Raw genomic sequence first — 56,768 nt, 5'->3', positions numbered from 1 at the left:
CTCGGGTATTCGTTCGTCCATTCTACTCGCGGTATGCCGCTGCGGGCTAGCAGTAAGGGCCTCTGTTGGCTTTACGTATGCTGGGAGTCGTGCCGACCCCCTCCTTCGTCTCCGACGCCGTCGCCGCACGCCTGCGGCTGTTCCTCGACCGGATGCGAGGCGAGTCGATCGACTACGGCGCCGACGCCGCGGGCCTGATCGATTCGGCAGCCGACACGCTCGTGGGCGGCAAGCGACTGCGCGCCCGTTTCTGCCATGCGGGCTGGCAGGCCGTCGCACGCTTCCGTGATCGCGACGCAGAGGAGTCCGCGGCCCTCTGGGATGTCTGCGCCGCTCTGGAGATCTTCCAGTCCGCTGCGCTGGTGCACGACGACCTGATCGACAACTCCGACACCCGACGCGGCCGGCCGGCCGCTCACCGCGCGCTGGAGAGCGCGCATGTCGGAGCCGGTTGGCGCGGCGACCCGGCGGCGTTCGGCCGCTCGTCGGCGATCCTCCTCGGCGACCTGCTGGTGGCTTGGAGCGACGACCTGCTCGAGGACGCGATCGAACCGCTCCCGCATGCATCGGCGGTACGCCGTGAGTACGGCCGCATGCGCCGCGACGTCACCGTGGGCCAGTTCCTCGACATCGCCGAGGAATCCGCATGGAGCGTCCATGCCACCGACTCGCACGTCGAGCGTGCCCTCCGGGTGGTCTCGTTCAAGTCTGCGCGGTACAGCATCGAGCAGCCACTCGTACTCGGAGCGGCGATCGCAGATGCCGATGCCGACCAGCTCCTGGCCCTCCGCAGGTTCGGCCATCCGGTCGGGATGGCGTTCCAGCTACGCGATGACCTGCTCGGGGTCTACGGCGATGCCGCCGTCACGGGAAAGCCGGCAGGCGACGACCTGCGCGAGGGCAAGCGCACGGTGCTCGTCGCCCTCACGAGGCAGACGCTCGACACGTCCGCCCGCACTCTTTTCGATGAGATGCTGGGCGATCCCGATCTCACGAGCGAGCAGGTCGCGTTCCTGCAGGCGACCATCACGACCTCCGGCGCTCTCGAGAGCGTGGAGAGCATGATCGACGAGTACGCACGGGAAGCCGACCGAGCGCTCTCCGGAGCGCGACTCGACAACGCGGCCGTCGGCGGTCTGCGTGATCTCGCGCGCGCGGCGACCGTGCGATCGGCCTGAGACCGACGGTTCGCGGCAGCGACCGCTCGGTTCAGGCGAGGGTTCGGGCGACCCTGCGCACAGCGCTCTTGTGGCCGGCGAGAAGCGCGTCGATCGGCGAGCGACCCAGCTCTTCGTCGGGGGCGAGAAGCCAGTCGATGACCTCGTCGTCGGTGAAGCCCGCGTCCTGCAGGACGATGATGGTGCCGCGCAGCGAGGAGAGCGGGTGGTCATCGACGATGAACACCGACGGAACCGCGAACACGCCCGAACGACGCGACCCGATGAGGTAGTGCTCGTCGATCAGCCGACGCACGCGGCCCAGCGTCTCATCGAGGACGTCGACGAGATCGGGCATGGTCAGCCACTCGGTGGCGGTGACGCCGGGGGCGCTCACGGCGTCCTCGGACGCGACCTCGGACTGCGGGGTTTCGGAGGGATTGCTTTCAGACGACACAGACACGTTGCAACTATCTCACCTCTGGGAGCCGACCGCATTTCTGCCCCTGCCACGGCCCGGGGGATCACACGCGTATCACCGGCATCATCAGTCACTTCTGTTGACTTCCGTTTACATACGTGTCAGCGTGGGCGGACGTCGAACAAGGGAGACCACCTTGACAACGCATGCTGTCGCGCGACGAACGCGCTATATCCAGCTCGGAGTACCCGCCGCCGTGCTGGGCACACTGTCCGCTGGGATCGCCGCCACCCCCGCTGCCGCGGATGCCGTCTCATCGCCGATCGAGCGGCTCCAGTCGACCCCGACGCGCATCGCCCCCGCCGAAGCGCCTCCCGCCTCCTACACCGTGCAGCCGGGTGACACGATCTCATCGATCGCGAACCGCTTCGCGCTCCGGACGGTAGACGTGCTCACCTGGAACGGGCTCAGCTGGCGTTCGGTGATCTACCCGGGTCAGGCCCTCTCGCTGACAGCGGGCACCGCCCCCACGGCACCCGCGGCACCGGCCCCGACGGGCTCGGCCGCCACTCACACGGTCGCCGCGGGCGACACCGTCTTCAGCATCGCGCAGCGGCATGGCACGAGCGTCGACGCCGTGCTCGCCGCGAACGGCCTCAGCCGGGCATCCGTCATCTACCCCGGTCAGCAGCTCGCACTCACCGGATCTTCCGCTCCCCCACCCGCGGCGGCGGCCCCTGCGACCCCACCCGCTCCGGTGGCGGCCGGCGGCCAGACCCACGCCGTGGCCGCAGGCGACACCCTGTTCGCGATCGCGAAGAAGTACGGCACGACCGTGGCAGAGCTCTACGCGCTCAACGGACTGGCTTCGGGCGCGATCATCTACCCCGGTCAGAATCTGGTCGTCGCCGCAGCGCCGGTCGCTGCTCCGGCGCCCGCTGCGGTCACCACTGCTCCACCGGCCCAGCTGTTCGCGAACCTCGACGCCGAACAGGCCGGCAACGCCTCGATCATCATCCGCATCGGCCGCGATCTCGGCGTACCCGACCGCGCCATCGCGATCGCCCTCGCCACCGCGATGGTCGAATCCAGCATGCGCAATCTGTCGTGGGGCGACCGCGACTCGCTCGGGCTCTTCCAGCAGCGCCCGAGCATGGGCTGGGGATCCCCCGAGCAGGCCGTCGACCCCGACCGCAGCACCCGGGTGTTCTACGGCGGCTCCGCAGACCCGAACGGAGCAGCCTCGCGCGGACTTCTCGACATCCCCGGCTGGGAGAGCCTGCGATTCACGGATGCCGCGCAGGCAGTGCAGATCTCGGCATACCCCGAGCGATACGGCCAGTGGGAGACCCAGGCTCATCAGTGGCTCAGCCAGCACGGTTGATCGCCTTTCGGGCAAACCCGCAGGCGCAAGGGGCGAGCCGCTCCCCGGGCTTTCAGGCAGTTCTCCATAGAATCTTGACGTGACGACCAATCAGCAGGCCGACCCCCTCATCGGGCGGCTTGTCGACGGCCGGTACCGCGTACGGGCCCGGATCGCCCGCGGAGGCATGGCCACGGTGTACGTCGCGACGGATCTTCGACTCGAGCGACGCATCGCTCTGAAGGTCATGCACGCTCACCTCAGTGACGATTCCGCCTTCCAGAGCAAGTTCATCCAAGAGGCTCGCGCGGCGGCGCGGCTGGCCGACCCGCACGTCGTGAACGTGTTCGATCAGGGCCAGGACGGCGAGCTCGCCTACCTGGTGATGGAGTATCTCCCCGGCATCACGCTGCGCGAACTGCTTCGCGAGCAGAAGCGTCTCACGGTCCCGCAGACGATCACGATCATGGATGCCGTGCTCGCCGGGCTCTCGGCAGCGCACCGCGCCGGAATCGTGCACCGTGACGTGAAACCCGAGAACGTGCTGCTGGCCGAAGACGGTCGCATCAAGATCGGCGACTTCGGTCTCGCCCGAGCGACGACCGCGAACACGGCCACAGGCCAGCAACTGCTCGGCACCATCGCGTACCTCGCACCCGAGCTCGTCACACGAGGAACGGCCGATGCCAGGAGCGACATCTACGCGCTCGGCATCATGCTCTACGAGATGCTCGTCGGCGAACAGCCCTACAAAGGCGAGCAGCCCATGCAGATCGCCTTCCAGCACGCCACCGAGTCGGTGCCGCGTCCGAGCGTCCGCAACCCAGGCGTGCCGGAGCAGCTCGATGAGCTCGTGCTCTGGGCCACGGAGAAGTCACCCGACGAGCGCCCCGACGACGCCGGCCAGATGCTGGAGCGCCTGCGTGAGATCGAACGCGGTCTGGGCATCGCCCCCGCCGTCGCGGCCGCCACAGCCTCGCAACGCTCTCAGGCCGACTCCGCTGACCTCACCAAGGTCATGCCGAGCACGATGGTCATCGCCGACCCCACCGCCCCGGTGCAGGCCGCGGTCGACAACGCCACCCTCCTGCGGCGTCGTTCGTCGCGACGCCGCGCACGTGGTGCGTTCCTGCTGACGCTGGTGCTTCTCCTCGCCACGGTGGCGGGCGGTGTCGGGTGGTGGTTCGGATCCGGCCCAGGCTCCCTCGTCGCCGTCCCCGGAGTCGTCGGACTGTCGTACGACGATGCCGCCTCGGCGTTGACCGCCGAGGGGTTCGTCCCCGTGCGCGGCGAGGAGAGCTCCATCGACGTCCCCAGCGGGGAGACGATCCGGACGGATCCCGATGAGGGCGAACGACTCGACAAGGGCACCGAGGTCACGGTCTTCGTCTCCTCGGGCCCCGCATCGCACACGGCGGAGACCCTCAACGGCAAGACGGAGCAGGAGGCCCGCGACTACCTCGCGGACATCAAGGTCAACGTCACCGAGACTCCCCTGCTCCTCTTCTCCGATGCCGAAGCCGGGCGAGTGATCAATGCCTTCGTGACGCCCCGCGCCGGCGGCGAGGTGTATGCCTGCGCCGAGGGCTGCGAGCTCTTCGAGGACGACACCGTAGAGCTCTACGTCTCGGCCGGCGCGTTCCCCGATGTCGCGGGGATGAGCGTGGACCAGGCGACGAACACGCTCCGCGACAAAGGCGTCGAGGTCAACTCCGATTCGCAGTTCGTCTTCAGCGATTCCGTCGCGAAGGACATCGTCATCGGAGTCACCGACCGCGCCGAGGAGGGCAACCGGCGCCCCGGCGACACTGTCCAGCTGATCGTCTCGAAGGGGCCCGAGCTGTTCCCGGTGCCGGAGGTGGAGGGACTCAGCCGAGACGAGGCGGCCCAGACGATCCGCGATGCAGGTTTCGAACCGACCTGGAACGGCATCTGGAATGCGTTCCCCAACGATTTCACCGAGGTCACCGGCTCAGATCCTGGGGCAGGCTCTCAGCGCGCGAAGGGCACGGAGATCACGCTGCAGATTCGAAGCAGCGCGTTCTAGGGCGAAGCCGTCCAGGACCGACTGGTCCACTCTCCGTGCGCCTACGGCTGCGGCACGCAGAAAGACGGCCCTCCCCGCACGCGGGAAGGGCCGTCTTTCTCGGAGGTGCGGTGGTCAGCGCTTCTCGAGCTCTTCCGCGACGAGGAAGGCCAGTTCGAGCGACTGCATGTGGTTGAGGCGAGGGTCGCAGAGGCTCTCGTAGCGGGTGGCCAGGGCGGCCTCGTCGATGTGCTCGGATCCTCCGAGGCACTCGGTGACGTCGTCGCCGGTGAGCTCGACATGGATGCCGCCGGGGAAGGTTCCCACAGCGCGGTGCGCCTCGAAGAAGCCGCGCACCTCGTCGACGACGTCATCGAAGCGTCGCGTCTTGTACCCGGTGGGCGTCGTGATCCCGTTGCCGTGCATCGGGTCGGTGACCCACAGCGGCTGCGCGCCCGAATCACGCACGGCCTCGAGCAGCGGCGGCAGGGCGTCGCGGATCTTGCCAGCCCCCATGCGCGTGATGAACGTCAGACGCCCGGGCTCGCGGTTCGGGTCGAGCTTGTCGATCAGCGCGAGAGCGGTCTCGGGCGTCGTGGTCGGGCCGAGCTTGACGCCGATCGGGTTGCGGATCTTCGAGAAGTAGTCGACGTGCGCGCCGTCGAGCTCGCGCGTGCGCTCACCGATCCACAGGAAGTGCGCCGAGGTGTTGAACGGCGTGTCCGTGCGGGAGTCGATACGGGTCATCGGGCGCTCGTAGTCCATGAGCAGGCCCTCGTGGCCCGTGAAGAACTCGACGCGCGTGAGTTCGTCGAAGTCGGCGCCTGCCGCCTCCATGAACTTGATGGCCCGGTCGATCTCGGCTGCCATGCGCTCGTAGCGCTGGTTGGCCGGGTTCTGCGCGAAGCCCTTGTTCCACGAGTGCACCTCGCGCAGGTCGGCGAAGCCACCCTGTGTGAACGCGCGGATCAGGTTGAGTGTCGACGCAGCGGTGTGGTACCCCTGCAGCAGGCGACCCGGATCGGCTCGGCGGGAGGCCTCGGTGAAGTCGTAGCCGTTCACGATGTCGCCGCGGTACGCGGGAAGCGTGACGTCGCCACGGGTCTCGGTGTCGCTGGACCGCGGCTTGGCGAACTGACCCGCCATGCGCCCCATCTTGACGACCGGCATCGACGCCCCATACGTCAGCACGACCGCCATCTGCAGAACCGTCTTGATGCGGTTGCGGATCTGATCGGCGGTGGCGCCGGCGAAGGTCTCTGCGCAGTCGCCGCCCTGAAGCAGGAACGCCTTGCCCGACGCTGCGCGCGCGAGGCGATCGCGGAGGTTGTCGACCTCGCCGGCGAACACCAGGGGCGGAAGCGTCGAGATCTGCGCGGAGACCTCGGAGACGCGCTCGGCGTCGAGCCACTGAGGCTGCTGCTTGATCGGGAGCGAGCGCCACGCGTCAAGCGCGTCGATGTCGTGCTGGAGCATGATGTCCAGCCTAGTGCGCGCGGCGAAGTCGAGATGCCTCAGGAGCGCTGTGTGACGCGGGCCGGGAGCCTGTCCTTCACGCTCGATGCATACACGTCGTCGTACTGCTGCTCACCCAACCTCTGGAGGGCGACCATGATCTCGTCTGTGACGGACCGCAGGATGTAGCGGTCGTTCTCCATGCCCGCGTATCGGGAGAAGTCCAGTGGCTCGCCGATGACGATCCCGACCCTCACCACGCGAGGCAGACGCTGCCCGATCGGCATCGCCGTGTCGGTGTCGACCATGATCACGGGAACCACGGGGACCTTCGCCTCCATGGCCATGCGCGCGATGCCGGTGCGACCTCGGTAGAGCCTCCCGTCGGGGCTTCGCGTGCCCTCCGGGTAGATGCCGAGCAGGTCTCCGCGTCCGAGCACCTGCAGGCCGGTGTTCAGAGATGCCTCCGAGGCTTTGCCGCCCGAGCGATCGATCGGGATCTGCCCCGTCGCCTTCATGAAGAACTTCGTCGCCCAGCCCTTGAGTCCGCGTCCGGTGAAGTAGTCGCTCTTGGCGAGGAACGACATCGGGCGGTCGATCATCAGCGGGAGGAAGATCGAGTCGGCGAACGACAGGTGATTGCTGGCGAGGATCGCGGCACCGTTTGCGGGGATGTTCGCACGCCCGACCACCCAAGGTCGGAATATCGCTTTGACCACGGGACCGATCGCGACGTACTTCATCAGCCAGTAGAACATCGAGGTGAAGTCTAGCGCCGCGATCGGCATCCGCCAGCGAGTTGCACGGACGACACGCGATTGGCGACCGAGTCCCACCTGATGTGCGACTGAGTCCCATGCTCTAGACTCGTGTGCAACCCAGTGCCCGACCGGTACCGAAGGAGCTGCCGTGGTCCAGTTTGAAGTCCCTGCCGTCATCCCCGCCGACCCAGAAGCGAACGTCTCAGACCTGCTGGCACAGCGCGTCAAGGCGACGCCGGATCGTCCTCTGTTCTCGGTGCCCGAAGGCGACGGTTGGCGCGACATCACCGCTGCCGACTTCGAGACCGCCGTCATCGCCCTGGCCAAGGGGTTCGTCGCCGCCGGCATCCAGCCGGGCGAGAAGGTGGGTTTCCTCGCCCGCACCACGTACGACTGGACGCTCGTCGACTTCGCCCTGTTCTACGCGGGCGCCGTGATGGTGCCGATCTACGAGACCAGCTCGCCGTCGCAGATCCAGTGGATCCTCGAGGACTCGGGAGCCATCGCTCTCGTCGTCGAGTCCCCCGACCATTTCGCGCGTCTCGACGAGGTGCGCGGTGACCTCCCCCTGCTCCGCGAGGTCTGGCAGCTGCACCTCGGCGCGATCGACTCGCTGACCGCACAGGGCGCCTCGGTGCCGGATGCCGAGATCGAGCGCCTGCGCAGCATCGCCGTGGGCTCCGACATCGCGACGCTTATCTACACCTCCGGCTCGACGGGTCGCCCGAAGGGCTGCGTTCTCACGCACAGCAACTTCGTCGAGCTCTGCCGCAACTCCGCCAAGGCGCTGGACGCCGTCGTTCAGACGCCCGGCGCATCGACGTTGCTGTTCATCACCACCGCGCACGTGTTCGCCCGGTTCATCTCGATCCTGAACATCCACGCGGGTGTTCGCACCGGGCACCAGCCGGACACGCGACAGCTGCTCCCGGCGCTCGGTTCGTTCAAGCCGACGTTCCTGCTCGCGGTGCCGCGGGTGTTCGAGAAGGTGTACAACTCGGCGGAGCAGAAGGCCGAAGCAGGCGGCAAGGGCAAGATCTTCCGAGCTGCCGCCGACGTCGCGATCCAGCATTCGAAGCTCCTCGAAGAGGGCAAGAGCATCCCGTTCGGGACCAAGCTGAAGTTCGCGCTGTTCAACAAGCTCGTGTACAGCAAGCTGCGCGAAGCGATGGGTGGCAAGGTCGTCTACGCCGTGTCGGGTTCGGCTCCCCTCGGTGCACGACTCGGCCACTTCTTCCACAGTCTCGGCGTCGTGATCCTCGAGGGTTACGGTCTGACCGAGACGACCGCTCCCGCGACCGTGAACCTCGCAGACAAGTCGAAGATCGGCACCGTCGGCCCGGCACTCCCCGGTGTGGGCGTACGGCTCGCTGACGACGGCGAGATCGAGGTGCGAGGCATCAACGTGTTCAAGGAGTACTGGAACAACCCCGAGGCCACCGCCGACGCGTTCAGCGAGGGAGGTTGGTTCCGCACCGGCGACATCGGCAGCTTCGACTCCGAGGGCTTCCTCACGATCACCGGGCGTAAGAAGGAGATCATCGTGACGGCGGGCGGCAAGAACGTCGCGCCCGCCGCCCTCGAGGACCCGATCCGCGCGAACCCGATCATCGGACAGGTGGTGGTCGTCGGAGACCAGCGTCCGTTCATCTCGGCGCTCATCACGCTCGACCCCGAGATGCTGCCGACCTGGCTCGCCAACGCCGGACTCCCCAAGGAGATGTCGCTCGCCGAGGCGGCGAAGAACGACGCTGTCCGGGCCGAGATCCAGAAGGCGGTGGATGCCGCCAACGCCCGGGTGTCCCGCGCCGAGTCGATCCGCAAGTTCACCGTGCTCGACAGCGAGTGGACCGAGGCGTCGGGTCATCTCACGCCCAAGATGTCGATCAAGCGCAACGTGATCATGAGCGACTTCGCCGATGAGATCGCCGCCATCTACGACGAGCCCGTCACCACGACCAACGTCGCCCTCGGCGGCTGACAGCCGCGAGATATGAGAAAGGCCCCGCCTCGGCGGGGCCTTTCTCATATCCATCCGAGGTTCAGAACCAGGCGCTCTCTCTGACCTCGCGCATCGCACGCTTGCGCGTCTCGGCGTCGAGTCTCGTGAGGTAGAGCCTGCCGTCGAGGTGATCGGTCTCGTGCTGAAGCGCCTGCGCCATCAGCCCGCTTCCTTCCAGGACCACCGGCTGGCCGTCGAGGTCGATGCCCTCGACTCTGGCCCAGGGGTGGCGCAGTGCGTCGTGCCAGAGCCCGGGGACGGACAGACAGCCCTCCCCCGTCGGCACGGGGTCGCCCCGGACCTCGGTCAGAACAGGATTGAGCACATAGCCGATGTCGCCGTCGATGTTGTAGCTGAAGGCGCGGAGCGCGACACCGATCTGCGGGGCGGCGACGCCGGCGCGCCCCGGCAGCTCGACGGTGTCGATCAGGTCGGCCACGAGCGCACGAACACCGTCGTCGACAGTGTCGATCGGCGCGCAGACGGAGCGAAGCACGGGGTCTCCGAAGACCCGGATCTCACGCACCGCCATCAGTCGACCTTCGCTCGCAGTCCCTCGACGAGCAGCGCAGCGAGCTCGCGCGCCGCCACTCGGGTCTCGGGCTGCAGGTTGGCGAAGACGATGGTCCCGCCCCCGGCGATCTGGGCGTCATACGGCATCCGCACGACGCGCTTCGCCCTCGTGCGGAAGTGGGCCTCGAGTTCGTTGAGACGCACGAGCGGGGCACCGGGAGTCGACTGGTTCAGCACCACGACGGCCTCACGCGCTTGCTCGGCGTATCCGTTGCTCTCGAGCCAGGTCAGAGTCTCCGACGCCAGGCGCGCCTCATCGACGCTCAGCCCCGAGACGATCACGATCTGATCGGCGAGGTCGAGCGTGGCCGACATCACCGAATGGACGATGCCGGTGCCGGTGTCTGTGAGCACGAGCGAGTAGTAGTGCGCGGCGACGCCGGCCACGTCCCGGTAGTCGCTGTCGCTGAAGGCCTCTGCGATCCGCGGGTCGGAATCCGAGGCGAGCACGTCGAGGCGCGTGGCGTCTCGTGCGACGATCGCGGAGATGTCGTGATATCCCCTGACCTCGTCATGGATCCGGACGAGATCGCGCACCGACTTGTTGTGGTTCGGGCGGACCACGCGCTCGGCGAGGGTGCCGCGATCGGGGTTGGCGTCGACCGCGATCACGCGATCGTCGCGGGCATCGGCGAGGGCCATACCCAGCAGAGCGGTGATCGTCGTCTTGCCGACTCCGCCCTTGCGAGACAGCACCGGAACGAATCGTGCGCCGCCGACGATCGGCGCGGCGATCCTGGCACTCAGCGCCTTGCGCTCGCGCGCTCGCCGTCCGTCTCCGATGTTGATGCGGCGTCCGGAGATCGCGTAGAGGAAGTGACTCCAGGCGCCCTCGGGCTCGGGCTTGGTGATGCGGTGCGGATCGAGCAGACGGTCTGCGGTGAGCAGATCTGCGCTCTCGCGAGACGAGTCGCCGAGATCGTCCAGACGCTTGGCGGAGAGCTGCACGTCTGCGCGAGCCGATCGGGTCGTCGGCGTGGCGGCCCGCTGGGGCTTGTCAGCGTTCATGACCGAACTCTCCTTCTTGGCGAGGGATGCTGCCGCCGACGATCTCCGTGAGCTGGGGGCGGCGTCGATGTCTGCTTTCGCCCTGGCGATGAACGCTGCCGCGGCGGCGGCTTCCGCTGCTGCGACGGCATCTTCCGCTGCTGCGACGGGGTCGGTGGGCGCATGGTGCAACATAGCCGAGGCAGCCGTGTCGGCGGTTGTCACGGGTGCAGTCCGGGGTGCGCGTTCGCGCATGCGTGCGGGCTCGGACTCAAGCTCCGGCTCGGGTTCGGGCTCCAGCTCCAGTTCCGGCTCGGGCTCCGGCTCCGGCTCGGGCTCCGACTCCGGCTCGGGCTCCAGTTCGGGTTCGGGCTCCAGTTCCGGCTCGGTCTCGGACTCGGGTGCGAGTTCCGGCTCCGGCTCCGGCTCGAGTTCCGCCTCGGGCTCGGGCTCGGGCACGGGCTCCAGCTCCAGCTTCGGCTCCGCCTCGGGCTCGGGCTCGGGCTCGGGCTCAGGCTCGGGCTCGGGCTCGGGCTCGGGCTCGGGCTCGGGCTCGGAAAAGGCTTCCACCTCGGGCTCCGGGACCACCTCGCGCTCCGGCTTCTCGATCGCCCCGGCCCGCTCGTCATCCGCAGCAGGCTCCGGTGGCAGCTCGATGATCATCGGGGCCGCGCCGAGCGGTGCGGGTGCGATCTCTGCAGCGGCCTTCGCCGCGGCGACCGGCTCATCGATGATCAGATCGGCGACGACCTCGCCCTCGACGACGCCGTGGTCCTCCAGGTCGGCGTCATCGTCCTTCGGGAGCACGACGCTCACCTGTGCCGTGTTGCCGAGTATGCCGATGGCCGAGGTGTCCAACGACGTAGCGTCGTCGAGCACCCCTCTGGACTCGTCGTCCGGGGTGTCTGCCACGTTCTTCGGGGTCACTGTGTCACTCCAAGCTTGTGCGGGCCTCGGGTGCGTTGCGTCGAACGCGGCCTCGCCCGCACAAGATTAGTGCGCGGGGCGGATGACGACCAAAAGATCCCCGGCCTCGACCTGCTGCGTCGCGCCGATCGCGAGGCGTTCCACGACGCCGTCGACGGGCGCGGTGATGGCCGCCTCCATCTTCATCGCCTCGATGGATGCGACCGGCTCACCGGCGCGCACCGAGTCGCCGACGTCTGCTTTCAGGGTCACGACGCCGGAGAACGGCGCGGCCACCTGACCTGGCACCGAGGTGTCGGCCTTCTCGATCTCGTGGACGTCGACCGCCACCGATCTGTCGCGCACGAACACCGGCCGCAGCTGACCGTTGAGGGTCGTCATGACGGTGCGCATGCCCTTGTCGTCCGCGTCGCCGATCGCTTCGAGACCCACGTAGAGCTGGACGCCGCGGTCGATCTCGACGACGTGCTCCTGGCCTTGCACGAGACCATAGAGGTAGTCGGCGGTGTCGAGCACCGAGAGATCGCCGAACAGTTCGCGATTTTCGGTGAACTCGCGCATGGGAGCAGGGAACAGCAGCGTGTTGAGCCGCGCACGACGGGTCGCGCTGTCACCCGCCAGCGCTGCTTCGTCGTCGTCGGAGATCTCGGTCATGCCGATGCGCACCGAACGCCCCGCCAGCACCTTCGTGCGGAAAGGTTCGGGCCATCCACCCGGGAGGTCGCCGAGTTCGCCGGCCATGAAACCGACGACCGAGTCGGGCACGTCGTACTTCTCGGGGTTCGCCTCGAAATCAGCGGGATCCGCCTTGACCGCGGCCAGGTGCAGGGCGAGGTCGCCGACCACCTTCGACGACGGAGTCACCTTGGGAACGCGTCCCAGGATTCGATCTGCCGCGGCGTACATGTCCTCGATCAGCTCGAAGTCGTCTGCGAGACCGAGCGCCTTCGCCTGCTGACGGAGGTTCGACAGCTGCCCGCCCGGGATCTCGTGGTGGTACACCCGCCCGGTGGGGCCGGGGAGTCCGGACTCGAACGGGGCATACATCCGACGGACCGCCTCCCAGTACGGCTCGAGGTCCGAGACGCTGTCGAGGGAGATGCCGCTGTCACGATCCGTATGCGCGAGCGCCGCGACGAGCGAAGAGATAGAAGGCTGGCTGGTGGTGCCTGAGAGCGGAGCGGATGCCGCATCCACCGCATCCACTCCTGCGGCGCTCGCAGCGAGCAGTGTGGCGAGCTGACCGCCGGGGGTGTCGTGCGTGTGCAGGTGCACGGGCAGGTCGAAGCGCTCGCGCAGTGCGGCGACGAGCTTCGCCGCCGCCGCGGGGCGCAGAAGCCCCGCCATGTCCTTGATCGCGATGATGTGCGCTCCGGCATCGACGATCTGATCCGCTAGCTTCAGGTAGTAGTCGAGCGTGTAGAGATCCTCGGCCGGGTTCAGAAGGTCACCGGTGTAGCAGAGCGCCACCTCGGCGACCGCCATGCCCGTGCTGCGAACAGCCTCGATCGCCGGACGCATCTGCTCGACGTCGTTGAGCGCATCGAAGATCCTGAAGATGTCGACCCCGCTCGCCGCAGCCTCCTGAACGAAGGCCTCGGTCACGGCGGTCGGGTAGGGGGTGTAGCCCACGGTGTTGCGTCCACGCAGGAGCATCTGGATGGCGACATTCGGAAGCGCGGCCCGCAGCTTGTCGAGACGCTCCCAGGGGTCTTCCCCGAGGAAGCGCAGTGCGACATCGTAGGTCGCCCCTCCCCAGGCCTCCACCGAGAGCAGCTCCGGTGTCAGCCGGGCGATGTGCGGTGCGGCTGCGACGAGGTCCTTCGTGCGCACGCGTGTCGCGAGCAGGGACTGGTGTGCGTCGCGGAAGGTCGTGTCGGTGATCGCGAGAGCACTCTGCGCGCGCAGGCTCCGGGCGAAGCCCTCCGGGCCCAGCTCGAGCAGACGCTGTCGCGAACCGGCGATCGGGGTCGAGGCGAGGTCGACGGCGGGGAGCTTGGCAGCCGGGTCCAGCGAACCGGGGTGCACCCCGTGGGGCTTGTTGACCGTGACGTCGACCAGCCAGTTGAGGATTCGGGTGCCGCGGTCCTTCGACTCGCGACCACGGAGGAGATCCGGGCGCTCGTCGATGAAGGACGTGCTCACGTCACCGGCGATGAACGCGTCGTCGTCCAGCAGCGCCTGCAGGAACGGGATGTTGGTCGAGACGCCGCGAATGCGGAACTCGGCCAGCGCCCGCCGAGCGCGTGCCACGGCCGCCGGGTAGTCGCGCCCACGGCAGGTCAGCTTGGCGAGCATCGAGTCGAAGTGCGGACTGATCTGCGCGCCCTGATGCACGGTTCCGCCGTCGAGACGGATGCCCGCGCCACCCGGCGAGCGGTAGGTGGTGATCTTGCCCGTGTCGGGCCGGAATCCCTGAGTCGGGTCCTCCGTGGTGATCCGGCACTGCAGTGCGGCTCCACGCACCTGCAGTCGGTGCTGCTCCAATCCCAGTTCCGCGAGGGTCTGACCCGCGGCGATGCGCATCTGACTCTGCACGAGATCGACGTCGGTCACCTCTTCGGTGACGGTGTGCTCGACCTGGATGCGCGGATTCATCTCGATGAAGACGACCTCGCCGGTGCGCTCCCCCGCGGTCTCGAGCAGGAACTCGACCGTTCCCGCATTCTCGTATCCGATGGATCGCGCGAAAGCGACCGCGTATCCGTGCAGTGCGGTGCGGATGCTGTCGTCGAGATTCGGCGCCGGTGCGATCTCGACGACCTTCTGGTGTCGACGCTGCACCGAGCAGTCGCGTTCGAACAGGTGGACGGTCTCGCCGGTCTTGTCCGCGAGGATCTGCACCTCGATGTGCCGGGGACGAAGGACGGCCTGCTCGAGGAACATCCGCGGGTCGCCGAAGGCGCTCTCCGCCTCGCGCATCGCCTCTGCCAGTGCCGGCGCGAGCTCCGCCGCCGACTCGACCCGGCGCATGCCACGACCGCCACCGCCGGCCACGGCCTTGGCGAACAGCGGGAAGCCGATCTCCGATGCCTGGGCCACGAGCGCGTCGACATCATCGGATGCCTCGGTCGAACGGAGCACGGGAACCCCGGCCTCGATGGCGTGGCGCTTGGCCTCGACCTTGTTCCCCGCCATCTCGAGCACCTTCGAGGGAGGCCCGATGAAGACGATGCCGTTCGACGCAGCCTTCTCGGCGAGCTCGGGATTCTCCGACAGGAAGCCGTAGCCGGGGTAGATCGCGTCCGCTCCCGCATCCTTCGCGACACGGATGATCTCGTCGACGTCCAGGTAGGCGCGGACCGGATGCCCCCGCTCGCCGATCTCGTAGGCCTCATCGGCCTTGAGCCGGTGGACCGAGCCGCGGTCCTCATGCGGGAAGACGGCGACCGTTCTCGCCCCGACTTCGAATGCCGCACGGAAGGCGCGGATCGCGATCTCGCCGCGGTTCGCCACAAGGATCTTTTGGAACATGCACACCTCTGGAAGCTCGATGCGCACTTCTGATCGGCGCGCATGGGGCGGGGCTGAGTGTGCACCCAGCCTAGGGGAAGGTAACGTGGTGTTCGTGCACGTACTCAGCGTCAGCTCTCTCAAGGGAGGCGTCGGCAAGACGACAGTGACCCTCGGCCTGGCCTCAGCGGCCTTCGCCCGTGGTGTCCGAACGCTCGTCGTCGACCTCGACCCTCAGTCCGATGTGTCCACCGGGATGGACATCCAGGTGGCCGGTCGGCTCAACATCGCCGATGTCCTGGCCAACCCGAAGGAGAAGGTCGTCCGCCAGGCGATCACCTCCAGCGGCTGGGCGAAGGTGCACCCCGGAACCATCGACGTGCTGATCGGCAGCCCGTCTGCGATCAACTTCGACGGCCCGCACCCCAGCGTGCGCGACGTATGGAAGCTCGAAGAGGCCCTGGCCTCCGTCGAAGCCGACTACGACCTGGTCCTCGTCGACTGCGCCCCGTCGCTGAACGCCCTCACTCGCACCGCCTGGGCGGCGAGTGACCGCGTGATGGTCGTCACCGAACCCGGTCTCTTCTCCGTCGCCGCCGCCGACCGCGCGCTGCGCGCGATCGAGGAGATCCGTCGAGGCCTCTCCCCCCGTCTTCAGCCGCTGGGCATCGTCGTCAACCGCGTGCGCCCCCAGTCGATCGAGCACCAGTTCCGCATCAAAGAACTGCGCGACATGTTCGGCCCCCTCGTGCTCTCCCCTCAGCTCCCCGAGCGCACGTCGCTGCAGCAGGCTCAGGGTGCTGCGAAGCCGCTGCACATCTGGCCAGGCGACTCCGCTCAGGAACTCGCGTCGGACTTCGACCAGCTGCTCGATCGGATCATCCGCACCGGGCGCATCCAGGTCGCGGATTCCGGACCCCAGGCCTGACTCGCCCCAGACAGCAGAACGGCCATCCTCTCGCGAGGGTGGCCGCTTCTTCGTGTGTGGGCGGCTCTGAGCCGCGGATGCTCAGGCGGAGCGCTTGGTGCGACGTGCCGACAGCTCGTCGACCGGGTCGGGTGATGTCGCGTCGAACTCGACGAGGGTCGATTCGACCTCGCGCAGCACCTTGCCCACGGCGATGCCGAAAACGCCCTGACCACGGCTGACCAGGTCGATGACCTCGTCGTTCGACGTGCACAGGTAGACGGACGCGCCGTCGCTCATCAGGGTCGTTCCCGCGAGATCACGGATGCCGGCGCGGCGGAGCTCTTCGACCGCCGTGCGGATCTGCTGCAGAGAGATCCCGGTGTCGAGCAGGCTCTTCACGAGCTTGAGCACCAGGATGTCGCGGAAGCCGTAGAGGCGCTGCGAGCCGGAGCCGCTGGCACCTCGCACCGTGGGCTCCACGAGCTCGGTGCGTGCCCAGTAGTCCAGCTGACGGTAGGTGATGCCCGCTGCACGCGCCGCCACCGCACCGCGGTAGCCGACCTCATCGTCCATGGCCGGCAGGCCGTCGGTGAAGAGGAGTTCTGGCACGAACCGCGGGTCGCCTGCACGCTCGTCCGCATTCATTTGAAATCCTCCCTGGAGCTGTTACCTCCACGCTAGAGCAGCCCTCCGGCACCGGCAATGACATCCGTGGGACGCCGAAGGTGTGTCGCAATCAGTTCGTTACGAAAGCAACCTGGTGAGTGCGTCCTTGACGAAGAGCGAGCGCACTTCGTCGATCTTCGCGGCGAGGTTGGGCGCCATGTCACTCGCCTTCGCACGCGACGCGGCGTCTGTGCGACGGAGCAGCGACGACATCGCAGACTCGATCAGCGCGACCTCGCGCTCAGCGCCCTGCCTCAGCGATCGCAGGTGGCGTGGTTCGATGCCGTGACGGTCGAGCGCGACCAGGCCGCGCAGCAGGGTGACGGTGGACTCGGGGTAGCTCTCCTGGGCGACGATGACACCGGTGCTGATCGCATCGTTGAGAAGCTGCGGGCCGGCCCCGGCTGCCGACAGCAGCTCACTGCGGCGGTAGCGGCGAGGCGTCGGAGTGATCGATGGCGGCGGCGCGAGCGCGGCCGAGTCGCCGTTCGCCTCAGCGTCGTCGAGTTGCTCTCGGATGATGCTGAGAGGGAGGTAGTGGTCGCGCTGCAGTGTGAGACCGAGGCGCAGTCGCTCGATGTCAGCCTGCGAGAACTTGCGATAGCCCGACTCCGTGCGCGACGGGCTGACGATCCCCTGCACCTCCAGGAAGCGGAGCTTGCTGGAGGTGAGCTCCGGAAATTCCGGCGTGAGCCGAGCGAGCACCTGACCGATGCTCAGAAGGCCCGCGGACGCCGAGCGTTCGCGGGCGGGAGAAGCCGCCATCAGTCGATCGCCGCGACGCGATCGACGGGAGAGACGAAGAAGTTCAACCGGAACTTGCCGACGCGAAGCTCGGTGCCGTCGACCAGCGCGCTGCGGTCGACCCGCTCGCCGTTGACGTACGTGCCGTTGAGCGAGCGCTGGTCGATGATCTCGAACGTCGAGCCGTTGCGAGTCACCTCTGCATGGCGGCGCGAGACGGTCACGTCGTCGAAGAAGATGTCGGCTTCGGGGTGGCGACCCACGGTCGTCACATCGGTGTCGAGCAGGTAACGGGCCCCCGCAAGAGCTCCGGAGCGCACCAGAAGCAGTGCGGAACCGGAGGGAAGGGCCGCGATGGCGCCCTGCTCCACGTCGGTGAGCTCCACGCCGAAAGGCACGAAGGAGAGGTCCGAGTCGTGCCCGAACGTCTGCGTCACGTCGTGCCTCTGCTCGCCGGGACGGTGGATCGCGGCGTCTCCGCCCGATCGATTCTGGCTGTCTGTCACTATGCCCTCCTAAGCGTCCAGACTAACTGATCCGACGTCGCTCGCGGGAGCTCGCTTCACACTCAGGCATCGCATACCGACACTTCATAGGCTGAGGATGTGAAAACCACAGCCCGTCGCCTCCCTGCGGCTCCGGTCGCACTCGCCGCCGCCCTTCTGACCGCGTTCCTGGTGCTGTTCGCACCTCTCTCCGCCTCAGCCCACGACAGTATGCTCGCGTCCTCACCCGAGGCCGACAGCACGGTCGACACTCTCCCGGCCGAGCTGACGCTCACCTTCAGCGCGAAGCTCATCGATGAGACCGGCGCGACCGAGGTCGTCGTGACGGATCCCTCCGGCGACTCGGTCGCCGAGGGCGCCGCCACCGTCGAGGGCGCGATCGTCACGCAGCAGCTCTCCACGGAGGCCCCCGCCGGCGCCTATCACGTGATCTGGAAGGTCGTCTCGAGCGACGGCCACCCGACCTCGGGAGAGTTCGACTTCACGGTCGCGAACAGCACCGACGCCGCTCCGACAGCTGAGCCGAGCGCCGAACCCACCGACACCGCCACGGCCGCTCCCGCTCCGACCACGACCGCAGGCCCCGGCACCGACGCCACGCCTGCGCCCGAGAGCGACGATTCACCCGCCTCCACGACTCTGATCTGGGTGCTCGCGATCGCCGGAGTTCTGATCGGCGGCATCGTCGTCTGGCTCGTGGTCCGCGGTCGCCGCGGCCCGGCTTCCACCGATTCCGACGTCCCATCAGAGCGATAGGCTTAAGGCATGCCACATTACGATGTCGTCATCCTCGGTGCAGGTCCTGGCGGATACGTCGCTGCGGTTCGCAGCGCGCAGCTCGGTCTGTCCACCGCCATCATCGAAGAGAAGTACTGGGGCGGTGTGTGCCTCAACGTGGGCTGCATCCCCTCCAAGGCTCTCCTGAAGAACGCGGAGCTCGCGCACACGCTCAACCACAAGGCCGACTTCTTCGGCATCTCGGGTGAGTTCACGATCGACTACGGCAAGGCGTTCGACCGCAGCCGTGTCGTCGCCGACGGCCGCGTCAAGGGCATCCACTTCCTGATGAAGAAGAACAAGGTGACCGAGTACGACGGTCGCGGCACCTTCACGGGCCCGAAGGCGATCTCGGTCGCCAAGTCCGACGGCTCGACCGAAGAGGTCACCTTCGACAACGCGATCATCGCGACCGGCTCGAAGGTCCGACTGCTGCCGGGCGTGCAGCTCAGCGACAACGTCGTGACCTACGAGGAGCAGATCCTCAGCCGTGAGCTCCCGAAGTCGATCGTCATCGTCGGAGCCGGCGCCATCGGCATGGAATTCGCCTACGTGATGACCAACTACGGCGTCAAGGTCACGATCATCGAGTTCCTCGACCGCGCGCTTCCCAACGAGGATGCCGATGTGTCGAAGGAGATCGCGAAGCAGTACAAGAACTACGGCGTCGACATCCTCACCTCCACCAAGGTCGAGTCCGTCGTCGACAACGGCTCCTCCGTCACCGTGTCGTACACCGGCAAGGACGGGCAGCAGTCGTCGATCGAAGCCGACAAGGTGCTCATGTCGGTCGGCTTCGCTCCCAACATCGAGGGCTTCGGCCTCGAGGCCACCGGCGTCAAGCTCACCGAGCGCGGCGCGATCGACATCGACGACCACATGCGCACCAACGTCGAGGGCATCTACGCGATCGGTGACGTGACCGCCAAGCTGCAGCTCGCCCACGTGGCCGAGGCACAGGGTGTCGTCGCTGCCGAGACCATCGGCGGAGCCGAGACCCAGACGCTCGGCGACTACCGCATGATGCCTCGTGCGACGTTCTGCTCGCCGCAGGTCGCCTCGTTCGGCCTCACCGAGCAGCAGGCGAAGGACGAAGGACGCGAGATCAAGGTCGCGACCTTCCCGTTCATGGCCAACGGCAAGGCGCACGGACTGGGCGAACCGGTCGGATTCGTCAAGCTGATCGCCGATGCCGAGCACCTCGAGCTCATCGGCGCACACATGATCGGTCCCGACGTCTCCGAGCTTCTGCCCGAGCTGACGCTGGCCCAGAAGTGGGACCTCACGGCTCTCGAACTGGCCCGCAACGTGCACACCCACCCGACGCTGTCGGAGGCGCTGCAGGAGGGCTTCCACGGCCTCGCAGGTCATATGATCAACTTCTGATCCGACGATCAGATCTCGAAGGCCCGATGCGCTCACGCGTGTCGGGCCTTTCGTGCATCATGACGCCGGCTCAGGCTCCCGGCGCAGTTCCAGCCGTGAGGGCAGGCCGAAGCACACCGTCCACCCCGACGGCACGAGAGAGGCGAGTTCTCTCCGCGTATACGAGCGACGGATGCTGATGAGGCCGTCCTGCCGGATGAACGAGCCGCGGAACAGCGTGCCCGAGAAGACCCAGGTCGCGGCGTCGTACAGCGCATAGGCGAATCGGGTGCGGGCGATGTCGCGGTGCACCACGACTCCGCCGTCGCCGACGAGCGCCGCGGAGTCGCGCAGCAGGCCGTCGAGCTCCGCCCCGGTGAGGTGATGCAGCAGGTGATTCGAGAAGACCACGTCGAACTGCTCCCCCTCCGCCACGAGCTCTGCGGCGAAGGCGCAGCGATACCGGACGCCGGCTCCGTCGTCATGATCCGCAGCCCAGCGAATCGCCCGCGCGTCCGCGTCGAGCGCCGTGATCTCGGCATCCAGCCCGGCGCGCCGCAACCGGCCCGCGATCATCCGGCACACGTCTCCGCCGCCCGCGCCGATGTCGAGGATGCGGATGGGACCGCGGCGGGCGCGCGGCCGGATCTCACGGCGATAGAGCAGCCCCGGGCGCGAGACGAGCGCGTTCACGAGACGGAAGCGTCTGTAGGTCTGTTCCAGCATCCCGATGTCGGCATCCGGATCGTCCATGAGCTCGCGCGCCTCTGCGGCGCGCATCGAGAGGTCGTGTCTCACGAGACGCCGGTGGTGACCGTCATCAGTGCGCTCTCGGCGGTCAGCCCCGGGCCGAACGCCATGGCGGCGACCCGCGACCCCTCGGTCGCGCCGTCGTCGAGGATCCGCTTGATCACGAAGAGCACCGTGGCACTCGACATGTTGCCGTTCTCGCGCAGCGTCTCCCGAGCCGGGTGCAGCTGCGCGTCGCTCAGCTGCAGTCGCTCCTGCACACGGTCGAGGATGCTGCGTCCGCCGGGATGGATCGCCCAGTGCTGCACGCGCTCCCCCACTCGCCCCTCGTCGAACGCGGCCGCCAGCTCGCCCTCGCGGGCGTAGAGCGGACGGATGGCACCGATGATGGTCTCGCCGATGATCTGCGGCACCTTGGTCGACAGGATCATCTCGAAGCCGTGGTCGCCGATGGTCCAGGCCATGTCCTTCTCACCCTCGGCGGCGATCGCCGTGTGGAAGCCGTCGAGACGAACGGCCGGCACCGGCGTCGCGAGGTCGCGTGCGGTGACGATGCCGGCGGCCGCGCCGTCCGCGAAGAGCGAGTTGGCGACGATGAGATCCGGGTCCTCCGACGAGCGCAGGTGCACGGTGCACAGCTCGACGCTGACCACGAGCACCACCGCGGTGGGATCGGCCGCGCAGAACTGGCTCGCCGCTCGGAGCGCGGGCAGCGAGGCGTAGCAGCCCATGAACCCGAGGTGGTAGCGCTGGACACTGTCGGAGAGGCCCAGCCCTCGCACGATCTCGTACTCGGGGCCCGGTGCATGGAATCCCGTGCACGATGCCGTGATGACGTGCGTGACGTCGGCGGCGACGATGTCGGGGTCGGCGTCGAGCGCGCTGCGCGCCACCTCGACGAAGAGACGCGACGCCTCGCGTATATAGACGTCATTGCGTGCGGCCGTTCCCGGAGACTGCAGAAGGCCGGACTCGCGATCGAAGAAGAGCGTCTCATCGGTGCTCGCCGTGGGTGAGAGCTCTTCGATGACGGTGTGACGGGTGTCGATTCCGGATCCGTTGAAGGATGCTCCGATGATCCGCTGTGCGAGGCGCCCGACGTCGGGCTGTGCGGCGAACATGTCGCGCACCTCGTGCTGCTCGATGACGGTGTCTGGAACGATCGTCCGCAGCGAGCGGAGTACGGCGGAGCGGGTCATGCTGTCACTCAAGCATGACCCCGCGTCCGCGTGGAAGGGGCTTGCGCAGGGAGTCAGAAACCCAGAGCGCGAGCGAGCTTGGAGCCGGATGACGCATCGCGACCCCCGACGGCGAAGATCACCGTCTCCACGGCCTCGAACAGGGCTGCTCGCCCCGCCGCATCGGCGGGTGCAGCGGGCCCGAGCTCGAACTCCCACTCGCGCCAGTCACGCTGCACGTCGTGTCGGAGGTCGGTCGCGCGAACGTGATCGTCGACGAACTCGGCGACCACTCCGGCGGTCCCGGTGAGCAGATATGCCGTCCGGGTGTTCTCGATCCGGGCGAGGGGCGTCAGCGGGCCCGTCGTCCATCGCGAGACGGTCTCGGTCACCGCATCCGGGATCCTGTCGTCGTCGCCCAGCGGCCAGCCGATCTCGAGACGGCCGTCGCCCTCACGCGGTCCCTTGATATGCCAACCCGCATCGGGGCCGCCGGTGCGGCGGCGAAGAGCCACCCCCGACCGGGAGAGTTCGGCATCTGCGGTGTCGAAGTAGCGGGCGTCGAGTTCGCGCACCTCACCGGATGACACGGCATCCACTCCGGGAATCCCCACCCACTCCGGAAGCGGAGTGGCATCGTCGACGTCGTACTTGCGCTCGACCTCGACGACCCTGGAGGGTTCGGAGTCGGACCGCGGAGCGTTGTGGTGCTCAGTCATCCGACGGGCTGATGTCCTCGAGGGCTTCGTCGTACCAGTAGTCGATCTCGGTGGGACCGTCGGTGTCTCCGGTGTTCTGCGCGTCACCGCGCCGGTTGTACACCACCTGGGTCTCGCTGTAGGGGACGATCAGCTTGTCGTCCGCGTCGCCGAGAGGAATGATCTGCCCGTCCAGCGGGCCGCCGTGAAGTCGTGCGAGTGCCATGTGCTCACCCTATCCCCGTCACCGCGGATGGGACTCATCGCATGACGATGCCGAGGAGCGCGCCCAGGATCATCCACGGCCCGAAGGCGATGCGTGTGGAGCCGTCCGCCCTGCGGAGCATCATCAGCGACACGGCGAACAGCGCCCCCAGGACGAAGGCGGATGCTGCTCCCACGGCGAGCGCCTGCCAGCTGTGCCACCCGAGGATCAGGCCGATGACGGCGGCGAGCTTGACGTCGCCTCCGCCCATGCCCTCGCGGCCGAGCAGACGGAGGGCCGCATAGAAACCGCCGAGGATCAGCATCCCCCAAGCGGCTCTGATCATCGCAGTGCTGTCACCTGTGACCATGGCGTCGACGCCCCCGACGACGACGAGTGCCGCAAGGGTGGGGAGCACGATCCGGTTCGGCAGTCGATGGGTGCGGATGTCGATGACGACGAGTCGGCAGGCGATCACGAACAGCGCCAGATGGACGGTCACGACGACCACGGTGCGGAGATCCATGCCGGAAGGCTAGGAGAAGGCGGATGCCGGTGAGGACGGCGTGTGGATAACCCCCGCCCCCGATGTCTGAGGTTCGAACTATCGTCATCTACTCCAGTTGCTTTATTAGTACATATCTTCGAGGATGGATTCATGGGGATCGGGCTCGATGCGGTGACCGCGCTCTCTCCGGCTGGCGACTCCCGCGCCGGAGAGGTTCTTCGGCTGCGCCGGGAGATCAGCCGCATGCAGCGCAGACGCAGCGAGCATCCGCTGCTCCCCCTCGAACCCGCCTTCTCCTCCCTGCTCCCCGAAGAAGGACTGCAGACGGGAGCGACTTACACCGTCTCCCCCTCGCCCAGCCTCGTCCTCGCGCTGCTCGCTGCGGCGTCGCGCAAGGGCCACTGGTGTGCGGTGGTGGGCATGCCCACGCTGGGCGTCGAAGCCGCAGCCGCGTTCGGAATCGAGCTGCCCCGACTGATCCTCGTCCCCGAGCCCGGAGACCGCTGGCTCGCCGTGACCTCTGCGCTCGCCGAGGTGGTTCCGCTGATCGCCGTGCAGCCGGGAGGCCGGGCACGCGATGCCGATGTGTCACGACTGAGCGCACGCCTGCGAGACCGCGGGAGCACCCTGCTGATCACCGAGTCGACAGCGTCCGGCGCCTGGCCGCAGAGCGAGGGTTCCATCCGACTGCACGACCAGCACTGGCTCGGCGTCGGTGAGGGGTGGGGACTCATCGAAGGCTCCACGGCGACGGTGTCGGCCCGCACGCGGCACAGTCCGCTGTCGTCGAGCGTGCGTGTGCGTCTTCCCGGCGCCCACGGCGCGGTCGAAGAGCTGCCCGCCGAGCACATCGCCGTCGAGACCATGGCTGAGATGACGACGCTGCCCGGCCTGCGCGGCGCCGAGTCCGCTCCGCACGAGTACCCGCGTCTGGCGGTGGCCGGATGACCGCTGCTCCGCTCCGGGTACTCGTCCTGTGGCTTCCCGATTGGCCGTTGCGCGCCACCCTGGGCGGGCCGCCGCCTCATCCGCCGACGGCACTGGTGCATGCGAACACCGTCGTCGCATGCACCGCTTCGGCGAGGGAGCACGGTGTGCGCGCCGGCCAGCGCCGCCGCGTCGCTCAGGGGCACATCTCGTCGCTGCGCGTGCTGCCGCACGATACCGCCCGCGACGAGAGAGCCTTCCTTCCGGTGCTGCAGCTCATCGAGAAGCACGCCCCCGGCGCCGCGCTGCTGCGTCCAGGACTCGCGGCGGTGCGGGCACGGGGCATCTCCCGCTACCACGACGGCGAGGCTGAAGCGGGGCAGGCCCTCATCGACGTCCTCACCGAGGCGGGCTTCCCCGAGGTGCGCGTGGGTATCGCCGACGGCCCTTTCACAGCAGAGCTCGCCGCCAGAGGAAGCGCGCCGTGCACCGTCGTGCCGGCGGGTCTCGCGAAGGACTTCCTCGCCCCGCTCCCCGTGGGGGTGCTGAGAGACGAACAGCTCACCGGTCTGCTCGTCCGGCTCGGGGTGCGCACACTCGGCGACTTCGCCGCCCTCGACGAGATCGAGGTGCGCGATCGCTTCGGCGAGCGCGGCGCCCGCCTGCACTCCCTCGCCGCCGGCTCCGATTCCCGCGCCGTGGTGGCACGACCGCCCGACCCCGAACTCGTGCGCTCCGTCGAGTTCGAACCGCCGCTCGCGGGAGCCGATCAGGTGGCCTTCGCAGTGCGGCAGACGGCCGATGCGGTCATGCTCGCTCTCGGCGAAGCCTCGGTGGTGTGCACAGAGGTCCGCATCGACCTGATCGACGACGACGGCAAGGTGTTCTCCCGCCCCTGGCTCCATCCGACCTGCTTCGATGCCGCTGACCTCGTCGACCGGGTGCGCTGGCAGCTCGAGGCGCTGGGAGCGGAGTCCGCGAAGGAGCCGATCGATGAGGCTCGCGCGTTCGGCGGAATAGCCCTGGTGCGCATCATCCCCGTGGCGGTCGATGATGCCGCCCATCACCAGCCCGGACTCTTCGGGTCGGGCACGGATGAGCGTCTGCACCACGCCATCTCCCGCGTGCAGACGATGCTCGGCCACGAGGGCGTCGTCACCGCCGCTCTCTCCGGCGGACGCTGGCTCGCCGATCGACAGGTGCTCACTCCGTGGGGCGAACGCGCCGTCGCCCCCAGAGACCCCGGGCACCCCTGGCCGGGAAGCCTTCCCGATCCTCTTCCCGCCGAGGTGTTCCGTCCGCCTCGTCCCATCGGAGTGCTCTCCCCCGACGGCGAGACCGTCCTCGTCGACGACCGCGGGTCTCTCTCGGCGACACCCGCTCGTATCGACGGCGACGATGTGCAGGCTTGGGCGGGCCCGTGGCCGATCCATGAACGCCGGTGGGATGCCTCCGGCGGCAAGAAGGGGCATCGCCTGCAGATCATCGACGACCATGATCGGGCCTGGCTCGTCTTCTGCACCGGAGATCGCTGGTGGGCCGAGGGGAGGTACCGCTGATGGGCTGGCACAATCCTCCCCTGTCCTGGAACGAACTGGAGCGCACTCTCAGCGGCGAGGAATCGCCCTACCCGACCGGAGGCATGCCACCCGGCAGCCGACCGGACCCAGGGCCCGTCAGCACCAAACGCAAGCGGAATCCCCCCACCTCCGTGCATCGGCCTGAGGATGCCGTTCCCTATGCCGAGCTGCACGCGCATTCGTCGTACTCGTTCCTCGACGGCGCCTCCTCACCGGAAGACCTGCTCGCCGAGGCCGAGCGCCTGGGGCTCACCGCGCTCGCGCTCACCGACCATGACGGCTTCTACGGGGCGGCCCGCTTCGCCGAGGTCGCAGAGCTGATGGATGTGAGTGTCCAGACGGTGTACGGCGCCGAGCTCTCGCTCGGTCTCGACTCACCGCAGCGGGGCACCCCCGATCCCGTCGGCGACCATCTTCTGGTGCTCGCCGACGGCCTGGAGGGCTATCACCGTCTCTCCGGAGCCATGACGGCTGCTCACCTGCGCGGCGGAGAGAAGGGCCGCCCCGTGTACGACCTCGATGAGCTGGCGGCCACCGCCGACGGGCACTGGACGATCCTCACCGGATGCCGCAAGGGCGGTGTCCGTCGTGGGCTCGAAGCCGGAGACGCACAGACGCCGCTGCGCCGCCTGGTCGATCTGTTCGGCCAGGATCACGTCGCCGTCGAGCTCTTCGACCACGGCGACCCGCAGGACACCCGTCGCAACGATGCTCTCGCCGATCTCGCCCGACGGATGCGACTGCCGGTGGTGGCGACGAACAACGTGCACTACGCCGCTCCCGAACGCGCATCACTCGCCGAGGCGGTCGCCGCTGTTCGTGCCGTGCGCAGCATGGACGAGCTCGACGGCTGGCTTCCGACCCACGGAGGAGCACATCTGCGCAGCGGTGCCGAGATGTCATCGCGCTTCCGGCGCCACCCCGGCGCGATCTCCTACGGGCTCGAGCTCGCCGCCGCGTCGGCCTTCTCGCTCCGCCGAGCGCGACCGGCCCTGCCGAAGCAGGAGGTGCCAGACGGTCACACCCCCATGAGCTGGCTGCGCCACCTGGTGTGGGAGGCCGTGCCGACGAAGTATCCGCACCTCGATGCCGACGGCCACCGCAGGATCGGGCGCGAGCTCGATGTGATCGAGGAGAAGGACTTCCCCGGCTACTTCCTCATCGTGCACGGCATCGTCACAGAGGCGCGCCGTCGCGGCATCCTGTGCCAGGGGCGTGGTTCTGCCGCGGCGAGCGCCGTCTGCTATCTGCTCGGCATCACCGCCGTCGACCCGATCCTCTACCGTCTGCCCTTCGAGCGGTTCCTTGCGACGACCCGTCAGGAAGAACCCGACATCGATGTGGACTTCGACTCCGATCGCCGGGAGGAGATCATCCAGTGGGTGTACCGCGAGTACGGAAGAGAGCGCGCGGCACAGGTGGCGAACGTCATCCAGTACCGTCCGAAGAACGCGGTGCGCGACATGGCGAGGGCTCTCGGCTTCTCACCCGGGCAGCAGGACGCCTGGTCCAGGCAGGTCGACGGGTGGAGCACCGGGCTCGAGGTGGCCGACGAGCATGACATCCCCGCGAACGTGCTCGAGTACGCGGGCGAGCTCCTGAAGGCTCCCCGGCACCTCGGTATCCACTCGGGTGGCATGGTGCTCACTGCACGCCCCGTCGGCGAGGTCGTCCCCGTCGAGCATGCTCGCATGGAGAACCGCACCGTGATCCAGTGGGACAAAGACGACGCCGCGTGGATGGGGCTGGTGAAATTCGACCTCCTCGGGCTCGGCATGCTGGCAGCGCTCCAGCACTGCTTCGATCTCATCGACGACGCCACGGATGAGCGGTGGACGCTCGAGACTCTTCCGAAAGAAGAGCCGGCCGTCTACGACATGCTCTGCCGCGCTGATTCGATCGGGGTGTTCCAGGTCGAATCCCGGGCACAGATCGGTCTGCTCCCCCGCCTGCAGCCACGCGCCTTCTACGACCTCGCCATCCAGATCGCACTCATCCGCCCCGGGCCCATCCAGGGCGGGGCCGTGCATCCCTTCGTCCGCCGCAAGATGGCCAAGGATGCGCTCGACGAGGAGAACCGCGCCAGAGCCGCTCGTGGAGAAGACCCCGTGGTGCTCGATATCCCGTACCCGCATGATGACCTCAAGCCGATCCTCGAGCGGACTCTGGGCATCCCGATCTTCCAGGAGCAGCTGATCCAGATGGCGACGGCCATCGGCGACTGCACCGCCGACGAGGCCGATCTGCTCAGACGTGCCATGGGATCCAAGCGCGGGCTCGAGAAGATCGAGAAGGTGCGCGACAAGCTCTACGCGGGCATGTCCAGGCGCGGCCTCTCCGCCGAGCAGTCGGATCGCATCTACGCGCAGATCCAGGCGTTCTCGAACTTCGGATTCGCGGAGTCGCACTCGTTGTCCTTCGCGCTCCTCGTCTATGCGAGCTCCTGGCTCAAGCTGCACTATCCGGCTGCCTTCCTCGCAGGGCTCCTCCGATCGCAACCGATGGGCTTCTACTCCGCCTCGACGCTCACCGCAGACGCGCGCCGGCATGGCGTGGAGGTGCGCCGACCCGATCTGCACGCCTCGGGCGTCACCGAGACCCTCGAACCCCTCGAGGGCGCACCGCTGCGGATGCCGACAGGTCTGGACGCCTGCGGCGATCCACTGCAGCCTCGAGTGCCGCGGTTCGACCGGTCGAAGCCCGACGAGTCGGCGGCGCACCGCCGGGATGGCGCCTACGCGGTGCGCATGGGGCTCAGCGGTGTGCGCGGCATCGGCACACCGCTGGCGGAGAGGATCGTCGCCGAGCGCGAGGCCGCCGGCCCGTTCCGCGATCTGAACGACCTGGTGAGGCGCACCGACGCCACCGCCGCGCAGCTGGAGTCCCTGGCGACCGCCGGCGCGTTCGAGTGCCTCGGGCTGCAGCGCAGAGAGGCGATCTGGCTGTCCGGGGCAGCCGCTGAGGATCGTTCGCGATTCCTTCCCGGCACGACGATCGCCGTGCAGCCACCGTTGTTCAGCGATCAGTCCAGCTACGAACGGCTCTCCGCGGATCTCTGGGCGACAGGTGTCTCGACCGACGACCATCCGATGGCGCATTTCCGCGGACTTCTGCGCGAGCGAGGCGTGCTCACCTCCTCCGATCTCCAGAGCCACGAGACGGGCAGGCGCATCGAGGTCGCGGGCCTCGTGACTCACCGTCAGCGCCCCGCGACCGCAGCGGGTGTCACCTTCCTCAATCTCGAAGACGAGAACGGCCTCGTCAACGTCATCTGCTCGACGGGGGTGTGGGGTCGTTATCACCGTGTGGCGCGGGATTCTCCTGCTCTGATCATCCGCGGCATTCTCGAGCGCTCAGCAGAGGGGGTCGTGAACGTCCTCGCCGACGCATTCGAAGACCTCCGCACCGGAGTGACGCATCGATCGAGGGACTTCCGCTGAGCGGGTCACCAGAAGCGTTCAGGCTCCGGCTCAGGCACACGATCGCCACCACCCCAGCGGTCCGCTTCGGCCTTCGCCGCGTCGACCGCCGCGTCGGCGCCGTGCAGGGCGGCCCTGGCACTCGTCGCGCCCGAACCGTTCCCTTCGGCATCGACGGTGAGAGTCGTGAGCGACGAGTGGCCGCCGATCGTCACCGTGCAGTCGAGGACACGACCCAGCCACCGGATGAGCTCACCCCGTGGCTCTTCGACGCGGCGATACCGGATGCCGGTGTCGAGGTCACTGACAGACAGGATCAGAGCCTCGCCGGTCAGCTCGTCGATGCGCTCCGTCACCTCGACTCGGTGCCCGTGGGCGATGGCGAGGTGCGCGTTCAGCACGAGCTTTCTGTCCATGCAACCACTCTATGAGTGGACGTTCTCACGGCAAGCCCCAGTCCTGGAAGAAACATTCGTAGATTTCTTTGTCCCCCAAATGGCGGACAAGACGATTAAGCGATATTCTGCTGCAAGTAGCGGGGGCTACCGGCTGAACATCTGGGGATATATCAGTCGAGAGAGCAGCGAAAATCTTCGCCGCCTCCCCTACCGTCCGGGACGGACGGTGAGCCCTCTCGAGTGATCCAAATGGGGTTGGATGACTCGAGAGGGCAACCACCTCGAGCCTCACCTGCTGAGGCGAGCCCGAAGCGAGTCGATCAGCAGTCCGACACCGAGCTCGAACGTCCGATCCGCCCGAGCGGTGCCTCGCTCCGCTCCCTCGAGCACGCGACCGAGCGTGCGGGTTCCCTCCCCCGGCTCCCAGACCTCATCGGGCGATGCCAGGTCGAGGCCGAACCCGATAGCGAACGCATCGATGATCGCGATCACCGTGAGCACCTCGTCTTCGGGAAAGTCGCCGTCGACGAGAACGGTCGCCAGGTCGTCGTACGCCGAGATCACTGCCGGATGAGTGATGGTCTTCCCGATGAGGAGCGGCACGAGCTGCGGGTGATCGGCATACATCTGGCGTTGCTGTCGCAGAAGCTCGACGAGGAAGTCATCCCACGCGCTCTCCCCTGGCCGGACTCGGTAGTCCTCGACCAATCGGCCGCGCATCAGCTCGATGATGCCGTCCATACCGTCCACGTGGTTGTAAAGCGAAGACGGCCTGACTCCGAGCCTGCGGGCGATCGCGTTCACCCCGAACGGCTCTCCGGCCCTCGACAGTTCGAGACCGGCCGCACCGATGATCTCCGGCGACAGCAATGGACTCGATGGCCTGGGCATCACACGCTCACTCTCTGTTCGCGGGACCGTCGAGAAATCTCTTCCCTCGGGCATCCCTCCTGTGCATAATAGTGAACACCATTCGTTGACGAACACCATTCGTTTTTGAATTCGCGCCCCACCCGATGCGCATCGGCAGAACCTTCGCGCACATCGCCGTGCCCCTCTCAGTGGGAGAACCATGACCGCCATCGACCTCAGCACCCGGGTTCCGCTCCGGGTGCCTACCGCCACCGCCACCTTCGCGATCGGAATCGCGGGGTATCTGGGCGTCAACCTTTCGCCCTACATGATCACCGCCGCGCAGACGGGCCTCAGCATCGACGTGCTCGCCGCCAGCTGGCTCGTCACCGCGACGCTGCTGCTCACCGCGGTCACCGGACTCGCCATCGCCCCGCTCTGCGCCGGCGGTCACCGACGAGCAGTGGCCCGCACCGGACTCGCCATCGCGTCCGTCGGTTTCGCCACCGCAGCGCTGGTCCCAGCGCTCATCCTTCCCGCTCTGCTGGTCGGCGGGGCGGGAGCCGGCGGTGCCGTCGCGGCGTCCGGGGCCGCCCTGGCCGCGTTCCGGAATCCTGACAGGGTCGCGGGATTCAACGGTCTCGCGAACCGCGGCGTGATCACGATCGTGCTGGCGGTGATCCCTCTCGTGGGGCTCGCACCGATCGATGTCTTCGGTGCGCTCGCGCTGTTCAGCATCCTGGGACTGCTCGTCTCTGCGTGGTTGCCTGCGGCCCCCGTGATCGATCCTCAGGCCGGGGCCGCTGTCGCCGAGGCGATGCCGATCGACGTGCCGCCGACAGGCACGGTGCGCCTCTCTCCGGCACGCTCGCGAACCGTCACGATCGCCGGGTTCAGCCTCCTCGTCGTGTTCGCACTGTGGGCGGTGAGCGAGGACTCGCTCTGGGCCATGGCCGGGATCATGGGTGCCGAGCAGACGGGCCTCACACCCGAAGGGCTGGGCCTCGCACTCAGTGGCGCGACGGCTGGCGGCCTCATCGGGTCGGTGCTGCTGATGATCGTCGGATCCCGGCTGGGTCGGGCAGTGCCCCTCGCGGTGCTGCTGGTGGCCGGAGGAGTGCTGAAGATCGTCGAGGGCTTCACGTCTGATCCGACCGCGTTCATCGTCGTCTTCATCGCCTGGAACACCGTGTACGCGATCGCCTTCATGTACTTCGTGTCGACCTCCGCTGCTCTCGATGCCGACGGACGTTGGTCCGGCCCGCTGCTCGCGGTCTACCTCGTCGGCTCGGCACTCACCCCCGTGATCGGCGCTGCGCTGGTCGGCCTGCTCGGGTTCCAGGGGTTCGCCGTCGCGCTGGGCATCGCGAGCTTCGTGCTCGCCGTGCCCGCGAGTGCCATCGCCCTGCTCTCGACCCGCCTCGAGCGTGCAGCCACCACCGAGGAGACACTCTGATGACCACCACGCTCTATCGCAACGCCCGCTTCTTCACCGCTGACGAGACCGCCTGGGCCGAAGCGGTGGTCGTCGACGGCGCGGAGTTCACCTTCGTCGGATCCGAGGCCGACGCACCGTCGACCGATGCCGCGGTGGACCTCGGCGGACGGGTGGTTCTTCCCGGATTCACCGATGCGCACACTCATCTGCTGATGATGGGCGAAGCGCTGGGCCAGATCGGGCTCACCGATGCCGGCTCTCTCGACGAGATCCAGCGCAGGGTGCGACAGGCACGCGAGACGGGCTCCGGTACGGTGCGGGGGCGCGGATGGCTCTTCGACGCCATCCCGGGCGGATCGCCGACGGCCGCGATGATCGACGCCGTCGTCGCGGACGTCCCCGTCTACCTCGACGCCAACGACTACCACTCCTGCTGGGTCAACTCTGCGGCGCTCGAGGAGCTGGGGGTCACCCGCGAGACACCTGACCCGATCGGCGGACGAATCGAGAGGGACGCCGACGGCGAACCGACCGGGATGCTCTACGAGACGGCCGCGCAGCAGTACGCCTGGGCGCACCGGGATGCCACGACCACCGACGAGCAGCGGGATGCAGCGGTGCAGCGCGTCGTCAAGGCGTATCTCGCGGCGGGTGTCATCGGCGCCGTCGACATGGCGTTCGACTGGCTCGCGCTCGCGGCGCTGGAGCGGGCCGAGCGGCGAGGCGAACTGCCGTTGCGGATAGCCGCGCACTGGTTCGTCGCGAACACCGGCGACGACACGCTGAATCTGGCTCAGGTCGCCGAGGCGGCGGATCGGGCCGAGGCTGCCTCGAGCGCCATTCGGGTCATCGGCATCAAGCTCGTGCTCGACGGCACGATCGACGCGTGCACCGCCGCGATGCGTGCTCCGTATGCGGATGGCTCCAACGCCGCGCCGATCTGGCCGGCCGAACGCCTGTTCCCCGTCGTGGCAGCTGCGGATGCTGCGGGACTTCAGGTCGCGCTGCACGCGATCGGCGATGAGGCGAGCACGCTCGCGCTGGATGCGATCGAGCACGCGATCATCGTCAACGGCGATCGTCCTCGTCGCCATCGGATCGAGCATCTCGAGTACGCGGCTCCCGGCACGGCCGAGCGGATGGCGCGCCTGGGTGTGACGGCATCCATGCAGCCGGTGCACGCTGATCCGTCGATCTTCGCGAACTGGGCGGCCCAGCTCGGCGATGATCGAGCGGAGCGGGCCTTCGCGTGGCCGGAGTACGAGGTTGCCGGTGCGCTGCTCGCCTTCTCGACCGACGCTCCCACCGCGCCGCACGCGGCACTCGCGAACATGTACGTGGCCACGACACGGGCATCGGCGCTGAACCCCGATGTGCCCGCGGTGCATCCGCAGTTCGCCCTTCCCCTCGACCGCGCGATCGCTCATGCGACGCGTGACGCGGCGGAGTCGATCGGCGACGGGGCGTGGCGTGGCCGCATCGCGGTGGGCCAGGCGGCAGACTTCGCCGTGCTCGACGTCGATCCGTTCTCGGAGGGCAGCCGGTCGCTGCTCGCAGCCCGCGTCCTGCGCACGGTGGTCGCCGGGCACACCGCGTACGGGGCGTGAGGCGTCGCCCCGCGGCATCCGTCGACGGTCCTCTTGAGCGATATACCGGTCTGTTCTTATAATTCTGGTGAACTCTGGCGGGCAGAGGGCGCCCGTCGATCAGGCGGTGATGTCATCGGCCGGTCGCGGAGCGCTCCCCCTGTCAGCCGATGGCGAATACGACTGATTGGAGTGTTGAGATGTCCGCGATGCCCGATCCGAGGTTCGAGCTCCGCAGGGTGACCGAGACCGAGTGGCTGATCGTCGACCACAAGTACGAGCCGCACGATGCACGTCAGACCGTCGCCTGCATCTACCAGGTGGATGCCGTCGAGGTCGATGTGCTCTGGTTGCGCAATCTCCCCCTGGCGAGCTCGTACATGTCGGCCGAAGAAGTGCTCAGCGATCTGCAGCGGTTCCACAACCCGCCGAGCCGGTCGACGGCGCCGATCACGATCCCGCACCTTCCTCCACTCGCGACGACGGCCAGTTGATTCCCGTGCGGAGCGGTACCCCGGCTCGGCGACCGTCGCGCCATAGGCTGGCCTCATGCTCATCGCTCTGATCCGTCCCGTCGAGACCAGCACTGCAGACGTCATCGGAACCACGCTCGCCGAGGTGCTCGTCGAGCTCGAACAGCACCGCAAGCCCGGTTTCGAGCTGGCGTCGGCGCCCGTGCGCATGCTGAAGGGCGTGGCCAAAATGGAGGCGACGGGCACCTTCACACGCGTAGACGGCGTGCAGGAGATCGAGGCTGACGACATGGCATCGCTCGAGGCGAAGGTGCCAGAAGGATGGCGGATGCTGACCGTGCGCACCGCCTAGGTCGAGCGACCAGCCGACAGCGAAGAAGACCCCCACCGGCTCAACGCCGGGTGGGGGTCTTCGCTCTTCAGGGCGTGGCCGTCTCAGCCGCCCGACGGGTTCTCGAGAGGCGCTCCGTCTTCGTCGGTCGTCTCGTCTTCAAGGATCTCGTCCGTGCTCTTAGAAGTGCTCTCGGACGTCGAGTCATCGGGCGCACCACCCGAGGCGGTGTCGGGCTCCTCGTGGGCGTCGGTGGTTCCGTGCGTGTTCTGCAGATCGCTCATTGCATCTCCTCTGTCGGTGATGAGGCGACGGTATGCCGTTCGTCCGTTGCTGGAGAGGGGGTTGACGTGGCGACGTGGCAGGTGGTGCGTCGCGGGTGGGGCTTTGCGGGCCGCCGGGCCGGGCATGAAAAAAGCCCCGGAGTTCCGCGTAATTCTGCGGTTCTCCGGGGCTTTGTGGTCGGGCTGACAGGATTTGAACCTGCGACCCCTTGACCCCCAGTCAAGTGCGCTACCAAGCTGCGCCACAGCCCGTTGTTCTGCACTCTCGCGCAGGCAACTCCCCTATCTTAGCCCCACTTTCCCGCCCTTCGCGAACCGGGTGAGCGCCGGGCGTTGCGTGGTGTCGGAGGCGCGGCGTACCGTCACCTGCATGGCGACGATCACGACAGAGGTGGCGACGACGGCCCGATGGGATGACGTTCAGCATGCGCTGACCGGCGGCGGCGATGGTGCCAGCTGCCAGTGCATCTGGCCGATGTTGAGCAACAAGGAGTGGAATGAGACGACCACGCCGCAGCGCACCGAGATGTTTCGGCATGAGATCGACGCGGGTCCTCCGCCCGGCCTGATCGCCTACGTCGACGGCGACGCCGCCGGATGGATCCGGATCGGGCCGCGCACGAAGCAGCAGCGGGTGCCGCGCACGCGCATGATCGCGGCAGCATCCGCCGAGCCTTTCGACGACGAATCGGTGTGGGCAGTCACGTGCTTCGTGGTCCGTCGCGAACACCGAGGCTCGGGCCTGAATCTTGAACTGCTGCGCGCCGCCGTCGATTTCGCGCGAACCTCGGGAGCCCGACTCATCGAGGGCTATCCCGTCGACACCCGCGGCGAGAAGAAGCGCACGAACGACCTGTTCCACGGCATGCTCACCACATTCCTGGCCGCCGGCTTCGAAGAGAGAGCCGAGATGAAGCCGGGACGCACCCTCGTGGCATTGGAGCTCGCCTCGTGACCGAAGAGACAGAGCTGCCGACATCCATGGGCAAGGTCGCTCGCAGAGAGCTGGCTCTGCAAGGATTCACCCGTCTCGACCAGTTGGACGGAGTGTCCGAGAGTGCGCTCCTCGCGATTCACGGAGTGGGCCCGAAAGCCATCCGCATCCTGCGTGAACACCTCGAATCCCTCGGCTCGACTCTCCGACCGTGAGCGACCGCTAGCGTGGGTGACATGAGCGACGAGTACCCGACCATCGAAGACCCGGAACTGGGCACCCTCACGCGCGCGACGACGGAGCTGTCTGATGGAATCGTGCTGACCCACGACTGGTACGCCGGCGGCACGGTCGTGAACGGTGCTCCCCTCGATCTCATGATCGAAGGAACCGACGCCGACGAGGCGGCCGCTCTGCTCCCCCACGTGCATGAGACGATCGCAGCCCTCGGAGTTCTGCGACGTCTGGCTACGGATGCCGTCGTGGCCGCGTTCAGCAACGTCACCCCCGAGCAGCACGAGCTCGACGACGCGGCATCCGACCTCAGCCTCGAGACGCTCGAGGCTTCAGCCGACGGCACCGTCGTGCTCCACCTCATCGACACTTGCGGCCAGCACTTCCCCGAGGGATACTGGCCCGCCGTGCACCTCGGCACTGACGGTCAGATCACCCAGGTCACCGTCGAGTCCTGAGCGAGTCTGGCGCCGTTCGATCCCGCCCTACGATGGGGAGATGCAGCGCCGCCGTCAGCTTGATCCGCTTCTGTGGGCATACCTGCCTTACATCGCGGTCTCGGTGGCCCACGTGGTGCTGCTGAGCCTGGAGAGCCCTGCGGCCGGGTGTACCAAGCTGCTCCTCATGCCCCTGCTCGCCGTACCTGTGCTGGTGTCGCTGCGCCGGATCCGGGAGCGCGCCGCTCAGGCATTGATCCTCGGGGCCCTCACGTTCTCATGGCTCGGCGACAGCGCGGGCGCGCTCTTCCCCGCCGCGGCGGAATTACCGCTGATGCTGATGTTCTTCGGCATCGCGCATCTGGCATACATCGCTCTCTTCATCCGTCACCTCGCGCAGCGTCGGATGCCGTGGTGGGCGCTCGTCTACGCCGGATGGTGGGTGGCGATGATGGCTTTCGTGGGGCCACATGTCGGTGGGCTGCTGATCGCGGTCGCCGTCTACGGACTCGTCCTTGGCGCCACCGCGGCATTCTCCACTCGGTGCCATCCGCTCGTCGCGATCGGCGGCGCTTTCTTCCTCGCAAGCGACACGGTATTGGCCCTTCGGCTCTTCCTCCCCGACTCGCTCCCTGCCTGGAGCAACCCTGCCATCATGGCCACCTACACGATCGGACAGGGCCTGATCATCTCCGGCGCCCTGATCGCACTGAGAAAGAGAGGCGCCTGATGGCCGATGCCGCACGGGTCGACAGCTGGCTCTGGGCGATCCGCGTCTACAAGACGCGCTCGGCCGCGACGACCGCATGCCGCGCAGGGCATGTGCGCGTGAACGGCGACAAGGTGAAGGCCGCACAGCACGTGCGCATCGGCGACGAGCTGCGTGTGCGGATCGCCGGCTTCGATCGGATTCTGATCGTCCGCCAGCTGCTCGTCAAGCGTGTCGGTGCGCCGATCGCCGCCCTCGCCTACGAGGATCGCACGCCCGAGCGCGAGCCTCAGGCCGCTCTCGGGCTGCGCGATCGGGGCGCGGGGCGACCCACCAAGCGCGAGCGACGCGACATCGACAAGCTGCGGGGCCGAGGATATGAGGATGACGGCATATTCCATGGCTGACGCTGGGCACAGTCGAACATATCTTCTAAGCTGAGATCATGGCTCAGCGCACCGATCTCGACCTCGATCTCGAGGAGCGCCGCCGCCTGCTCGACGAGTGGGTCGCCACACGGCGCCAGATCGCTGCACTCGAAGCCCAGTCGTACGCGCTCCTCGTCGAGCGCATCGACGTGCACGACGCCGACGTCTCCGAGAGCCCCCACCACCGTGACGCGATCTACAGATCGATGATCGCGGAGTACTCCGCGGCAGGGCACATCCCGAAGGGTTCCGTCGAGTACGCCTTCACCGACGCGCGCACCCTCTCGCGCGTGCTTCCCGCCGTACGTGCCAGCTTCGCCGCGGGGGCCATCACCGCGCGGCACGTCCGTGAGATCGTGCGGGCCAGCGAGATCGTCGACGATGCCATCCGCGACGGACGCGTGGAGCCCGCCACGATGGGCCTTTACGAGGCCGCAGTGCTCGTTGTCGCCGAGCAGGACACCGCGCCGGGCACGAAGGCCCACGCTCGCAAGGTCGCGGCCCGCCTCGTGGGCCAGACCGTCGTCGAGACCCAGCGACGTGCGGCGGCCGAACGCTGCGTCACCGTCAGGTCGGTCGGCGACGGCCTGGCCGCGCTCACGGCGATCCTCCCCGAGTGGGTCGCCGTGGCGATCTCCGACCGACTCACGCAGATGGCGCGATACATCGCCCGCACCCGCGACGAGCGGGAACCGTTCCTCGAGTCACTCGACGACGACTCCGAGAGCTCGCTTCACCTCTCCGATCTCTCTCCCGAAGACCCCCGGTACGACGCCTACTTCGAGGCCGGAGTGATCGCCGCCGACGGTACCTTCGTCACCGATCCGCTCGCCGGCCTGATCGACCCGATGACCGATCCGGCGAGTCCCGACATCGAGCACGTTTCCGGTGATACCCGCACGTTCGATCAGATCCGCGCCGATCTGCTGTCCGATCTGCTGCTCTCCTCTGATCCGAGCGAAGCGAACGGCACAGGACTCGAGAACATCTCGGCCCGCATTCAGGTGACGGTCGCTGCGAGCACCCTCGCCGGAGAAGACGATCGACCTGCCGAGCTCGACGGACACGGCCCACTCGATCCCGATGTCGCGCGTGGACTCGCGGGGCGCTGCACCGGATGGTCACGCCTGTTCCTCAACGCGACCGGCCTGGTGACAGAGACCGACTCCTACTCCCCCACCGAGCAGATGCGGCGCTTCCTTCGAGCGCGAGATCAGCACTGCAGATTCCCTGGATGCCGGATGCCGGTGCACCGCTGCGAGATCGACCACAACCACGACCACGCTCGCGGCGGACGAACACGCATCGACAATCTCAGTCACTTCTGCACGACGCATCATTCGCTCAAACATCCCGACATAGATGAGCGGCATCGGTGGAAAGCCCGTCAGACTCCTGACGGGAGCATCACCTGGACCAGTCCGCTCGGCAGAGATTACGTCGACCCACCTCGTCGACGGGTCATGTTCGTCTGATCTCAGCGACACGCGCCCATCGAGACAGTGCCTCGTGCTTCAGGCAATACACGACTCCGCCGCTCGTTTCCCTGCGTTCGTGCGGCAGAAACGACTACTGCGGTATCACGTCCAGCAGCCAGCCAGCCGAATGGATCTGCGCGGCGCCTGCCGCCTCGACGCGACGCTGCAGCTCTCTGTCGCTGGTGACGACGATGACATGCTGTCCGGCTCGCGCTCGACGCTCGACCTCCGCGACGATCGCATCGTCTCCCGCCGCGTCGGCGCGCACGATCGAGACGCCACCCGCGGGGAGCAACTCGGGTGCTTCGGCATCAGCATCCGATGAGGGAGTCGCGATCTCTCGCGCCTGCCCTTCCACCACCAGAGCGATCTGCGGGAACCAGGTCGTTCCGCCGACGCCGAGGTCAGACGCCGACACGGCGACCCCGTCCAGTCGAGCAGCGAGACGAGTTGCCGCCGCCGCGCGGTCCTTCCACCAGCCGTCGGGCACGGAGCCGACCACGTTCGCGGCATCGACGACGAGCGAAGGACGAACCTCGAGCAGCGCGCGAAGAGCCGGCCATGCACTGCCGAAACCGGGGTGCAGAGGTCGCGAGTCGACCTCATCGACCGGCACCCACTCGAGCGCCACGCTCTCAGGGTCACTGATCACGGGCTCGAACGGGCGCACGACATCGGCGATGACGGTCGTGTACGACCACACATCGAGATCGAGCACACTGGTGAACCGCGGCCGCACGGAGCCATCGGGCACCCCCGCCTCCTCCTGCGCCTCACGCACAGCACCCACGATCGCGCTCTCGCCCTCGTGCATCGCGCCGCCGGGCAGTCCCCATGTGCCGCCGAAGTGGCTCCATGAGACGCGGTGCTGCAGCAGGATTCCGCGCTCGGCATCGAATGCAAGCAAGCCCGCGGCACCGAAACGCCCCCAGTACTTCTCCCCCGACGGGGCGACCACCCAGGCGTCACCCGGGTTCCGGGGCCCATCGGGGCGGCGGGGCTCACCTGGGGCAGGAGGTACGACAGTCACCCCTTCAGCCTGTCACAGCATCCGGGCATCGGCACTCATCCGGGTCACACGCGGGAACAGGTGTCCACACGTGCGACCCGGCCGCGGATCAGCGCTGGCGCTTCTCGCGCACCCGCATGTTGATGACGATCGGGGTTCCGTCGAATTCGTAGAGCTCGCGAAGGCGACGCTGGATGAATCGACGGTAGCCGGGGTCGAGGAAGCCGGTCGTGAACAGCACGAACGTCGGCGGACGAGTCGACGCCTGCGTGCCGAACAGGATGCGCGGCTGCTTGCCTCCACGCAGCGGGTGCGGGTGCTCCGCGACCAGCTCGGCGAGGAACGCGTTGAACTTGCCGGTCGGGATGCGACGATCCCAGTTCATGAGAGCAGTCTCGAGCGCGGGCACCAGCTTGTCGAGGTGACGGCCGGTCTTCGCCGAGATGTTCACGCGCGGGGCCCAGGCGACGTGCGCCAGATCCTGCTCGATCTCCCGCTCGAGGTAGCGTCGACGATCCGCGTTCTCGAGGTCGTCGTCGTTCAGACGGTCCCACTTGTTGAACGCGAGCACGAGCGCACGGCCCGACTCGAGCACCAGGTCGATGATGCGAACATCCTGCTCGCTGATCGACTCGGACACGTCGAGCACGACGACACCGACCTCGGCCTTCTCGAGTGCGGCCGACGTACGCAACGAGGCGTAGAAGTCGGCGCCCTGCGCCATGTGCACCCTACGACGGATGCCGGCGGTGTCGACCAGACGCCACAGCTTGCCGCCGAGCTCGACGATCTCATCGACCGGGTCGCGGGTCGTGCCGGCGAGGTCGTTGACGACCACGCGCTCTTCACCCGCCGCCTTGTTGAGCAACGACGACTTGCCGACGTTGGGGCGACCGAGGATCGCGACGCGACGCGGTCCGCCGATCTCGGCCTTCGCGACGGCCGAGACATCGGGGAGCGTCTTCAGCAGCTCATCGAGCAGGTCGGCGACACCGCGACCATGGATGGCCGACACCGGGTGCGGCTCGCCGAGACCGAGGTTCCAGAGGGCTGCCGCTTCGGGCTCCTGACGGGCGTCATCGATCTTGTTCGCGACGAGGAAGACGGGCTTGCCGCTCTTGCGCAGCATCTTCACGACGTGCTCGTCGGTCGACGTGGCGCCGACCATCGCGTCGACGACGAACAGCACGACGTCGGCGAGGTCGATCGCGACCTCCGCCTGCGCGGCGACCGAGCGGTCGATGCCGCGCGCGTCGGGCTCCCAGCCTCCGGTGTCGACGAGCGAGAAGCGACGGTCGGCCCACTCGGCCTTGTACGTCACGCGGTCGCGGGTCACGCCGGGGGTGTCCTCGACGACGGCCTCACGGCGTCCGAGGATGCGGTTCACGAGCGCCGACTTGCCGACATTCGGGCGACCGACGATCGCCACGACCGGCAGAGCGGGGAAGAACTGGATGCCGTCCTCGCCCATCGTGATGCCGGCGAGGAGCGCGGCATCCTCGTCGTCGAGGTCGTAGTCGGCGAGGCCCGCGCGCAGTGTCTCGGCACGCGCTTCGGCGAGCTGCTCGTCGAGCTGCGCCATCTTCTCGGCGAGCTGGTCGGGGCCGCCTTCGTATTCGTCGTCAGCCATGGTGTACTCCTCGGGTTCGTTCGATCACCGCGAGGACGGCGTCGATGGTCTGTGTGAAATCGAGCTCCGTCGAATCGACGACCTCGACGCCGTCTGCGGCGTTCAGGAAGTCGACGACGGCGCTGTCTGAAGCGTCGCGCTTGTGCAGTGCAGCCGCGACGGTCTCGGCGTTCTCGCCGGCGAGTTCGCCGGCACGTCGTGCGGCGCGCACCTCGGGCGCAGCCGTGAGAAGGATCCGCACCGGGGCGTCTGGAGCCACCACGGTGGTGATGTCGCGCCCCTCGACGACGACCGCCGGGTAGGGCGCTTCGGCGACGAGGGTGCGGAACAGGCGATTGACCCGGTCGCGCACCTCGGGGACACGAGCCACTCCGCTGACGGCGCCCGAGACGGAGGGCTCGCGGATCGCGTCCGTGACGTCGACGTCGCCGACGCGCACCGTCCGGTCATCGGGGTCGAGACCGAGGCGCACGGGGAAGTCGGCGACGGCGTCGAGCACCGCGGCAGCATCCGCCGTGTCGGCCCCTCGATCGAGCACGTGCCAGGCGAGAGCGCGATAGGCCGACCCCGTGTCGAGGTAGCCGAAGCCCAGAGTGCGGGCGACCGTCTTGGACACACTGGACTTGCCGGAACCCGCAGGCCCGTCGATCGCGATGAAATCAGTCATTGGTCGTACCTGCAATCCGCCAGCCGCGTTCCTGGAGTCCGGTGATCGCACCGTGCAGCGCTGCGGGCTCGACACTGATCTCGGCGAGGCCGAACTGTGCGCCCGGTGAGTGCTCGAGACGCAGGTCCTCGACGTTGACGCCGAGCTCTCCGAGCTCTCCGAACAGTCGCCCGAGCTGGCCGGCGGTGTCGTCGATCATCACGATGAGCGACTCGAACCGCCGGTTCTGTCCGTGCTTTCCCGGAAGCCGCTCGACACCGTCGTTGCCCTGTCGGATCGTCTCGGCGACCACGCGCCGAGCGCCGGGAGCTTCGGGGGCGCGCAGCGCATCGGACACTTCCTGGAGGTCGGATGCCAGGGCGTCGAGGATCTCGACCACCGGCCCGGCGTTCGCGCCGAGGATCTGCACCCAGAGCTCAGGAGCGGAGGCGGCGATGCGGGTCGTGTCGCGCACGCCCTGGCCGGAGAGCCGCAGCGCACCCTCATCGGCCTCGGCGAGCCGTCCGGCGAGCAGGCTCGCGACGACCTGAGGAACGTGAGAGGTGAGCGCGACCGAGCGGTCGTGCTCCTCGGGGGTCATCTCAAGAGGCATCGCACCGACGTCGAGAGCGAGCGCTTCGACGAGCGCGAGATCTGCTGCCTTTGTGTCGGCGTCGCGGCACACGACCCAGGGGCGTCCGATGAACAGGTCTGCGCGAGCGGAGATCGCCCCACCGCGCTCGCGTCCGGCGAGCGGGTGCGAACCGATGTAGCGGGTCAGATCGACTCCGCGTCTCTGCAGACTGTGGAAGGGCTCGAGCTTGACGCTCGCCACGTCCGTGACGACGGCGTGCGGAAAACGAGCCAGCTCCGACTCGATGACATCCGCGGTGACGTCCGGCGGCACGGCGACCACGATCAGCACCGGCGAGTCATCGTCGGCAGCCGAGCGACCGGCTCCGTAGTCGATCGCGAGGCGCAGCTGAGCCGGTGATGTGTCGGCGAGCACCACGTCGACGCCCTTGGCGCGAAGCGCATGGCCGATGCTCGCACCGAGTAGACCGGCGCCGACCACCCGAACGGTGCCGGAGAGTCTGGCGGCGATTCGCGGCGCGACAGAACTCCGAGCCCCCGTGGGCGCACTCGTCGTATCGGTCACTCGTTCTCCTGTTGCTCGCCTGGCGCCTCGGCGACACCGGAATCACGGCGCGACAGAGTCAAGAGTGCGCCGAGTTCGATTTTAGTCAGTTCACGGGTCTTCCCAACCGGGAGGGTTCCCAGGTGCAGCGGGCCGAACTGACGGCGAACGAGTTCGCTCACCGGGTGTCCGACCGCAGCCAGCATCCTTCGGACGATCCGATTGCGCCCCGAGTGCAGTGTCAGCTCGACGAGACTCGACCCGCGAGAGGTGTCGAGCAGCCGCGCCTTGTCTGCCGCGATCGGACCGTCGTCGAGGTCGATGCCCTTGGTGAGCTTCGAGATCGTCTGCGCGGTCACCTCGCCCTCGACCTTTGCGATGTACACCTTGGTGACGCCGAAAGACGGGTGCGCGAGCACGTGTGCGAGGTCGCCGTCGTTCGTCAGGACGAGCAGTCCGCTGGTCTCGGCGTCGAGTCGCCCGACGTTGTACAGGCGCTCCTCGTACTCGTCGGTGAAGACGCGGAGATCGGGCCGGCCGTTCTCGTCACGAAGACTGCTGACCACTCCGGTCGGCTTGTTGAGCATGACGTATCGCTTCGACACGTCGAGCTGAACCGCCGTGCCGTCCACGTCGATGAGGTCGGTCTCCGGGTCGACGCGGCGGCCGAGCTCAGTGACGGTCTCTCCGTTGACCCGGATGCGTCCCTCGACGATGTACTGCTCGATCACGCGTCGTGAGGCCACGCCCGCCGCCGACAGCACCTTCTGCAGGCGGATGCCCTCTGGTGTCTCGAAGCCGCTCATCGGATGGTCCCTTCGTTGAAACTGAATCTGTGCATCTCGCCGCGACCGGACGTCATCGGACGAGCGGGTTCAACCGAGGTCATCGGATGGTCCCTTCGTCGAAACCGTCTGCGCCGTCGTCGAGCAGAGGAGAGATCGGTGGCAGCTCATCGAGCGTGTTGATGCCCAGGTGCTGCAGGAGCGCGTCGGTGGTGCCGTAGTTGATCGCGCCGGTCTCGGAGTCTGCGAACAGCTCGGTGATGAGACCTCGAGCGAGCAGCGTGCGCACGACCGAGTCGACGTTCACCGCGCGGATCGATGCCACCTGGCTGCGCGTGACCGGCTGCTTATACGCGATCACGGCGAGCGTCTCGAGCGCCGCTTGCGAGAGTCGGGCAGGCGCCTGCCCTCCGACGAACTCTGCGACGACATCGTCGTGGTCCTCGCGGACGTACAGGCGCCATCCCCCGCCGACCTCGCGCAGTTCGAAGCCGCGACGCGGGCCCTGGCCGTTGCCGTCGTAGTCGTCGACCAGCGTCTCGATCGTCTGCCGCACTGCCGCCACCGGCGATCCGACGGCTGCCGCGAGGGCGACGAGACCGATCGGCTCGTCGATGATCAGGAGGATCGCCTCGATGCGCTCGGACAGCGGCGACTCGCGCACGGCCCCGTCGGTCGCGGCACCGGTCGCAGCTTCGGTCACGTCATCGGTCATAGTCGGCTCCCAGCGATGCGAGTGTCTCATCCGACCAGGAGTCGGCGGCCCAGCGCAGCGTCAGCTCGCCGAGTGGTTCCAGTTGTTCGAAAGAGAGGGCGGCGTGCCGGTAGAGCTCCAGCACGGAGATGAACCGCGCGACGACGATGCCCGGCTCGCTCACACCGGCCACGAGCTCGCGGAAGCTCAGCGACTCCGCGGTGCGAAGCAGGGTGACGACGATCGCGGCCTGCTCGCGGATGCTGACGAGCGGAGCGTGCAGGTGATCGAGACCGACATGCGGGATCTCCTTCGGCGCGAACGCCAGGAGCGCGAGAGCGGCGAAATCGTCGACGTTGAGCGACCAGACGAGCTCAGGCGTCTTCCGCCGGTGCTTCTCGTCGAGCCTGACCGCGCGCACGTGACGTCGGTCCTCGCGCTGCAGGCACCGCGCGAACCAGGCCGACACCTCCTTGAAGGCGCGATACTGCAGGAGGCGCGCGAAGAGAAGGTCTCGGGCTTCGAGGAGCGCGACGGCCTCGGCATCCACCAGCTCACCCTGCGGCAGCAGACCTGCCACCTTCATGTCGAGCAGCGTCGCCGCGACCACCAGGAATTCCGACGCCTGGTCGAGCTCCTCGTCGTCGTCGAGCTCTCTGAGGTACGCGATGAACTCGTTCGTGACCGCGCTCAGCGAGACCTCGGTGATGTCCATCTCGTGCTTCGAGATGAGGTTCAGCAGCAGATCGAACGGGCCGTCGAAGTTCGACAGGGAGACGCGGAATCCGGCATCCGCGACAGGCGCTTCTTGCGCGGCCTCGGCAGGTGCCGCGGATTCTGCTGGTGAGACGGACTGAGCTGGTGAGACGGACTGAGCCGGGGTGTCTGACGGCTCGAGCTCAGGCGACAGCGCCACGGGTGACCAGCTCCCGCGCCAGCCGCAGGTATGCCTGCGCGGCAGCGTGCTCCGGAGCGAACTCGGTGATCGGCACACCCGAGACCGACGCGTCGGGGAACTTGACCGTGCGACCGATCACGGTCTCCAGGACATCGTCGCCGAAAGCCTCGACCACACGCTCGAGAACCTCACGCGAGTGCAGCGTGCGCGGGTCGTACATGGTGGCGAGAAGGCCGTCCATCGTGATCGACGGGTTCAGCCGGTCTCGCACCTTGTCGATCGTCTCGATCAGGAGAGCCACACCGCGAAGCGCGAAGAACTCGCACTCGAGCGGGATGATGACGCCATGAGCCGCGGTCAGCGCGTTCACCGTGAGCAGCCCGAGCGAGGGCTGGCAGTCGATCAGGATGACGTCGTACTCCCCCGCCACCTGGCGCAGAACACGGGCGAGGATCGTCTCGCGCGCGACCTCGTTCACGAGGTGCACTTCGGCGGCGGACAGGTCGATGTTCGCCGGCATCACGTCGAGACCGTCGACCCCGGAGGGGACGATCGCGTCGTGCGCATCGCGCTTGGTGTCGAGCAGCAGGTCGTACACGGTCGGCACGTCGTGCGTCTGGATGCCGAGGCCTGCCGACAGCGCGCCCTGCGGGTCGAAGTCGACGGCCAGGACCTTGCGGCCGTATTCGGCGAGGGCCGCGGCGAGGTTGATCGCGGTCGTCGTCTTGCCGACGCCGCCCTTCTGGTTGCACAGTGCGATGATGCGTGCGGGCCCGTGCGAGGCGAGCGGTTCCGGGGTCGCGAAGCCGTGATAGGGACGCCCGGTGGGTCCCATGGGGGTGTCGTCGTTCTTCGACGTCTTCGCCCTGGACTTCGCCGCGTTCTCAGCCACCGATTCTCCTGCTCTTTCGTGCTCGGTCGAGTCTACCGATCGCCCGGGGGGATCACCGCCTCAGCCCCGGCGATCCCGCGATTTCGCTCCGTGAGCCGCGATCTCAGCGGGCGCGCGGGTGCGAAGTGGCGTAGATGTCCCGCAGGGTGTCGACCGATACGTGCGTGTAGATCTGCGTCGTCGCGACCGAGGCGTGTCCGAGCAGCTCCTGCACGACGCGCACGTCGGCACCGCCCTGCAGCAGGTGTGTCGCGAACGAGTGTCGCAGCGTGTGCGGCGATACCTCGGCGCTGATGTGCGCGTGCTCTGCCGCCGAGCGGATGACGAGCCATGCGCTCTGCCGTGACAGCGGGGCGCCGCGCGCACCCAGGAAGAGTCGCGCCGATGCCCGCCCCTTGGCCGCGAGTCCTGGCCGGACGCGGGTGAGATACGCATCAACCGCGTCACGGGCGAACGAGCCGATCGGCACGATGCGCTCCTTCGACCCTTTTCCTCGAAGGCGCAGCACATCGCCGTGAGCGAGGTCGTCGACGTCGAGTCCGACCGCCTCGGACACCCGGGCGCCGGTCGCATAGAGCAGCTCCAGCAGTGCTCTGTCGCGGATCCCTATCGGCTCTTCCGCGCTGGGCGCGCCGAGCAGGCGCTCGACCTGATCGATCGTCAGCGCCTTGGGCAGCCGGCGAGGGGCCTTGGGCGGACGAAGACGGCCGCTCGGGTCGTCCTGTTCAATGCCCTCGCGCGCAAGGAAACGGTGCCACCCGCGCACGGACGACTGCAGCCGCGCAAGGCTGGTCGCTGCAGGAGCCGGCTCGGCGCCAGATCGATCGGCGATGAATCGCCCGACGACGGCCGCGCTGATCTCCGCCGTGTCGGTGATCCCGTCGGCATCCAGCCACTCGAGGTAGAGACCGAGATCGCGTCGATAGGCGGCGATCGTGTGCTCGCTGAGACCGCGCTCGATCGTGACGTGGCGCAGATACGTGTCCAACGCACGATCGAGCTGCATGCTCAGCTCCGGTCGCGCAGCCTCTGGGCGGCTGCGAGCACGCCGATGCCGAGGATGCCGTTGCGCATCCGCCCGTCGAGAACCGCTGAGACCGCGGCGTCGAGCGGAACCCACTCCACGCGGATGTCGGCCTCTTCGTCCTCGCGTGCGTGCGCGTTCTGCGCCGCCGAGACACCGGTCGCGAGGAAGACGTGGATGAGCTCGTCGTTTCCGCCGGGAGTGGTCCACGTCGAGACGAGCGGCTCCCAGTGCGCTGCGACCAGGTCGGCCTCTTCGGCGAGCTCGCGTCGAGCGGCCTCGAGCGGCTCCTCCCCTGCCACGTCGAGCAGACCGGCGGGCAGCTCCCAGTCACGGTGGCGGATCGGATGCCGGTACTGCTGGATCAGCAGCACCCGCCCCTCGTCGTCCAGAGCGAGGATCGCCACGGCGCCCGTGTGCGCGACGTACTGGCGGCGGATCTCTCCGTCGCCGTAGCGCACCCGGTCGTCGCGGACGTTCCAGACGGCACCCTCGTACGCAAGGTCGCTCTGCAGGACCTCCGGCTCGGAGGGCTCGTCACGCAGGTCGTCGAACTCAGGCATCGGCTTCGACGAACTCAGGCATCGGCTTCGACGTCGAACAGCTCGCTGGAGCGGTGACGGTCGATCGCGGCTCCGACCAGTCCGCGGAACAGGGGGTGCGGGGCGGTCGGACGCGAGCGGAGTTCCGGGTGAGCCTGCGTCGCGATGTAGTACGGGTGCACATCGCGCGGCAACTCGACGTACTCGACCAGATCGAGCTCGGGGTTCAGGCCCGAGAACACGAGACCGGCCTCGGAGAGACGCGCACGGTAGGCGTTGTTGACCTCGTAGCGGTGACGGTGGCGCTCCGACGCCTCGGGCGCACCGTACAGCTCCCGCGCCAGAGACCCCTCGGCGAGTGCCGCCTGGTAGAGCCCCAGACGCATGGTGCCGCCGAGGTCGCCGCCGTCGAGGATCTCGACCTGCTCGGCCATCGTGGCGATGACGGGCTCGGAGGTCTGCGGGTCGAACTCGCTCGAGGATGCCTCGGCGATGCCGGCCACATCGCGGGCGTACTCGATGACCATGCACTGCAGGCCGAGGCAGAGTCCGAGGGTCGGGATGCCCTGCTCGCGCGCGAACTTCAACGCGCCCAGCTTGCCCTCGATGCCGCGGATGCCGAATCCACCGGGAACGCAGATGCCGTCGAGCTCGCCGAGCTGCTCCTTCGCGCCCTCTGGGGTCTCGCAGCGGTCTGACGGGATCCAGCGGATGTTGACCTTGGTCTCCTGCGCGAACCCGCCGGCCTTGAGCGCCTCGGTCACGGAGAGGTACGCGTCGGGCAGGTCGATGTACTTGCCGACCAGACCGATGGTCACCTCGTGCTTGGGGTTGTGCACGGCGTGCAGCACCTTGCTCCAGCGGGTCCAGTCGACCTCGTCTGCGGCCTTCTGGTCGAGACCGAGGCGGCGCACGATGTACGAGTCGAGACCCTGGTCGTTGAGTGTCGACGGGATGTCGTAGATGCTCGGCAGGTCGACCGTGTTGATGACGCCCTCGGCGTCGACGTCGCACATGAGAGCGATCTTGTTGCGGTTGCTCTCGCTCACCGGGCGGTCGCTGCGCAGCACGAGCGCGTCGGGCTGGATGCCGACCTGGCGGAGCGCGGCGACGGAGTGCTGCGTCGGCTTGGTCTTCTGCTCGCCGGACGCACCCATGAACGGGACGAGTGACACGTGCACGAAGAAGACGCTGTCGCGGCCGAGCTCGTGACGCAGCTGGCGTGCCGACTCGAGGAACGGCTGCGACTCGATGTCGCCGACCGTGCCACCGACCTCGGTGATGATCACATCAGGTCGCGGGTCCTCGGTCGCCTGCAGACGCATGCGACGCTTGATCTCGTCGGTGATGTGCGGAATGACCTGCACGGTGTCGCCGAGGTACTCGCCGCGGCGCTCGCGTGCGATCACCTGCGAGTAGATCTGACCGGTCGTGACGTTGGCGGCCTCAGACAGGTTGATGTCGAGGAAGCGCTCGTAGTGTCCGATGTCGAGATCGGTCTCGGCACCGTCATCGGTGACGAAGACCTCGCCGTGCTGGAACGGGTTCATGGTGCCCGGATCGACATTCAGATACGGGTCGAGCTTCTGCATCACGACGCGGAGTCCGCGGGCCGTGAGGAGGTTGCCGAGGCTTGCGGCAGTGAGCCCTTTACCCAAAGACGAAACGACACCACCCGTCACAAAGATGTGCTTGGTCGTGTCGTTCTTGGGCCCCGCAGAAGAAGAGTTCATCACGGGCTTCGATCCTATCAGGAGGTGGAGGTGCCGAGGCTGAGAAGTTCTCGGGCATGGGTGATCGCGGCATCCGAATCGGTCAATCCGGACAGCAGGCGAGCCATCTCGGCCTCGCGCTCCTGTCCCTCGAGACGGCGGACACTCGACGCGGTGACTGCTCCGTCGTTGGATTTGACGACCGAGAGGTGGTTGGTGGCGAAGGCGGCGACCTGAGCCAGATGAGTGACGGCGATCACCTGCGACTTCTCTGCAAGTCGGGCGAGTCGTCGGCCGACCTCGATCGCCGCGGCGCCGCCGATGCCGGCATCGACCTCGTCGAACACGAAGGTCGGCACGGGGTCGGTTCCGGCGATGACGACCTCGATCGCGAGCATCACACGCGAGAGCTCACCGCCGGACGCACCCTTGCCGACCGATCGGGGTTCGGCTCCGGGGTGCGGTGCGAGCAGGATCGCGACGTCGTCGCGACCGTGAGCGCTCTCCGTGCCCGGCGTGACCGCGACCTCGAGGGTCGCGTCGGGCATCGCGAGGGCATGCAGCTCCTCGCTCACGGCGACACCGAGCCGCGCGGCGGCGGCGGTGCGCTCCGCCGTCAGGGCGTCAGCATGCGCATCGAGCGCTGCGCGGGCGGCGTCACGTTCCGCTTCGAGGCGATCGAGCCGCTCCCCGTCGTCATCGAGTTCCGCGAGCCTCGTCGACCCTGTCTGCCAGAGCTCGAGGGCCTCGTCCAGCGAACCGTGCGCGCGGATCAGCGTGCCCAGAGCCGCACGTCGCTCTTCGACGGCCGCCAGCTCGTGTGGTCCCGTCTCGTCGAGATCGGCCAGGTATGCCGAGAGCTGCCCGGCGACATCGGCGATGCGATAGCCGATGTCCGCGAGAGCGGCCGAGATGTCGGTGAGTGCGGTGTCGGAGACGCGCTCGAGCGCTCGACGGGCTTCGGCGACCAGAGCGGATGCATCGGGCTCGCCCTCTTCGCTCGAGAGCGCGCTGTGCGCGAGCGAGGCGGCGAGACGCAGCTCTTCGGCGTTCGCGAGACGCTCGGCCCGTGCCGCCAGCTCGACGTCCTCCCCCGGTTCGGGGGCTGCGGCCTCGATGAGTGCCAATGCCTCGCGGAGGCGCGACGCCTCTTCGGCTCGGCGATCTCGGTTCTCGGTGATGTCGGTGATCTCGGCATCCAGCTCGCGCCACCGTGTGAACGACGATGAGTAGGCGTCGAGCGCCGCAGCGATCGACGCCCCTCCGAAGCGATCGAGGGCATCGCGTTGCGCCGCGGACGAGCGCAGCCGCAGCTGCTCGGACTGACCGTGCACGACGACCAGTTCCTCGGCCAGGGCCGACAGCACTCCCGCCGGCGCCGCGCGTCCTCCGACGCTCGCACGGCTGCGCCCCTCGGCGCTCAGCGTGCGAGAGACGTACAGCTCGGCGGCACCCGATCCTGCCGGCTCCAGCTCTCCGCCGGCGTCTGCGACGATGTCGGCGACGTCGCCCGTCTCGGGCACGATCCATACTCCCGCGACGGATGCCTGGGCCGCACCTGCTCGAACAGCGCCGGAGTCTGCCCGCTGGCCGAGCAGCAGTCCGAGGCCGGTCACGACCATCGTCTTGCCCGCACCGGTCTCGCCGGTGATCGCGGTGAAACCGGCACCGAGGGGCAGCACGGCGTCGGCGATCACGCCGAGGCCCTGCATCCGCATCTCCTCGATCACGAGGCAGCCCCCTGTCCGCGCCATCCGGCGACCGGCAGCTGGAACTTGCGCACCAGTCGGTTGGTGAACTCTGTGGGGTGCAGGCGCGCGAGGCGCACCGGGCGCGAGGACTTGCGCACCACGACACGCGCGCCCGGAGGCAGGTCATGCGAGCGGCGACCATCGCACCAGAGGATGCCGGAACCCGAGGTGCCCTCGAGCATCTCGATCGCCACGGCAGCGTCGGGGCTGACCACGAGCGGCTTGGCGAACAGCGCATGAGCCGACAGCGGCACGACCGCGATGGCCTCGACGCTGGGCCAGATGACCGGTCCCCCGGCGGAGAAGTTGTAGGCGGTCGATCCGGTCGGCGTCGACACGACCATGCCGTCGCACCCGAAGCTCGACAGAGGCAGACCGTCGATCTCGAGCACGACCTCGATCATGCGTTCACGGCTGGCCTTCTCGACCGTCGCCTCGTTCAGCGCGAAGGTCTCGTACACGACGGCACCGTCGGCGTCTTTGACGCGCACCGACAGCGCCAGGCGCTCTTCGACCTCGTAGTCGCGGTCGATCACGCGCCGCACTGCCGCATCCATGTCGTCTCGGTCGATCTCGGCGAGGAACCCGACGTGGCCCATGTTGATGCCGAGCACCGGAGCCGAGCAGCCGCGCACCAGTTCGGCGGCGCGGAGGATCGTGCCGTCGCCGCCGAGGACGATCGCGAGCTCGAGCTCGTCCTGCTGCACCGTCTCGCCGAGGATGTCGACGTCAGCGAAGTGAGGATCGACGGCACGCAGGTCGCCGCTCTCGTCGGGCGGAAGCACAGGGCGTGCGCCGGCCCCGCGGAGTTCGTCGACGACCTTGCGGGCGGCCTCGACGGTGGCTTCCCGGCCGGCGTGGGCGACGACCAGGATGTTGCGCTCGTTCATCGTCTCCCTGCCAGTGCGTTGATGCGGTCCGACCATTCTGACGGATCGCTGCCGCGCCCCGGAGCGAGGTGCAGGAGATACTCCGAGTTGCCGTGCGTCCCGAGGATCGGCGAGGTGAGGATGCCGAGCATACCCAGACCGGAGTCCCAGGCGCTCCACGCTGTGCGCGCGACCGCATCAGCGCGCGTGGCAGGGTCGGTGACGAGTCCGCCGCGCACCGCGGTGCGACCGACCTCGAACTGCGGCTTCACGAGCAGGATGATGTCTGCGCCGGGCGCCGCCACCTCGGCGACAGCCGGCAGCACATGCTCGAGGGAGATGAAGGACAGGTCGCCGACGATGAGGTCGGGGGCCGACATCTCACCCGTGACCTCCTGCAGGTTCTCGGGAGTCATGTGACGGACGTTGTAGCCCTCGACGACCACGACCCCGGTGTCGGATGCCACGGCGCCGGCCATCTGGGCGTGGCCCACGTCGACGGCGAGAACGCGCCGCGCTCCGCGCTCACGAAGCACTTGCGTGAAGCCGCCGGTGGAGGCGCCCATGTCGAGCGCGAGGCGGCCCTCGGCAGAGATTCCGAATCCGTCGAGAGCGGCGATCAGCTTGTGCGCACCGCGACCGACGTAGTGATCGGCGCCCGCGACGGTGATCTCCGCGGCGTCCGTGACTGGTGTCGAGGCCTTCACGACGGGGCGCCCGTCGATGCTCACGAGGCCGTCCGCGATGAGCGTGGCCGCATGCGTGCGCGAACGAGCGAGTCCTCGGGCGGCGAGGGCGGCATCGAGTCGCGTCATCGGGAACCCGGCGCGTCGCGCTGGTCGAGCTTCGCGCCGCTGTCGAGGCGGCGTGACAACTCGTCGTGCAGTCCGGAGTATGCGTCTGCTCTGGCAGCGAGCGGCTGCCCCTCGATCAGGCGCAGTCGACTCCACAGACCGTCGGTCGGTGCGTTCGTCGTCTCGTCGCTCACGCTTCTACTGTACGTGGCTCCGCCGACACGTCGGCGGAGCCACGGCGATGCGAGGCGCCGGTCAGGGTCGGTGGAACGGGTCGTCGTAAAGACGCTCGGGCACCCGCAGCACGAACACCGGAGTACCGGAGGCCCAGATCGCGGAGGCGCCGGCGCGCAGCAGATCGATCTGCGAGTCTCCTTCGGCGACGATCTCGACGTCGGCGCCTACGACCCGCACAGATGCGCCGTTCACCGAGTGGACGCCGTCTTTCGACGTGACCTGCGGATACGGCTGGTGCAGTTCGCGCAGGTCGCTGAGGATGTACGTCGGACGAGACCCCTCGGGCGCAGCGAGCACGTGCTTCGGTCGGTCGATTCCGGTGAGCACGAGCGCGGAGTCGATGCCTGCGCGGACGGCTCCGAGGATGTCCGTGTCGAGGCGGTCGCCGATGAACAGCGGCTTCTTCGCACCGAAGCGCTCTGTGGCTTCTTCAAAGATCGGCGTCTCGGGCTTGCCTGCCACAGTCGCGAGTCGTCCGATCGCGGTGTGCACCGCAGACACGAGCGTCCCGTTCCCTGGGGCGACGCCGCGCTCGCGCGGGATCGTCCAGTCGGTGTTGGTGGCGATCCACGGGATGCCACCCTCCTCCTCGGGAACCTTCAGCGCGAAGGCGGCTTCGGCGAGATCCGTCCAGGCGACCTCCGGAGCGAAACCCTGCACGACGGCATCCGGCGCATCCTCGGCGCTGCGGGTGACGGTGTAGCCCGCCTTCTCCGCCTCGTCGACGAGTCCCGCTCCACCCACGATCAGAAGCGTGGCGGGTGGCGGGACGATTCCGGCAAGGAGCCGCATCGCAGCCTGCGGGCTGGTGATCACGTCAGCAGGCGCGACGTCGAGACCCAGACTGCTCAGGTGCTCGGCGACCGACGCGTCCGTACGAGACGCGTTGTTCGTGATGTACCCGAGCCGAGCAGTCGCCGCTGCCGCGTTGAGGCTCTCCACCGCATGCGGCAGCGCACCAGGACCCGCATAGACGACACCATCCAGATCCGCGAGCACAGCGTCCACGCCGTCGAGCGGGGTGCGCAATGCAGGCTTCTTGGAGAACAGCCCCACTACGCCTCCTTCGACGTCTCGGATGCTGCGGAGCCCTCGGCCACGTCGTCGGAGTCGGCGTCGTCTTCACCGAGGAGCTCGCGGACCTCGTCGTCGATGGACGGCTCGGGCTCGACGTCATCAGCGTCGGCAGCATCAGCATCAGCATCAGCGTCGGCAGCATCAGCGGCGACGGCATCCTCGACGTCGGCACCGGCGTGGCCCTCAGCGTCAACAGAGTCAGAGTCAGAGTCAGAGTCAGAGTCAGAGTCAACGTCGTGGGCGTCGTCATGGTCGTCGTCGAAGTCGCCTTCGATGAGGCCGTCCTCGATGATGATCTCCTCGTCGCCGGCCTCGTCGACACCGAGTGCCTGGGCGGCGACCTCTGCACGATGTGCCCAGAACTCGGCTTCGTCGGTTCGTCCGAGGTCCTCGAGCACGGCTGCACGAGCAGCGAACAGCGCAGGACTCCATTCGAAAGCGCGGTCGGGGTCGAGCTCAGGAATCTCGAGTTCGCCGAGCGCGAGCTCGAGGTCCCCCTGATCCAGGCGCGCACCGGACATAGCGATCGCCAGAGAGACGCGCACGGGCGTGGGGAGAGCAGCCCGGTCCACGGCGCGACCGGTCTCGAGGGCACGGTCGGGGCGACCGATGCCACGCTCGCTGTCGACCATCAGTGCGATCTGGTCGTCCTTGCCGGAGATGCGACGGTAGGTGCGCAACTCACGAAGGGCCAGAGCGAAGTCCTCCGTGGCGTAGGCAGTGATTCCGAGCGTCTCGCGGACGATCGCGATGCGACCTGCACGGCGAGAAGCCGCGAGGGCGTGCTCGTGCGCACGGGCCGGATCCTCGTCGATGAGCTGAGACGCCATGGCGAGGTGACGCGCGACCAGCTCCGCGTTCTCCTTGCTGAGGGTCTTCAGTTCGTTGCGAGCCGAGGTGTGCAGGTCCCGGGCCGTGACCTCATCCGGGATGTGCGGGTCGTTGAAGCGCGGCCGATCACCGTCTGCCTGAATCGGACGCTCGCGGCCCGCTACCCCGCGCTGCGGGTACGAACGCGACGAGTCGCGGTCCTGTCCGCCGTCGCGGCTGTAGCCACCCTCGCGGCGCGGAGCGCCACCGTCGCGGTTGTAGCCACCTGAGCGAGGTGCGTCGTTGTCGCGGCGCGGAGCACCACCATCACGGCTGTACCCGCCCGAACGGGGTGCGTCGTTGTCGCGGCGCGGGGCGCCACCATCACGGTTGTACCCACCCGAGCGGGGGGCGTCGTTGTCGCGGCGCGGAGCGCCACCGTCACGGTGGTACCCGCCCGAGCGGGGTGCGTCGTTGTCGCGGCGCGGGGCGCCACCATCACGGTTGTACCCACCCGAGCGGGGGGCGTCGTTGTCGCGGCGCGGAGCGCCACCGTCACGGTGGTACCCGCCCGAGCGGGGTGCGTCGTTGTCGCGGCGCGGGGCGCCACCATCACGGTTGTACCCACCCGAGCGGGGGGCGTCGTTGTCGCGGCGCGGAGCGCCACCGTCACGGTGGTACCCGCCCGAGCGGGGTGCGTCGTTGTCGCGGCGCGGGGCGCCACCATCACGGTTGTACCCACCCGAGCGGGGGGCGTCGTTGTCGCGGCGCGGAGCGCCACCGTCGCGGTTGTACCCACCCGAACGAGGGGCACCACCATCACGGCTGTACCCACCAGAACGGAAACCGTCGTTGTCACGGCGCGGAGCGCCACCGTCGCGGTTGTAGCCACCCGAACGAGGAGCGCCACCGTCACGGCTGTACCCGCCCGAACGAGGGGCACCACCATCACGGTTGTACCCACCAGAACGAGGAGCACCACCATCACGGTTGTAACCACCCTCGCGTCGGGGCGCGTCATCGCGACGCGGACCGCTGCTTCGGTTCTGATCCGAGCGCCCTCCGGAAGGTCGGTGACCGCGCGATCCATTGTCGTCGTTGCGACGCGGACGGCGCTCTTCCTCTTCCGGCATGATGCTCCCTGTTCTCGTTGTTGTTGTTAACGCAAAATGGCCACCCAACGATGGGTGGCCATTTGCTTAAAAGAAGTCCGGCGGTGTCCTACTCTCCCACAGGGTCCCCCCTGCAGTACCATCGGCGCTGTGAGGCTTAGCTTCCGGGTTCGGAATGTAACCGGGCGTTTCCCTCACGCTATGGCCG

Annotated in this window: 54 protein-coding genes, 1 tRNA gene and 1 rRNA gene; 20 read left to right on the top strand and 36 right to left on the bottom strand. The window is 67.9% G+C overall.

The window, feature by feature from the left end; genetic code table 11:
* Positions 1-152: 152 nt before the first annotated feature.
* Positions 153-1,178: a polyprenyl synthetase family protein gene (locus tag ACLKOY_RS00280; RefSeq protein ID WP_436454071.1), complete on the top strand. Its 1,026-nt coding sequence runs from the start codon at positions 153-155 to the stop codon at positions 1,176-1,178.
* A gap of 31 nt (positions 1,179-1,209) precedes the next feature.
* Here ACLKOY_RS00280 and ACLKOY_RS00275 read toward each other — a convergent pair whose 3' ends face one another.
* Positions 1,210-1,620 carry an Rv2175c family DNA-binding protein gene (locus ACLKOY_RS00275; protein ID WP_436451960.1) on the bottom strand — a complete coding sequence of 137 codons (411 nt, stop codon included), beginning with the start codon at positions 1,618-1,620 and terminating at the stop codon, positions 1,210-1,212.
* A 154-nt stretch (positions 1,621-1,774) separates the two neighbouring features.
* On the opposite strand from ACLKOY_RS00275, the gene ACLKOY_RS00270 reads away from it, so the two are divergent.
* Both ACLKOY_RS00270 and pknB read left to right on the top strand, forming a co-directional pair.
* On the top strand, positions 1,775-2,962 hold the full coding sequence (locus ACLKOY_RS00270; protein WP_436451959.1) for a LysM peptidoglycan-binding domain-containing protein: 1,188 nt from the start codon (positions 1,775-1,777) through the stop codon (positions 2,960-2,962).
* A gap of 79 nt (positions 2,963-3,041) precedes the next feature.
* On the top strand, positions 3,042-4,988 hold the full coding sequence (gene pknB / locus ACLKOY_RS00265) for a Stk1 family PASTA domain-containing Ser/Thr kinase (RefSeq protein WP_140037451.1): 1,947 nt from the start codon (positions 3,042-3,044) through the stop codon (positions 4,986-4,988).
* Between the two features lie 114 nt (positions 4,989-5,102).
* Here the strand turns inward: pknB and ACLKOY_RS00260 are convergent, their stop codons facing one another.
* The gene (locus ACLKOY_RS00260) at positions 5,103-6,443 is read right to left on the bottom strand and encodes a class II 3-deoxy-7-phosphoheptulonate synthase (RefSeq protein ID WP_140037452.1); all 1,341 of its coding nucleotides are present in this window, start codon (positions 6,441-6,443) and stop codon (positions 5,103-5,105) included.
* A gap of 38 nt (positions 6,444-6,481) precedes the next feature.
* A complete protein-coding gene (locus ACLKOY_RS00255; RefSeq protein ID WP_042538590.1) occupies positions 6,482-7,180 on the bottom strand; it encodes a lysophospholipid acyltransferase family protein in 699 nt (232 codons plus the stop codon).
* A 151-nt stretch (positions 7,181-7,331) separates the two neighbouring features.
* Here ACLKOY_RS00255 and ACLKOY_RS00250 point away from each other — a divergent pair, with 151 nt between their 5' ends.
* Complete coding sequence (locus ACLKOY_RS00250) at positions 7,332-9,164, top strand: AMP-dependent synthetase/ligase (RefSeq protein WP_436451958.1); 1,833 nt, start codon at positions 7,332-7,334, stop codon at positions 9,162-9,164.
* A gap of 61 nt (positions 9,165-9,225) precedes the next feature.
* On the opposite strand, the gene def is transcribed toward ACLKOY_RS00250, so the two are convergent.
* The 3 genes from def to ACLKOY_RS00235 form a co-directional block, all read right to left on the bottom strand.
* The gene (gene def / locus ACLKOY_RS00245) at positions 9,226-9,717 is read right to left on the bottom strand and encodes a peptide deformylase (RefSeq protein ID WP_140037454.1); all 492 of its coding nucleotides are present in this window, start codon (positions 9,715-9,717) and stop codon (positions 9,226-9,228) included.
* Positions 9,717-11,672, bottom strand: coding sequence for a MinD/ParA family ATP-binding protein (locus ACLKOY_RS00240; RefSeq protein WP_436451957.1), 1,956 nt, complete (start codon positions 11,670-11,672; stop codon positions 9,717-9,719). The genes def and ACLKOY_RS00240 overlap by 1 nt, the downstream gene beginning before the upstream one ends.
* Before the next feature lie 66 nt (positions 11,673-11,738).
* Positions 11,739-15,146: a pyruvate carboxylase gene (locus ACLKOY_RS00235; protein WP_436451956.1), complete on the bottom strand. Its 3,408-nt coding sequence runs from the start codon at positions 15,144-15,146 to the stop codon at positions 11,739-11,741.
* A gap of 94 nt (positions 15,147-15,240) precedes the next feature.
* Here ACLKOY_RS00235 and ACLKOY_RS00230 point away from each other — a divergent pair, with 94 nt between their 5' ends.
* Positions 15,241-16,053 (top strand): ParA family protein, encoded by an 813-nt coding sequence (locus tag ACLKOY_RS00230; protein ID WP_290161951.1) that lies wholly within the window; start codon positions 15,241-15,243, stop codon positions 16,051-16,053.
* Positions 16,054-16,134: 81 nt separating this feature from the next.
* Here ACLKOY_RS00230 and ACLKOY_RS00225 read toward each other — a convergent pair whose 3' ends face one another.
* From ACLKOY_RS00225 to ACLKOY_RS00215, 3 genes are all read right to left on the bottom strand, one after another.
* A complete protein-coding gene (locus ACLKOY_RS00225; RefSeq protein WP_079113096.1) occupies positions 16,135-16,680 on the bottom strand; it encodes a MerR family transcriptional regulator in 546 nt (181 codons plus the stop codon).
* A gap of 99 nt (positions 16,681-16,779) precedes the next feature.
* Positions 16,780-17,466, bottom strand: coding sequence for a transcriptional regulator FtsR (ftsR, locus tag ACLKOY_RS00220; protein ID WP_042538473.1), 687 nt, complete (start codon positions 17,464-17,466; stop codon positions 16,780-16,782).
* Complete coding sequence (locus tag ACLKOY_RS00215; protein WP_140037456.1) at positions 17,466-17,951, bottom strand: FHA domain-containing protein; 486 nt, start codon at positions 17,949-17,951, stop codon at positions 17,466-17,468. The genes ftsR and ACLKOY_RS00215 overlap by 1 nt, the downstream gene beginning before the upstream one ends.
* A 99-nt stretch (positions 17,952-18,050) precedes the next feature.
* Between ACLKOY_RS00215 and ACLKOY_RS00210 the strand changes: the two genes are divergently transcribed.
* Together ACLKOY_RS00210 and lpdA are read left to right on the top strand one after the other, a co-directional pair.
* Entirely contained in the window at positions 18,051-18,707 is a 657-nt protein-coding gene (locus ACLKOY_RS00210) for a copper resistance CopC family protein (protein ID WP_436451955.1), read from the top strand.
* Between the two features lie 9 nt (positions 18,708-18,716).
* Positions 18,717-20,114 carry a dihydrolipoyl dehydrogenase gene (gene lpdA, locus ACLKOY_RS00205; protein ID WP_053096802.1) on the top strand — a complete coding sequence of 466 codons (1,398 nt, stop codon included), beginning with the start codon at positions 18,717-18,719 and terminating at the stop codon, positions 20,112-20,114.
* Between the two features lie 57 nt (positions 20,115-20,171).
* On the opposite strand, the gene ACLKOY_RS00200 is transcribed toward lpdA, so the two are convergent.
* The 5 genes from ACLKOY_RS00200 to ACLKOY_RS00180 are packed head-to-tail and all read right to left on the bottom strand — an operon-like array spanning position 20,172 to position 23,450.
* Positions 20,172-20,891: a methyltransferase domain-containing protein gene (locus ACLKOY_RS00200; RefSeq protein WP_436451954.1), complete on the bottom strand. Its 720-nt coding sequence runs from the start codon at positions 20,889-20,891 to the stop codon at positions 20,172-20,174.
* Entirely contained in the window at positions 20,888-22,042 is a 1,155-nt protein-coding gene (locus tag ACLKOY_RS00195; RefSeq protein ID WP_436451953.1) for a type III polyketide synthase, read from the bottom strand. The genes ACLKOY_RS00200 and ACLKOY_RS00195 overlap by 4 nt, the downstream gene beginning before the upstream one ends.
* Positions 22,043-22,095: 53 nt before the next feature.
* Positions 22,096-22,740, bottom strand: a complete 645-nt coding sequence (locus ACLKOY_RS00190) for a CYTH domain-containing protein (RefSeq protein WP_436451952.1) — start codon at positions 22,738-22,740, stop codon at positions 22,096-22,098.
* Positions 22,733-22,945, bottom strand: a complete 213-nt coding sequence (locus ACLKOY_RS00185) for a response regulator (protein WP_140037461.1) — start codon at positions 22,943-22,945, stop codon at positions 22,733-22,735. Before ACLKOY_RS00185 ends, ACLKOY_RS00190 begins: the two co-directional genes overlap by 8 nt.
* A gap of 34 nt (positions 22,946-22,979) precedes the next feature.
* Positions 22,980-23,450 (bottom strand): prepilin peptidase, encoded by a 471-nt coding sequence (locus ACLKOY_RS00180; protein WP_436451951.1) that lies wholly within the window; start codon positions 23,448-23,450, stop codon positions 22,980-22,982.
* A gap of 132 nt (positions 23,451-23,582) precedes the next feature.
* On the opposite strand from ACLKOY_RS00180, the gene ACLKOY_RS00175 reads away from it, so the two are divergent.
* From ACLKOY_RS00175 to ACLKOY_RS00165, 3 genes are read left to right on the top strand one after another with little or no spacing between them, the layout of a single operon-like run.
* Positions 23,583-24,380, top strand: coding sequence for a hypothetical protein (locus ACLKOY_RS00175; protein WP_140037463.1), 798 nt, complete (start codon positions 23,583-23,585; stop codon positions 24,378-24,380).
* Complete coding sequence (locus ACLKOY_RS00170) at positions 24,377-25,918, top strand: DNA polymerase Y family protein (RefSeq protein WP_436451950.1); 1,542 nt, start codon at positions 24,377-24,379, stop codon at positions 25,916-25,918. The genes ACLKOY_RS00175 and ACLKOY_RS00170 overlap by 4 nt, the downstream gene beginning before the upstream one ends.
* Positions 25,918-29,379: an error-prone DNA polymerase gene (locus ACLKOY_RS00165; protein WP_436451949.1), complete on the top strand. Its 3,462-nt coding sequence runs from the start codon at positions 25,918-25,920 to the stop codon at positions 29,377-29,379. Before ACLKOY_RS00170 ends, ACLKOY_RS00165 begins: the two co-directional genes overlap by 1 nt.
* A 5-nt stretch (positions 29,380-29,384) precedes the next feature.
* Here ACLKOY_RS00165 and ACLKOY_RS00160 read toward each other — a convergent pair whose 3' ends face one another.
* Positions 29,385-29,774, bottom strand: a complete 390-nt coding sequence (locus ACLKOY_RS00160; RefSeq protein ID WP_436451948.1) for a hypothetical protein — start codon at positions 29,772-29,774, stop codon at positions 29,385-29,387.
* A 270-nt stretch (positions 29,775-30,044) separates the two neighbouring features.
* On the bottom strand, positions 30,045-30,647 hold the full coding sequence (locus ACLKOY_RS00155; protein WP_436451947.1) for a TetR/AcrR family transcriptional regulator: 603 nt from the start codon (positions 30,645-30,647) through the stop codon (positions 30,045-30,047).
* 181 nt (positions 30,648-30,828) lie between these two features.
* On the opposite strand from ACLKOY_RS00155, the gene ACLKOY_RS00150 reads away from it, so the two are divergent.
* The 4 genes from ACLKOY_RS00150 (at position 30,829) to ACLKOY_RS00135 (ending at position 34,457) form a co-directional block, all read left to right on the top strand.
* Positions 30,829-32,064, top strand: a complete 1,236-nt coding sequence (locus ACLKOY_RS00150) for an MFS transporter (protein ID WP_436451946.1) — start codon at positions 30,829-30,831, stop codon at positions 32,062-32,064.
* Positions 32,064-33,653 (top strand): amidohydrolase, encoded by a 1,590-nt coding sequence (locus ACLKOY_RS00145; RefSeq protein ID WP_436451945.1) that lies wholly within the window; start codon positions 32,064-32,066, stop codon positions 33,651-33,653. The genes ACLKOY_RS00150 and ACLKOY_RS00145 overlap by 1 nt, the downstream gene beginning before the upstream one ends.
* Positions 33,654-33,841: 188 nt before the next feature.
* Positions 33,842-34,126, top strand: a complete 285-nt coding sequence (locus ACLKOY_RS00140; RefSeq protein ID WP_235558976.1) for a hypothetical protein — start codon at positions 33,842-33,844, stop codon at positions 34,124-34,126.
* A 55-nt stretch (positions 34,127-34,181) separates the two neighbouring features.
* Complete coding sequence (locus tag ACLKOY_RS00135; protein WP_140037471.1) at positions 34,182-34,457, top strand: hypothetical protein; 276 nt, start codon at positions 34,182-34,184, stop codon at positions 34,455-34,457.
* 83 nt (positions 34,458-34,540) lie between these two features.
* On the opposite strand, the gene ACLKOY_RS00130 is transcribed toward ACLKOY_RS00135, so the two are convergent.
* Both ACLKOY_RS00130 and ACLKOY_RS00125 read right to left on the bottom strand, forming a co-directional pair.
* Positions 34,541-34,720, bottom strand: a complete 180-nt coding sequence (locus tag ACLKOY_RS00130; RefSeq protein WP_436451944.1) for a hypothetical protein — start codon at positions 34,718-34,720, stop codon at positions 34,541-34,543.
* 175 nt (positions 34,721-34,895) lie between these two features.
* Positions 34,896-34,972, bottom strand: a tRNA-Pro gene (locus ACLKOY_RS00125).
* A 118-nt stretch (positions 34,973-35,090) separates the two neighbouring features.
* On the opposite strand from ACLKOY_RS00125, the gene ACLKOY_RS00120 reads away from it, so the two are divergent.
* The 6 genes from ACLKOY_RS00120 to ACLKOY_RS00095 are packed head-to-tail and all read left to right on the top strand — an operon-like array spanning position 35,091 to position 38,937.
* Entirely contained in the window at positions 35,091-35,675 is a 585-nt protein-coding gene (locus ACLKOY_RS00120; protein WP_436451943.1) for a GNAT family N-acetyltransferase, read from the top strand.
* Positions 35,672-35,869: a hypothetical protein gene (locus ACLKOY_RS00115; RefSeq protein WP_436451942.1), complete on the top strand. Its 198-nt coding sequence runs from the start codon at positions 35,672-35,674 to the stop codon at positions 35,867-35,869. The genes ACLKOY_RS00120 and ACLKOY_RS00115 overlap by 4 nt, the downstream gene beginning before the upstream one ends.
* Positions 35,870-35,890: 21 nt before the next feature.
* Positions 35,891-36,346 carry a hypothetical protein gene (locus ACLKOY_RS00110; RefSeq protein WP_436451941.1) on the top strand — a complete coding sequence of 152 codons (456 nt, stop codon included), beginning with the start codon at positions 35,891-35,893 and terminating at the stop codon, positions 36,344-36,346.
* A gap of 40 nt (positions 36,347-36,386) precedes the next feature.
* On the top strand, positions 36,387-37,055 hold the full coding sequence (locus tag ACLKOY_RS00105) for a lysoplasmalogenase family protein (protein WP_436451940.1): 669 nt from the start codon (positions 36,387-36,389) through the stop codon (positions 37,053-37,055).
* Positions 37,055-37,441, top strand: a complete 387-nt coding sequence (locus ACLKOY_RS00100; RefSeq protein ID WP_436451939.1) for an RNA-binding S4 domain-containing protein — start codon at positions 37,055-37,057, stop codon at positions 37,439-37,441. The genes ACLKOY_RS00105 and ACLKOY_RS00100 overlap by 1 nt, the downstream gene beginning before the upstream one ends.
* 38 nt (positions 37,442-37,479) lie before the next feature.
* On the top strand, positions 37,480-38,937 hold the full coding sequence (locus ACLKOY_RS00095; protein ID WP_436451938.1) for a DUF222 domain-containing protein: 1,458 nt from the start codon (positions 37,480-37,482) through the stop codon (positions 38,935-38,937).
* Positions 38,938-39,031: 94 nt separating this feature from the next.
* On the opposite strand, the gene ACLKOY_RS00090 is transcribed toward ACLKOY_RS00095, so the two are convergent.
* From ACLKOY_RS00090 to rrf, 18 genes are all read right to left on the bottom strand, one after another.
* Entirely contained in the window at positions 39,032-39,970 is a 939-nt protein-coding gene (locus ACLKOY_RS00090) for an NUDIX domain-containing protein (protein WP_436451937.1), read from the bottom strand.
* An 88-nt stretch (positions 39,971-40,058) separates the two neighbouring features.
* Positions 40,059-41,579 carry a ribosome biogenesis GTPase Der gene (der, locus tag ACLKOY_RS00085; protein WP_436451936.1) on the bottom strand — a complete coding sequence of 507 codons (1,521 nt, stop codon included), beginning with the start codon at positions 41,577-41,579 and terminating at the stop codon, positions 40,059-40,061.
* On the bottom strand, positions 41,572-42,246 hold the full coding sequence (cmk, locus tag ACLKOY_RS00080) for a (d)CMP kinase (RefSeq protein WP_436451935.1): 675 nt from the start codon (positions 42,244-42,246) through the stop codon (positions 41,572-41,574). The genes der and cmk overlap by 8 nt, the downstream gene beginning before the upstream one ends.
* Positions 42,239-43,384, bottom strand: coding sequence for a prephenate dehydrogenase (locus tag ACLKOY_RS00075; RefSeq protein ID WP_436451934.1), 1,146 nt, complete (start codon positions 43,382-43,384; stop codon positions 42,239-42,241). The genes cmk and ACLKOY_RS00075 overlap by 8 nt, the downstream gene beginning before the upstream one ends.
* Complete coding sequence (locus ACLKOY_RS00070; RefSeq protein ID WP_140037482.1) at positions 43,381-44,169, bottom strand: pseudouridine synthase; 789 nt, start codon at positions 44,167-44,169, stop codon at positions 43,381-43,383. Before ACLKOY_RS00070 ends, ACLKOY_RS00075 begins: the two co-directional genes overlap by 4 nt.
* A gap of 79 nt (positions 44,170-44,248) precedes the next feature.
* The gene (gene scpB, locus ACLKOY_RS00065) at positions 44,249-44,863 is read right to left on the bottom strand and encodes an SMC-Scp complex subunit ScpB (protein ID WP_436451933.1); all 615 of its coding nucleotides are present in this window, start codon (positions 44,861-44,863) and stop codon (positions 44,249-44,251) included.
* Positions 44,853-45,758: a segregation and condensation protein A gene (locus tag ACLKOY_RS00060; protein WP_436451932.1), complete on the bottom strand. Its 906-nt coding sequence runs from the start codon at positions 45,756-45,758 to the stop codon at positions 44,853-44,855. Before ACLKOY_RS00060 ends, scpB begins: the two co-directional genes overlap by 11 nt.
* A complete protein-coding gene (locus tag ACLKOY_RS00055) occupies positions 45,742-46,575 on the bottom strand; it encodes a ParA family protein (RefSeq protein WP_140038740.1) in 834 nt (277 codons plus the stop codon). The genes ACLKOY_RS00060 and ACLKOY_RS00055 overlap by 17 nt, the downstream gene beginning before the upstream one ends.
* A 160-nt stretch (positions 46,576-46,735) precedes the next feature.
* Entirely contained in the window at positions 46,736-47,638 is a 903-nt protein-coding gene (gene xerD, locus ACLKOY_RS00050) for a site-specific tyrosine recombinase XerD (protein ID WP_436451931.1), read from the bottom strand.
* Between the two features lie 2 nt (positions 47,639-47,640).
* Positions 47,641-48,219 carry an NUDIX domain-containing protein gene (locus ACLKOY_RS00045; protein WP_436451930.1) on the bottom strand — a complete coding sequence of 193 codons (579 nt, stop codon included), beginning with the start codon at positions 48,217-48,219 and terminating at the stop codon, positions 47,641-47,643.
* Positions 48,220-48,233: 14 nt separating this feature from the next.
* Positions 48,234-49,931 (bottom strand): CTP synthase, encoded by a 1,698-nt coding sequence (locus ACLKOY_RS00040; RefSeq protein ID WP_363569703.1) that lies wholly within the window; start codon positions 49,929-49,931, stop codon positions 48,234-48,236.
* Positions 49,932-49,948: 17 nt separating this feature from the next.
* Entirely contained in the window at positions 49,949-51,640 is a 1,692-nt protein-coding gene (recN, locus tag ACLKOY_RS00035; protein ID WP_436451929.1) for a DNA repair protein RecN, read from the bottom strand.
* On the bottom strand, positions 51,637-52,551 hold the full coding sequence (locus ACLKOY_RS00030; RefSeq protein ID WP_363569701.1) for an NAD kinase: 915 nt from the start codon (positions 52,549-52,551) through the stop codon (positions 51,637-51,639). Before ACLKOY_RS00030 ends, recN begins: the two co-directional genes overlap by 4 nt.
* Positions 52,548-53,345 carry a TlyA family RNA methyltransferase gene (locus tag ACLKOY_RS00025; protein ID WP_436451928.1) on the bottom strand — a complete coding sequence of 266 codons (798 nt, stop codon included), beginning with the start codon at positions 53,343-53,345 and terminating at the stop codon, positions 52,548-52,550. Before ACLKOY_RS00025 ends, ACLKOY_RS00030 begins: the two co-directional genes overlap by 4 nt.
* Entirely contained in the window at positions 53,342-53,518 is a 177-nt protein-coding gene (locus ACLKOY_RS00020; RefSeq protein ID WP_290161889.1) for a hypothetical protein, read from the bottom strand. The genes ACLKOY_RS00025 and ACLKOY_RS00020 overlap by 4 nt, the downstream gene beginning before the upstream one ends.
* Before the next feature lie 61 nt (positions 53,519-53,579).
* Positions 53,580-54,617, bottom strand: a complete 1,038-nt coding sequence (locus tag ACLKOY_RS00015; protein WP_436451927.1) for an HAD-IIA family hydrolase — start codon at positions 54,615-54,617, stop codon at positions 53,580-53,582.
* Positions 54,617-56,581, bottom strand: a complete 1,965-nt coding sequence (locus ACLKOY_RS00010) for a primosomal protein (protein ID WP_436451926.1) — start codon at positions 56,579-56,581, stop codon at positions 54,617-54,619. Before ACLKOY_RS00010 ends, ACLKOY_RS00015 begins: the two co-directional genes overlap by 1 nt.
* Before the next feature lie 75 nt (positions 56,582-56,656).
* Positions 56,657-56,768: ribosomal RNA gene (gene rrf, locus ACLKOY_RS00005) — 5S ribosomal RNA — on the bottom strand; the annotation flags it as partial.

Origin of the sequence: Microbacterium sp. K2 (assembly GCF_051365005.1) — a bacterium.
Lineage (GTDB): Bacteria > Actinomycetota > Actinomycetes > Actinomycetales > Microbacteriaceae > Microbacterium > Microbacterium foliorum_B.
Note: the sequence above shows the minus strand (reverse complement) of the source record. Positions and strands in the feature narration are given on the sequence as shown.

Coding starts and splice junctions, on each gene's coding strand:
- ACLKOY_RS00140 (WP_235558976.1), top strand. CDS start 33,842: ATGCCCGATCCGAGGTTCGAGCTCCGCAGGGTGACCGAGACCGAGTGG.
- ACLKOY_RS00150 (WP_436451946.1), top strand. CDS start 30,829: ATGACCGCCATCGACCTCAGCACCCGGGTTCCGCTCCGGGTGCCTACC.
- ACLKOY_RS00260 (WP_140037452.1), bottom strand. CDS start 6,443: ATGCTCCAGCACGACATCGACGCGCTTGACGCGTGGCGCTCGCTCCCG.
- ACLKOY_RS00110 (WP_436451941.1), top strand. CDS start 35,891: ATGAGCGACGAGTACCCGACCATCGAAGACCCGGAACTGGGCACCCTC.
- def (WP_140037454.1), bottom strand. CDS start 9,717: ATGGCGGTGCGTGAGATCCGGGTCTTCGGAGACCCCGTGCTTCGCTCC.
- ACLKOY_RS00010 (WP_436451926.1), bottom strand. CDS start 56,581: ATGCCGGAAGAGGAAGAGCGCCGTCCGCGTCGCAACGACGACAATGGA.
- lpdA (WP_053096802.1), top strand. CDS start 18,717: ATGCCACATTACGATGTCGTCATCCTCGGTGCAGGTCCTGGCGGATAC.
- ACLKOY_RS00070 (WP_140037482.1), bottom strand. CDS start 44,169: ATGAGCGGCTTCGAGACACCAGAGGGCATCCGCCTGCAGAAGGTGCTG.
- ACLKOY_RS00160 (WP_436451948.1), bottom strand. CDS start 29,774: ATGGACAGAAAGCTCGTGCTGAACGCGCACCTCGCCATCGCCCACGGG.
- ACLKOY_RS00225 (WP_079113096.1), bottom strand. CDS start 16,680: ATGAATGCGGACGAGCGTGCAGGCGACCCGCGGTTCGTGCCAGAACTC.
- der (WP_436451936.1), bottom strand. CDS start 41,579: ATGGCTGACGACGAATACGAAGGCGGCCCCGACCAGCTCGCCGAGAAG.
- ACLKOY_RS00185 (WP_140037461.1), bottom strand. CDS start 22,945: ATGGCACTCGCACGACTTCACGGCGGCCCGCTGGACGGGCAGATCATT.
- ACLKOY_RS00280 (WP_436454071.1), top strand. CDS start 153: ATGCGAGGCGAGTCGATCGACTACGGCGCCGACGCCGCGGGCCTGATC.
- ftsR (WP_042538473.1), bottom strand. CDS start 17,466: ATGGCGGCTTCTCCCGCCCGCGAACGCTCGGCGTCCGCGGGCCTTCTG.
- ACLKOY_RS00195 (WP_436451953.1), bottom strand. CDS start 22,042: ATGACCCGCTCCGCCGTACTCCGCTCGCTGCGGACGATCGTTCCAGAC.
- ACLKOY_RS00120 (WP_436451943.1), top strand. CDS start 35,091: ATGGCGACGATCACGACAGAGGTGGCGACGACGGCCCGATGGGATGAC.
- ACLKOY_RS00135 (WP_140037471.1), top strand. CDS start 34,182: ATGCTCATCGCTCTGATCCGTCCCGTCGAGACCAGCACTGCAGACGTC.
- ACLKOY_RS00040 (WP_363569703.1), bottom strand. CDS start 49,931: ATGAACTCTTCTTCTGCGGGGCCCAAGAACGACACGACCAAGCACATC.
- ACLKOY_RS00145 (WP_436451945.1), top strand. CDS start 32,064: ATGACCACCACGCTCTATCGCAACGCCCGCTTCTTCACCGCTGACGAG.
- ACLKOY_RS00025 (WP_436451928.1), bottom strand. CDS start 53,345: ATGACGCGACTCGATGCCGCCCTCGCCGCCCGAGGACTCGCTCGTTCG.
- ACLKOY_RS00045 (WP_436451930.1), bottom strand. CDS start 48,219: ATGCCTGAGTTCGACGACCTGCGTGACGAGCCCTCCGAGCCGGAGGTC.
- ACLKOY_RS00255 (WP_042538590.1), bottom strand. CDS start 7,180: ATGTTCTACTGGCTGATGAAGTACGTCGCGATCGGTCCCGTGGTCAAA.
- ACLKOY_RS00030 (WP_363569701.1), bottom strand. CDS start 52,551: ATGAACGAGCGCAACATCCTGGTCGTCGCCCACGCCGGCCGGGAAGCC.
- scpB (WP_436451933.1), bottom strand. CDS start 44,863: ATGACCGATGACGTGACCGAAGCTGCGACCGGTGCCGCGACCGACGGG.
- ACLKOY_RS00170 (WP_436451950.1), top strand. CDS start 24,377: ATGACCGCTGCTCCGCTCCGGGTACTCGTCCTGTGGCTTCCCGATTGG.
- ACLKOY_RS00175 (WP_140037463.1), top strand. CDS start 23,583: ATGGGGATCGGGCTCGATGCGGTGACCGCGCTCTCTCCGGCTGGCGAC.
- ACLKOY_RS00165 (WP_436451949.1), top strand. CDS start 25,918: ATGGGCTGGCACAATCCTCCCCTGTCCTGGAACGAACTGGAGCGCACT.
- ACLKOY_RS00235 (WP_436451956.1), bottom strand. CDS start 15,146: ATGTTCCAAAAGATCCTTGTGGCGAACCGCGGCGAGATCGCGATCCGC.
- ACLKOY_RS00190 (WP_436451952.1), bottom strand. CDS start 22,740: ATGACTGAGCACCACAACGCTCCGCGGTCCGACTCCGAACCCTCCAGG.
- cmk (WP_436451935.1), bottom strand. CDS start 42,246: ATGACTGATTTCATCGCGATCGACGGGCCTGCGGGTTCCGGCAAGTCC.
- ACLKOY_RS00100 (WP_436451939.1), top strand. CDS start 37,055: ATGGCCGATGCCGCACGGGTCGACAGCTGGCTCTGGGCGATCCGCGTC.
- ACLKOY_RS00130 (WP_436451944.1), bottom strand. CDS start 34,720: ATGAGCGATCTGCAGAACACGCACGGAACCACCGACGCCCACGAGGAG.
- ACLKOY_RS00055 (WP_140038740.1), bottom strand. CDS start 46,575: ATGGGACCCACCGGGCGTCCCTATCACGGCTTCGCGACCCCGGAACCG.
- xerD (WP_436451931.1), bottom strand. CDS start 47,638: ATGCAGCTCGATCGTGCGTTGGACACGTATCTGCGCCACGTCACGATC.
- ACLKOY_RS00105 (WP_436451940.1), top strand. CDS start 36,387: ATGCAGCGCCGCCGTCAGCTTGATCCGCTTCTGTGGGCATACCTGCCT.
- ACLKOY_RS00095 (WP_436451938.1), top strand. CDS start 37,480: ATGGCTCAGCGCACCGATCTCGACCTCGATCTCGAGGAGCGCCGCCGC.
- ACLKOY_RS00155 (WP_436451947.1), bottom strand. CDS start 30,647: ATGCCCAGGCCATCGAGTCCATTGCTGTCGCCGGAGATCATCGGTGCG.
- ACLKOY_RS00180 (WP_436451951.1), bottom strand. CDS start 23,450: ATGGATCTCCGCACCGTGGTCGTCGTGACCGTCCATCTGGCGCTGTTC.